Annotated in this window: 58 protein-coding genes (2 of these 58 only partly in view); 18 read left to right on the top strand and 40 right to left on the bottom strand. The window is 70.0% G+C overall.

Annotated features, from left to right (window positions below; translation table 11 throughout):
- On the top strand, positions 1-243 hold the 3' portion of the coding sequence (locus EV186_RS00230) for a DUF6461 domain-containing protein (RefSeq protein ID WP_133847074.1). The gene continues 333 nt to the left of window position 1, outside the view; 243 of the gene's 576 nt are visible here — the last part of the coding sequence; its start codon lies beyond the left edge, outside the window; the stop codon is at positions 241-243.
- A gap of 160 nt (positions 244-403) precedes the next feature.
- On the opposite strand, the gene EV186_RS00235 is transcribed toward EV186_RS00230, so the two are convergent.
- Positions 404-658: a hypothetical protein gene (locus EV186_RS00235; protein ID WP_133847075.1), complete on the bottom strand. Its 255-nt coding sequence runs from the start codon at positions 656-658 to the stop codon at positions 404-406.
- Positions 659-748: 90 nt separating this feature from the next.
- Between EV186_RS00235 and EV186_RS00240 the strand changes: the two genes are divergently transcribed.
- Genes EV186_RS00240 through EV186_RS00255 form a run of 4 tightly spaced genes read left to right on the top strand, consistent with a single transcriptional unit; the run spans position 749 to position 3,925 of the window.
- On the top strand, positions 749-1,594 hold the full coding sequence (locus EV186_RS00240; protein WP_133847076.1) for a helix-turn-helix domain-containing protein: 846 nt from the start codon (positions 749-751) through the stop codon (positions 1,592-1,594).
- On the top strand, positions 1,591-1,872 hold the full coding sequence (locus EV186_RS00245) for a DUF397 domain-containing protein (RefSeq protein WP_243753741.1): 282 nt from the start codon (positions 1,591-1,593) through the stop codon (positions 1,870-1,872). Before EV186_RS00240 ends, EV186_RS00245 begins: the two co-directional genes overlap by 4 nt.
- 20 nt (positions 1,873-1,892) lie before the next feature.
- Positions 1,893-2,819, top strand: a complete 927-nt coding sequence (locus EV186_RS00250) for a DUF4352 domain-containing protein (RefSeq protein WP_133847077.1) — start codon at positions 1,893-1,895, stop codon at positions 2,817-2,819.
- Entirely contained in the window at positions 2,804-3,925 is a 1,122-nt protein-coding gene (locus tag EV186_RS00255) for a pentapeptide repeat-containing protein (protein WP_133847078.1), read from the top strand. Before EV186_RS00250 ends, EV186_RS00255 begins: the two co-directional genes overlap by 16 nt.
- Here EV186_RS00255 and EV186_RS00260 read toward each other — a convergent pair.
- A complete protein-coding gene (locus EV186_RS00260) occupies positions 3,922-4,635 on the bottom strand; it encodes a phosphodiesterase (RefSeq protein WP_133847079.1) in 714 nt (237 codons plus the stop codon). The two genes, EV186_RS00255 and EV186_RS00260, sit on opposite strands and share 4 nt — an antisense overlap.
- 83 nt (positions 4,636-4,718) lie before the next feature.
- Here EV186_RS00260 and EV186_RS00265 point away from each other — a divergent pair, with 83 nt between their 5' ends.
- Positions 4,719-6,071, top strand: a complete 1,353-nt coding sequence (locus EV186_RS00265) for a M14 family zinc carboxypeptidase (RefSeq protein WP_133847080.1) — start codon at positions 4,719-4,721, stop codon at positions 6,069-6,071.
- A gap of 16 nt (positions 6,072-6,087) precedes the next feature.
- Here EV186_RS00265 and EV186_RS00270 read toward each other — a convergent pair whose 3' ends face one another.
- Positions 6,088-7,017 (bottom strand): zinc-binding dehydrogenase, encoded by a 930-nt coding sequence (locus tag EV186_RS00270; RefSeq protein ID WP_133847081.1) that lies wholly within the window; start codon positions 7,015-7,017, stop codon positions 6,088-6,090.
- Between the two features lie 27 nt (positions 7,018-7,044).
- A complete protein-coding gene (locus EV186_RS00275) occupies positions 7,045-7,926 on the bottom strand; it encodes a LysR family transcriptional regulator (protein ID WP_133847082.1) in 882 nt (293 codons plus the stop codon).
- A gap of 73 nt (positions 7,927-7,999) precedes the next feature.
- Here EV186_RS00275 and dapA point away from each other — a divergent pair, with 73 nt between their 5' ends.
- Entirely contained in the window at positions 8,000-8,857 is an 858-nt protein-coding gene (gene dapA / locus EV186_RS00280) for a 4-hydroxy-tetrahydrodipicolinate synthase (protein ID WP_133847083.1), read from the top strand.
- 1,037 nt (positions 8,858-9,894) lie between these two features.
- On the opposite strand, the gene EV186_RS00285 is transcribed toward dapA, so the two are convergent.
- Both EV186_RS00285 and EV186_RS00290 read right to left on the bottom strand, forming a co-directional pair.
- Positions 9,895-11,016 (bottom strand): HNH endonuclease signature motif containing protein, encoded by a 1,122-nt coding sequence (locus EV186_RS00285; protein WP_166658967.1) that lies wholly within the window; start codon positions 11,014-11,016, stop codon positions 9,895-9,897.
- 281 nt (positions 11,017-11,297) lie between these two features.
- Positions 11,298-11,753 (bottom strand): MarR family winged helix-turn-helix transcriptional regulator, encoded by a 456-nt coding sequence (locus EV186_RS00290; RefSeq protein ID WP_166658968.1) that lies wholly within the window; start codon positions 11,751-11,753, stop codon positions 11,298-11,300.
- Positions 11,754-11,813: 60 nt separating this feature from the next.
- On the opposite strand from EV186_RS00290, the gene EV186_RS00295 reads away from it, so the two are divergent.
- The 3 genes from EV186_RS00295 to EV186_RS00305 all read left to right on the top strand — a co-directional run bounded on the left by EV186_RS00295 (position 11,814) and on the right by EV186_RS00305 (position 14,131).
- Positions 11,814-12,668 carry an NmrA/HSCARG family protein gene (locus EV186_RS00295; RefSeq protein WP_133847086.1) on the top strand — a complete coding sequence of 285 codons (855 nt, stop codon included), beginning with the start codon at positions 11,814-11,816 and terminating at the stop codon, positions 12,666-12,668.
- Between the two features lie 40 nt (positions 12,669-12,708).
- Positions 12,709-13,182, top strand: coding sequence for a gluconokinase (locus EV186_RS00300; RefSeq protein WP_133848640.1), 474 nt, complete (start codon positions 12,709-12,711; stop codon positions 13,180-13,182).
- A 64-nt stretch (positions 13,183-13,246) separates the two neighbouring features.
- Entirely contained in the window at positions 13,247-14,131 is an 885-nt protein-coding gene (locus EV186_RS00305; protein ID WP_133847087.1) for an NAD-dependent epimerase/dehydratase family protein, read from the top strand.
- Here EV186_RS00305 and EV186_RS00310 read toward each other — a convergent pair.
- Positions 14,124-14,687 (bottom strand): TetR/AcrR family transcriptional regulator, encoded by a 564-nt coding sequence (locus EV186_RS00310; RefSeq protein WP_133847088.1) that lies wholly within the window; start codon positions 14,685-14,687, stop codon positions 14,124-14,126. The genes EV186_RS00305 and EV186_RS00310 overlap by 8 nt on opposite strands.
- 76 nt (positions 14,688-14,763) lie before the next feature.
- Here EV186_RS00310 and EV186_RS00315 point away from each other — a divergent pair, with 76 nt between their 5' ends.
- A complete protein-coding gene (locus EV186_RS00315) occupies positions 14,764-15,417 on the top strand; it encodes an NAD(P)-dependent oxidoreductase (RefSeq protein WP_133847089.1) in 654 nt (217 codons plus the stop codon).
- A 30-nt stretch (positions 15,418-15,447) separates the two neighbouring features.
- Here EV186_RS00315 and EV186_RS00320 read toward each other — a convergent pair whose 3' ends face one another.
- The 12 genes from EV186_RS00320 to dapE form a co-directional block, all read right to left on the bottom strand.
- A complete protein-coding gene (locus EV186_RS00320) occupies positions 15,448-16,269 on the bottom strand; it encodes an SWIM zinc finger family protein (RefSeq protein ID WP_133847090.1) in 822 nt (273 codons plus the stop codon).
- Complete coding sequence (locus EV186_RS00325; RefSeq protein ID WP_133847091.1) at positions 16,262-19,231, bottom strand: DEAD/DEAH box helicase; 2,970 nt, start codon at positions 19,229-19,231, stop codon at positions 16,262-16,264. The genes EV186_RS00320 and EV186_RS00325 overlap by 8 nt, the downstream gene beginning before the upstream one ends.
- 144 nt (positions 19,232-19,375) lie before the next feature.
- Positions 19,376-20,368 (bottom strand): NAD(+) diphosphatase, encoded by a 993-nt coding sequence (gene nudC / locus EV186_RS00330; protein ID WP_243753742.1) that lies wholly within the window; start codon positions 20,366-20,368, stop codon positions 19,376-19,378.
- A complete protein-coding gene (locus EV186_RS00335) occupies positions 20,365-21,729 on the bottom strand; it encodes a M16 family metallopeptidase (protein WP_133847092.1) in 1,365 nt (454 codons plus the stop codon). The genes nudC and EV186_RS00335 overlap by 4 nt, the downstream gene beginning before the upstream one ends.
- A gap of 74 nt (positions 21,730-21,803) precedes the next feature.
- Positions 21,804-23,084 (bottom strand): M16 family metallopeptidase, encoded by a 1,281-nt coding sequence (locus EV186_RS00340; protein ID WP_133847093.1) that lies wholly within the window; start codon positions 23,082-23,084, stop codon positions 21,804-21,806.
- Positions 23,085-23,131: 47 nt separating this feature from the next.
- Positions 23,132-24,808, bottom strand: coding sequence for a DUF2207 family protein (locus EV186_RS00345; RefSeq protein WP_133847094.1), 1,677 nt, complete (start codon positions 24,806-24,808; stop codon positions 23,132-23,134).
- 23 nt (positions 24,809-24,831) lie between these two features.
- Positions 24,832-25,323: a hypothetical protein gene (locus tag EV186_RS00350; RefSeq protein WP_133847095.1), complete on the bottom strand. Its 492-nt coding sequence runs from the start codon at positions 25,321-25,323 to the stop codon at positions 24,832-24,834.
- Positions 25,324-26,096: 773 nt separating this feature from the next.
- Positions 26,097-27,164 carry a potassium channel family protein gene (locus EV186_RS00355; RefSeq protein WP_243753743.1) on the bottom strand — a complete coding sequence of 356 codons (1,068 nt, stop codon included), beginning with the start codon at positions 27,162-27,164 and terminating at the stop codon, positions 26,097-26,099.
- Between the two features lie 89 nt (positions 27,165-27,253).
- Positions 27,254-27,721 (bottom strand): hypothetical protein, encoded by a 468-nt coding sequence (locus EV186_RS00360; protein ID WP_133847096.1) that lies wholly within the window; start codon positions 27,719-27,721, stop codon positions 27,254-27,256.
- A gap of 114 nt (positions 27,722-27,835) precedes the next feature.
- On the bottom strand, positions 27,836-28,372 hold the full coding sequence (locus EV186_RS00365; protein WP_133848643.1) for a TIGR00730 family Rossman fold protein: 537 nt from the start codon (positions 28,370-28,372) through the stop codon (positions 27,836-27,838).
- Positions 28,369-29,118 carry an LOG family protein gene (locus EV186_RS00370; RefSeq protein ID WP_133848644.1) on the bottom strand — a complete coding sequence of 250 codons (750 nt, stop codon included), beginning with the start codon at positions 29,116-29,118 and terminating at the stop codon, positions 28,369-28,371. The genes EV186_RS00365 and EV186_RS00370 overlap by 4 nt, the downstream gene beginning before the upstream one ends.
- Before the next feature lie 25 nt (positions 29,119-29,143).
- The gene (gene dapE, locus EV186_RS00375; RefSeq protein WP_133847097.1) at positions 29,144-30,214 is read right to left on the bottom strand and encodes a succinyl-diaminopimelate desuccinylase; all 1,071 of its coding nucleotides are present in this window, start codon (positions 30,212-30,214) and stop codon (positions 29,144-29,146) included.
- Positions 30,215-30,249: 35 nt separating this feature from the next.
- On the opposite strand from dapE, the gene dapD reads away from it, so the two are divergent.
- On the top strand, positions 30,250-31,230 hold the full coding sequence (dapD, locus tag EV186_RS00380) for a 2,3,4,5-tetrahydropyridine-2,6-dicarboxylate N-succinyltransferase (RefSeq protein WP_133847098.1): 981 nt from the start codon (positions 30,250-30,252) through the stop codon (positions 31,228-31,230).
- 54 nt (positions 31,231-31,284) lie between these two features.
- Here dapD and EV186_RS00385 read toward each other — a convergent pair whose 3' ends face one another.
- From EV186_RS00385 to EV186_RS00395, 3 genes are read right to left on the bottom strand one after another with little or no spacing between them, the layout of a single operon-like run.
- The gene (locus EV186_RS00385) at positions 31,285-31,914 is read right to left on the bottom strand and encodes a glycoside hydrolase family 19 protein (protein ID WP_133847099.1); all 630 of its coding nucleotides are present in this window, start codon (positions 31,912-31,914) and stop codon (positions 31,285-31,287) included.
- Positions 31,915-31,937: 23 nt separating this feature from the next.
- Positions 31,938-32,381, bottom strand: a complete 444-nt coding sequence (locus EV186_RS00390; RefSeq protein WP_133847100.1) for a protein-tyrosine phosphatase family protein — start codon at positions 32,379-32,381, stop codon at positions 31,938-31,940.
- Positions 32,374-32,814: a nucleoside deaminase gene (locus EV186_RS00395; protein WP_243753745.1), complete on the bottom strand. Its 441-nt coding sequence runs from the start codon at positions 32,812-32,814 to the stop codon at positions 32,374-32,376. Before EV186_RS00395 ends, EV186_RS00390 begins: the two co-directional genes overlap by 8 nt.
- Before the next feature lie 22 nt (positions 32,815-32,836).
- Between EV186_RS00395 and EV186_RS00400 the strand changes: the two genes are divergently transcribed.
- A complete protein-coding gene (locus tag EV186_RS00400) occupies positions 32,837-33,628 on the top strand; it encodes a CHAD domain-containing protein (RefSeq protein WP_166658969.1) in 792 nt (263 codons plus the stop codon).
- A gap of 7 nt (positions 33,629-33,635) precedes the next feature.
- Here EV186_RS00400 and dapC read toward each other — a convergent pair whose 3' ends face one another.
- The 12 genes from dapC to typA form a co-directional block, all read right to left on the bottom strand.
- Entirely contained in the window at positions 33,636-34,724 is a 1,089-nt protein-coding gene (gene dapC, locus EV186_RS00405) for a succinyldiaminopimelate transaminase (protein ID WP_133847103.1), read from the bottom strand.
- Positions 34,721-35,041 (bottom strand): ferredoxin, encoded by a 321-nt coding sequence (gene fdxA, locus EV186_RS39765; protein ID WP_133847104.1) that lies wholly within the window; start codon positions 35,039-35,041, stop codon positions 34,721-34,723. The genes dapC and fdxA overlap by 4 nt, the downstream gene beginning before the upstream one ends.
- Before the next feature lie 82 nt (positions 35,042-35,123).
- Positions 35,124-35,897, bottom strand: coding sequence for a hypothetical protein (locus tag EV186_RS00415; protein WP_133847105.1), 774 nt, complete (start codon positions 35,895-35,897; stop codon positions 35,124-35,126).
- Between the two features lie 198 nt (positions 35,898-36,095).
- Positions 36,096-36,488 (bottom strand): hypothetical protein, encoded by a 393-nt coding sequence (locus EV186_RS00420; RefSeq protein WP_133847106.1) that lies wholly within the window; start codon positions 36,486-36,488, stop codon positions 36,096-36,098.
- Positions 36,485-37,351 carry an N-acetyl-1-D-myo-inositol-2-amino-2-deoxy-alpha-D-glucopyranoside deacetylase gene (gene mshB, locus EV186_RS00425; protein WP_133847107.1) on the bottom strand — a complete coding sequence of 289 codons (867 nt, stop codon included), beginning with the start codon at positions 37,349-37,351 and terminating at the stop codon, positions 36,485-36,487. Before mshB ends, EV186_RS00420 begins: the two co-directional genes overlap by 4 nt.
- Before the next feature lie 213 nt (positions 37,352-37,564).
- Entirely contained in the window at positions 37,565-38,623 is a 1,059-nt protein-coding gene (locus tag EV186_RS00430) for an ABC transporter ATP-binding protein (protein ID WP_133847108.1), read from the bottom strand.
- Positions 38,620-39,783 (bottom strand): ABC transporter ATP-binding protein, encoded by a 1,164-nt coding sequence (locus tag EV186_RS00435; RefSeq protein ID WP_133847109.1) that lies wholly within the window; start codon positions 39,781-39,783, stop codon positions 38,620-38,622. The genes EV186_RS00430 and EV186_RS00435 overlap by 4 nt, the downstream gene beginning before the upstream one ends.
- On the bottom strand, positions 39,783-40,655 hold the full coding sequence (locus EV186_RS00440) for an ABC transporter permease (protein WP_243753896.1): 873 nt from the start codon (positions 40,653-40,655) through the stop codon (positions 39,783-39,785). Before EV186_RS00440 ends, EV186_RS00435 begins: the two co-directional genes overlap by 1 nt.
- A 73-nt stretch (positions 40,656-40,728) precedes the next feature.
- Entirely contained in the window at positions 40,729-41,727 is a 999-nt protein-coding gene (locus EV186_RS00445; protein ID WP_133847110.1) for an ABC transporter permease, read from the bottom strand.
- A 177-nt stretch (positions 41,728-41,904) separates the two neighbouring features.
- Positions 41,905-43,704: an ABC transporter family substrate-binding protein gene (locus EV186_RS00450; RefSeq protein ID WP_424982344.1), complete on the bottom strand. Its 1,800-nt coding sequence runs from the start codon at positions 43,702-43,704 to the stop codon at positions 41,905-41,907.
- 242 nt (positions 43,705-43,946) lie between these two features.
- Positions 43,947-45,668 (bottom strand): ABC transporter family substrate-binding protein, encoded by a 1,722-nt coding sequence (locus EV186_RS00455; RefSeq protein ID WP_243753746.1) that lies wholly within the window; start codon positions 45,666-45,668, stop codon positions 43,947-43,949.
- Between the two features lie 121 nt (positions 45,669-45,789).
- On the bottom strand, positions 45,790-47,703 hold the full coding sequence (gene typA, locus EV186_RS00460) for a translational GTPase TypA (protein WP_133847113.1): 1,914 nt from the start codon (positions 47,701-47,703) through the stop codon (positions 45,790-45,792).
- Between the two features lie 154 nt (positions 47,704-47,857).
- Between typA and EV186_RS00465 the strand changes: the two genes are divergently transcribed.
- Together EV186_RS00465 and trpS are read left to right on the top strand one after the other, a co-directional pair.
- Positions 47,858-48,037 carry a hypothetical protein gene (locus tag EV186_RS00465; RefSeq protein ID WP_133847114.1) on the top strand — a complete coding sequence of 60 codons (180 nt, stop codon included), beginning with the start codon at positions 47,858-47,860 and terminating at the stop codon, positions 48,035-48,037.
- 168 nt (positions 48,038-48,205) lie between these two features.
- Complete coding sequence (gene trpS, locus EV186_RS00470) at positions 48,206-49,144, top strand: tryptophan--tRNA ligase (protein WP_133847115.1); 939 nt, start codon at positions 48,206-48,208, stop codon at positions 49,142-49,144.
- Positions 49,145-49,191: 47 nt separating this feature from the next.
- On the opposite strand, the gene EV186_RS40415 is transcribed toward trpS, so the two are convergent.
- From EV186_RS40415 to EV186_RS00495, 5 genes are all read right to left on the bottom strand, one after another.
- Positions 49,192-49,899 (bottom strand): (deoxy)nucleoside triphosphate pyrophosphohydrolase, encoded by a 708-nt coding sequence (locus tag EV186_RS40415; RefSeq protein WP_279538264.1) that lies wholly within the window; start codon positions 49,897-49,899, stop codon positions 49,192-49,194.
- Positions 49,900-49,909: 10 nt separating this feature from the next.
- Positions 49,910-51,229 carry a sensor histidine kinase gene (locus tag EV186_RS00480; protein WP_133847116.1) on the bottom strand — a complete coding sequence of 440 codons (1,320 nt, stop codon included), beginning with the start codon at positions 51,227-51,229 and terminating at the stop codon, positions 49,910-49,912.
- A 12-nt stretch (positions 51,230-51,241) separates the two neighbouring features.
- Positions 51,242-51,961, bottom strand: coding sequence for a response regulator transcription factor (locus EV186_RS00485; protein WP_133847117.1), 720 nt, complete (start codon positions 51,959-51,961; stop codon positions 51,242-51,244).
- A gap of 92 nt (positions 51,962-52,053) precedes the next feature.
- A complete protein-coding gene (locus EV186_RS00490; protein WP_133847118.1) occupies positions 52,054-52,698 on the bottom strand; it encodes a hypothetical protein in 645 nt (214 codons plus the stop codon).
- A gap of 62 nt (positions 52,699-52,760) precedes the next feature.
- Complete coding sequence (locus EV186_RS00495; protein ID WP_341814110.1) at positions 52,761-53,975, bottom strand: helix-turn-helix domain-containing protein; 1,215 nt, start codon at positions 53,973-53,975, stop codon at positions 52,761-52,763.
- Between the two features lie 180 nt (positions 53,976-54,155).
- Between EV186_RS00495 and EV186_RS00500 the strand changes: the two genes are divergently transcribed.
- The 3 genes from EV186_RS00500 to EV186_RS00510 are packed head-to-tail and all read left to right on the top strand — an operon-like array spanning position 54,156 to position 57,102.
- Complete coding sequence (locus tag EV186_RS00500) at positions 54,156-55,226, top strand: LolA family protein (protein ID WP_133847119.1); 1,071 nt, start codon at positions 54,156-54,158, stop codon at positions 55,224-55,226.
- Entirely contained in the window at positions 55,223-56,230 is a 1,008-nt protein-coding gene (locus EV186_RS00505) for an ABC transporter ATP-binding protein (RefSeq protein ID WP_133847120.1), read from the top strand. The genes EV186_RS00500 and EV186_RS00505 overlap by 4 nt, the downstream gene beginning before the upstream one ends.
- A gap of 17 nt (positions 56,231-56,247) precedes the next feature.
- Complete coding sequence (locus tag EV186_RS00510) at positions 56,248-57,102, top strand: ABC transporter permease subunit (protein ID WP_133848648.1); 855 nt, start codon at positions 56,248-56,250, stop codon at positions 57,100-57,102.
- Here the strand turns inward: EV186_RS00510 and EV186_RS00515 are convergent.
- On the bottom strand, positions 57,060-57,268 hold the 3' portion of the coding sequence (locus tag EV186_RS00515; protein WP_133847121.1) for a DUF2306 domain-containing protein. Its footprint extends 517 nt past the window's final position; the window shows 209 of its 726 coding nt (coding positions 518-726); the start codon falls outside the window, past its right edge — the gene reads right to left on this strand; the stop codon is at positions 57,060-57,062. The two genes, EV186_RS00510 and EV186_RS00515, sit on opposite strands and share 43 nt — an antisense overlap.

Below are 57,268 nucleotides of genomic sequence, written 5' to 3' on the forward strand. Positions count from 1 at the left end.
GTCGAGGCCCGCGACGGTCGGCTGACCGGCCGGTTCGATCCGACCTTCATCGGGTCGGCGGCGGGAGCCAACGACCTGCTGCCCGGCTGGGTGGAACCCGAGGATTTTCCTTTGGCGCACGTCGAGGCGTCTTCGCTGGCAGCACTTGAACGACGAACGGGCGTTGCCGTCGACCGGTCGTGGATCGACAAACCTTTGACCACCTACCGGCTCCCGCCGGCTGGTGGTCGTTCGGCCGAATGAGACCCCTTACCCACAAGGCGCGTCCCACACTCACGCCGGGTGTGTCCCCCGTTCCGGCAGGGCGTGTCCCCCGCTCCCGCCGGGTGTGTCCCCTCGTCCGGCCGGGTGTGTCCCCCGCTCCCGCAGGGTGTCCCCTGTTCCGGCAGGGTGTGTCCCACGCTCAGGCGGGTTGGTGGTTGTTGGGTTGCAGGTAGTCGATCACGGTGCGCAGGGACTCGACCATCGTGTCGAGTTGGTCGATGGCCGCGACTGCCTGCTCGGCGGCCTTGCGCAAGCGCGGGTCGTTCCCGGCCTCGGCGAGGGTTTTCAGCGGCGGGATGACCCGGCGCGTGACGTGCCAGCGGTTGGCGGTGGCGTCGATGCGGGTGGCCCACAGGATGCGCAGCATCTCGGGCAGGTTGGCTTGCTCGCTCATGCCTACCACTATCGGGTCGGAATCAGTCGGACCGGAATTTCCGGGTGCGATCATGTGAACACGCACGGTCAGCACCCGGGGGAGAATCTCGTGACGCAGAAAAAGCCGCCACTTCGTCGGCGCCGCCTGGGACGGCGGCTGCGTGCCCTGCGGGAATCCGCCGGGCTGACGTTGGACGAGGCCGCGCGCTCCTTGGACATGAGCCGAACCTCGCTGTTCCGGATCGAGAGCGCCGAGACCAAGGCCAACGTGCACGTCGTCCGCTCGATGATGGACCTCTACGACCACTACGAGGAAGGCCTGCTCCAAGCAGTCCGCGACGCCGCCGAACCCAGCTGGTTCATCACCTACGGCGTACAAGACATGGGCTACACCGACGCCGAGACCGAAGCCAGCCGAGTCTGGATCTATCCAGGCATGCAACTACCCGGTCTCTTGCATGTCGAGAACTACATTCGTGCGCAGCTCGCTCACGCCAGCCGCCGCCGAAGCGCAAAGCAGGTGGAGAACCAGGTTGCGGTGCGGCACATCCGTCAGCGGCGGCTCACCAGCCTCGACAACCCGCTCGACCTGGTCGCAGTCATCGACGAAGCCGCACTTACCAGAGAGATCGGTGGGCCACTCGTGCTCCGCGAGCAGCTCGATCACCTGGTGATGATGGCCGAACTGCCATCAGTAACTCTTCATGTGCTGCCCCAGCGAACATGTCCTGTCAACGCACTGGATGGCAGCTTTGCCCTGCTGGGCTTTCCCAATCCAGACGAACCAGATCTGCTGTACCACGAGTACGTGACTGGAGCACTGCATATTGAGGACGAGGAAGAGGTCCGGGCAGCTAGACTGAGGTTCGACTCGCTCCGAGGCGAGGCATTGAACCAGGCGGACTCGGTGGCCCTCATCGAGCAACACGCCATCGAACTGCCCGCATCATCTTGAAAGAGGCGAACACCTTGTCCACAGTGGACTTCTCGGGGCTGGCGTGGCGCAAGAGCAGCCGCAGCACGGCCAACGGCGACAACGGCGAGTGCGTGGAGATCGCCTTCACTCACGACTGGCGCAAGAGCAGCCGCAGCACGGCCAACGGCGACAACGGCAACTGCGTGGAGATCGCCTTCACCGGTCCCGTGGTCGCTGTGCGTGACTCGAAGAACCCCGAGGCCACCCCACTGGCCATCCCGGCCACCGCTTTCACCAACTTCCTGCGCTCGGTGTAGCCGAGGTGTAAGACGGCCCCATGAAGATCGGGGCCATGCGCATCACCACGTGCCTGCTCGCCGTCACGGTGCTCGCGGGTTGCACCACGTCCGTCCCCGGCACGCCCGAGTCGCGCCCGGTGGTCGGCACGATGACCTCCGGCGGCGGCCTCGACGTCACCCTCGTGTCCTTTGTGGACCCCGCGCCGCTGTACCAGGCCGACGAGTACGACTCGAAACCCCAGGACGGCGACCACCTGGTGGCCGCCCAGCTGCGCATCCACAACACCGGTGACCGCGACTACCTGGTCGACCCGATCACCGAGGCCTCGGTCCTCGCGGCGGGCCAGGAGTTCGACACGTCGCTCGCGGCCACGTCGGCGGGCGTCATGCTCGACCAGGTGTCCCTGTCGCCGGGCCAGACGGTGCTCGGTTACGTCACGTTCGACGTGCCGGAGCAGGTGCGCACCACCCAGGTCCGCTTCGAGCCGAACCACGGCGCCGCGATGCTGTGGCAGGTCGGTCCGAACGGCAAGCCGCACCCGCCCGTCCCGTGGCCCGACGCCCGCAAGAGCGTGCACCGCATGGGTGAGCAGGCGACCATCACCTCCGAGGGCCGGCAGCTCATCGTGGCGCCCACCAAGCTCACCGACCCGGCACCCGCGCAGGCCCAGGTCGACGCCGGCATGGGCCAGCACGTCGTCCAGGTCGACTTCACCGTCTTCGCCAACACCGGCCCCACCACCGACGACCCGTCGCTGCGGATAATGACGATCTACGACAACGCCGACCAGCCGGTCAACGCCCACATCTACAGCATGGAGGCCTCGGTGGAACGTCCGCTGACCGTCGGCGAGCAGACCACGTGGCCGGTCCAGTTCGTGGTCCCGGACGGTTTCGTGCCCGACCACATCTCCTTCCGCCCCGAGTTCGGCCGCACCACCACGACGTCGTGGGCGCTGTCGTGACCCAGGTCCGAGTCCTGTCGACCAAGGCCGTCGTGCTCACCGGCGTGGCCCTCCTGGTGATCGGCGTGGGCCTGGCGATCTGGTTCGTCCTGGCCTACGGCGGCCACGACAACCAGTTGGAAGCGATCAAAACCGCGGGCACCTTCGTGGTCGGCGGCGGCGGAGCGGCGGCGTTGTACCTGACCGCCCGGCGCCAGCGCAGCAACGAAATGGCGTTGCAACAGAAGGAACTCGACCAACAACAAGCCGACCGCACCTACACCCTGCAGGAACGAGTCGCCGCCGCCACCGAAGCCGAATCGCAGCAACGCCGAATCACCGAGTCCTACGGCGCGGCTTTGGAACAGCTGGGCAGCGACAAACCGGCCGTCCGCCTGGGCAGCCTTTACGCCCTGGAACGCCTGGCCCAGGACAACCCCGCCCAACGCCAGATGATCGTCAACGTCATCTGCGCCTACCTGCGCATGGCCCCAGAAACGCCTTCACCGCAAGAGAACGAGGTCCGGCGCACCGCCCAGCGCTTCCTGGGCGCGCACCTGCGCCCAGCCGAGCCGGGCCAGTTCTGGGCGGGCATCGAACTGGATCTGTCCGAAGCCGTGCTGGACAGCTTCGATCTCCGGGCCTGCGAGGTCGGCACGGCCACCTTCCACGGCACCGAATTCCTCGGCAGCACTTCGTTCGAGTACTGCCGGTTCACCGGGACCGCCCATTTCGACAACGCGTCGTTCCAGGGGGTGGCGGACTTCCACGCCGCCGGATTCGCCGGCGAGGCGTCGTTCATCGACACGGAGTTCGGCTACACGACGTTCAGGCAGGCCCGCTTCGCCGTGGTCCGGTTCACCCGCGCGACGTTCCGCGCGGATGTCCGGTTCAGCAACGCGGAGTTCACGGTCAGCGCCGCCTTCAACCGGGCGGTGTTCCACCAGGGCGCGTCGCTCGTGTCAGCTGTGTTCGCCGACCCACCCGATCTGACGCGCGCGCTGGCCCGCGGCACCGTCGACGGCGAGTGGCCGCGGGGCTGGCGCACCGCACCGCTCGACGAGACCGACAAGGTGCCGGAGGGCGGCGACCCCAGCCAGTGGCGCAGGCTGGTCCGCCAGGACTAAACGACCGTGCGATAGAAGGTCGTCAACCTTCGTTCGTCATCCAGCACGTGCAACGCCAGCCCCGGCGCGTGCTCCCGCTTGTCCTCCACCGGCAAGACCAAAGTGGACACAACCCCGGGACACACCACCAACGGCCGCCCCGCAAATGTGGTAGCCCCCGCCGTGTGCGCATGCCCGCACAACACCGCCACCACTCCCGGGTGCCGCGCGATCACCGCTTCCAACCGCTCCGCCCCGAACTGCCGGATCCCGTCCACCCACGAGTGCAACAACACCGGCGGGTGGTGGAAACACACGAACGACGGCCCGTCCCCGAGCACGGAATCCAGCCACGCCAACGTTTCGTCCGCCAGCCACCCGTCGTCGCGGCCCGGGATCGACGAATCGCACAGGGCGAACCGCACTCCACCGATGTCGTGCACCGAATTGATCGGCTCCTGCGACGCCGCCTGGCCGAGCAGCACCTGGCGGTAGACGGCGCGGTCGTCGTGGTTGCCAGGCGTCATCAGGACCGGGCACGGCAGGTCCAGCAGGTCCGCGAGTTCCTTGTACTCCTCGGCCAGGCCGTGGTCGGCGAGATCGCCGGTGACGAGCACGGCGTCGAGCTCGCCGGCGAGCGGGCGCAAGTAGTCCACGACCTGCCGCGCCCGGGCCGTGGCGCGCGGGCCGTTGTCCAAGTGCAGGTCGCTGAGCTGGGCGAAGGTGAGCACAACCGGACCCTACGTACGGAGGGTCACAACCCGATCACGGCGTCGATAGGCTTCCCCGAGGCCCACGTCGGGGAGGAGCCACCGTGAAATTCAAGAAAGGTGCGGCTGTGTTGGCCGCACTGACCGCCGGGGCGGCGTTCGTGCTCGCCCAGCCGGGCGCGACGGCCGCGCCCACGGCGGAGGAACACATCGTCTACCGCGTCGCGGGCGGCGCGCAGCACGCCGACGCGTTGCTCGGCAACGGTCTCGACGTGCTCGAGGAGCGTTCCGGCAACGACCTGTTCGTGCTCGGCGACTCGAGCACGCCGGTCACCCTCAACTCGCTCGGCCTGACCGCGACCGTCGACCGGACGATCACCGCACCCACCTGGCAAGCACCCGCCAAGGGCTACCGCTCGGGCCTCGCAGACGACACCTACTACGGCGGCTACCACACGGTGAACGCCCAGTACGCGCACCTGGACTCGGTCGCGTCCGCGCACTCGGACCTCGCCACCGAGGTCACCTACGGCCAGTCGTGGCTCAAGCAGCAGGGCCGCGGCGGCTTCGACCTCAAGGCCATCTGCCTGACGCACAAGGCCGCGGGCGACTGCGACCTGTCGACGTCCGCGCCCAAGCCACGCTTCTTCCTGCACGCGCAGATTCACGCGCGCGAGATCACCACCGGCGACGTGGCCTACCGCTGGATCGACTACCTCGTCGACAACTACGGATCCGACCCGGCGGTGACCGCGCTGATGGACTCCACCGAGATGTGGGTCGTGCCGATCGCGAACCCCGACGGTGTGGACATCGTGCAGCAGGGCGGCGACAACCCGATCCTGCAACGCAAGAACGCCGACGACGCGTTCCAGAAGTGCGGCACCGGCGACACGGGCGTCGACCTGAACCGCAACGCCGGCTCGCACTTCGGCTACAGCGGTTCGTCCGAGGACCCGTGCGACGAGACGTTCATGGGGCCCAGCGCCGACTCCGAACCGGAGAACAGCGCGCTGGAGACATTGCTGACCAAGCTGTACCCGGACACCCGCGCCGACGGCGACGACGCGGCCGCTTCCGCTGACACCAAGGGCATGTTCATCACCCTGCACAGCGACGCGTCGCAGGTGATCTTCCCGTGGGGCCACGACGCGAAGGTGCACACCGGCAACGACGCGGCGCTGCGTGCGTTCGGCGGTCAGCTCGGTGACCTGCTCGGCTACCAGTCGGGTCAGGCGGGCGAGATCCTGTACGACTCGTCCGGCGGCACCGACGACTGGACCTACGACAAGCTCGGCGTCCCGGCGTACACCATCGAGGTCGGCGACAACGACAGCGGCCAGTGCGGCGGCTTCCTGCCCGCGTACTCGTGCCAGGACAGCTACTTCTGGCCCAAGATGCGGCCGGGGCTGATGCTGGCCGCGCAGAAGGCGACCAACCCCTACGACGTTGGTTGACTGAGTTAACAAGCGTCTACATCGTCAGCAGGACCTTGCCGACGTTGCGGCGCAGTTCGATGTCGCGGTGCGCACTGGCGGCCTCGGCCAGCGGGTACGTCGTCCCGATGACGGGACGGAGGGTGCCCGCGGCCGCGGCCGCCAATGCCGAGTTCAGGTTCTTGGTCAGGTCCGGCCAGAACGTCGACAACTGCTCCATGCCGACGCCGTTCGGTGTCGTCGTGGGTGCGCCGCCGGCCATGCCGTAGCTGGAGAACCGGCCTCCATCGGCCACCAGCCTCGCGGCCTGCGCTCCGAGCTCGCCGCCGACCCCGTCGAAGACCACGTCGACACCGCCGGTCAGCTCGCGCACGCGGTCGGTCCACTGTGGATCGCCGTAGTCCACGGCTTCCGCCGCGCCGAGTTCCTTGGCCGCGGCCAGCTTGTGCTCGCCCCGGGCCGCAGCGATCACGCGCGCGCCCTTGGCCGTGGCGAGCTGGACGAGCAGGCTGCCGAGCCCGCCCAGCGCCGGCTGCACCAGCACCCACTCCCCCGGGCGCACGGGGGTGCGGTCCAGCAACGCGACCGCCGTCGTGCCGTCGTCGATCAGCGCGGTGGCCGGCCGCAGGTCGAGCTCGTCCGGCACCGCGACGGCCTCGGTCACCACGGCCCGCTCGGCGTACCCACCGGCGGCGGGCCGCCCGAGAACCCGTTCGCCGATCCGGCTGGAGTCGACGCCGTCGCCGACCGCGCTGATCACCCCGGCCACCGCGCCGCCCGGCACGTACGGCGGCTTGGCGTCGACGAACTCGGGCCCGTTGCCCTGCCGCACCTGCACGTCCAGCCAGAGCACGCCGGCGGCCGCGACCTCGATCAGCAGTTCGCCGGGTCCGGGTTCCGGGTCGGGCAGTTCGGTCAGTTCCAGGACGTCGGCGCCGCCGAACCGGGTCGCCACAATCGCTCGCATGACCGCGAGTCTTCAACCTCCAGTGGACTAGAGGTCAAGCCCGGCGATGACGGCCTGGATCGCGGGGCTCGCATCGGCGCTGCGCCGCCAGGCCGCGTGCACCTCACGTTTCGGCGGTCGGCGCAGTGGCCGGTCGACGACGCCCGCGGGGATGCGCGGGCGGGCCAGGCGCGGGATCAACGCGATGACCTCGCCCGTGGCGACCAGCGACATCTGGGTGGCGAAGTCGTCGGCGAGGTGCCGCACGTCGGGCTGGTCCGCGACCAGCCGCTGGAACCATTGGTGGCACACGGTTCCGGGTGGGCTCGTCACCCAAGCCTGGCCCTTGAGGTCGGCGCTGGTCAGCGGTCGCTTGAGCTTGGCCAACGGGTGGTCGCGCGTCATGACGACGTCGCCGAGGTCGGTGTGCAGGTGGTGCTGGGTCAGCGACGGCGGCAACGGCGCGGGGAGCCCGTCGGCGTCGTGCACGATGGCCAGGTCGGCGGTGCCGGCGTCGACGCTGCGCAGGGCTTCGTCCGGGTCCTGCTCGGCAATGCGCAAGCGTAGGTCGGGACACCGTTCGGCGATCTTGCCGAGCTTGGGCGCGAGCAAGCCTCGGATGCCGGTCGAGAAGGCGACCACCCGAAGCGTTCCGCGCGGCGAACCGTCCGCAATGGACTTCGCCGCCTCAGCGCAGCGCTCGAGTGCTTGGAACACCTCGGGTGCCGAGTCCACAATGGCCTGTCCGGCCGGGGTGAGTACCACGCCGCGTCCCGCTTGGGCGAGTACCGGCACGCCGACCTGGCGTTCCAACCGTTTGATCTGCTGGGACACGGCCGAGGCGGTGAACCCGAGTTCGTCGGCGGCCCGGGCGAGCGTTCCCAGCGCCGCCACCGACTGCAGCGCCCGCAGTGCACCCACTTCAATCATGAAGCCAGGCTACGCAATACCCGACAAAAACCATCGCTGGACCAGAGCAATCGCAGCGGCGACGATCGAAGACATGACCTTCGGCAGCAACCTGGTCGCGATGGTGACCCCCATGAATCCCGACGGCTCGATCAGCGAGCCCGCGGTCGCCGGGCTGGTCGAGCACCTGCTGGCCACCGCGTGTGACGGCATCGTCGTGAACGGCACCACCGGCGAATCGCCCACCGTGACCGATGCCGAAGCAGCGCACCTGGTCGGCCTGGTCGCCGCCCGCGCGCCGGTCATCGCCGGCGTAGGCACGTACGACACGGCGAGCAGCATCCGCCGAGCCCGCGACGCCGAGGCGGCGGGCGCGTCCGGGTTGCTGGTCGTCTGCCCGTACTACTCGAAGCCGTCCCAAGCCGGCGTCATCGCCCACTGTCGTGCCGTAGCCGACGCGACCGCGCTGCCGGTGATGCTCTACGACGTCCCAGCCCGCACCGGCATGTCCATGACGGCGGCCACGTTGACCGAACTGGCGGGCCACCCCCGAATCCGCGCCGTCAAGGACGCAAAGGGTGACCTCTTCGAGGCGATGACGGTCATGGCGACCACGACCCTCGACTACTACTGCGGCATCGACGAGCTCAACCTGCCGTACCTGGCGAGCGGCGCCGCGGGCATCGTCAGCGTCACCGGGAACATCGTCGCCGACCGCAATGCCGAACTGATCCGAGCAGTCCGCGACAACGACCTGGCCACGGCCCGCAAGATCAACGCGTCCTTGCTCCCACTGACGGCGGCCCTGATGCACGGTGAAGGCGGAGCGGCGATGGCGAAGGCAGCGCTGGCCGAGCTCGGCATCATCCCGCACCCGACGGTGCGGCTCCCGCTGACCGAGCCGTCCACGCTCGACCAGCTACGCGCGGCCCTCGCCACGGTCTCTGCCTGACCGCGGCTGGGTGAGTCTTCGTAGGTGGTTGCTCTCGCGGCAGAGTTGCTGGCCGTCGTGGGGGCGGCGAACACGCTCGCCAACGGTTTACCGGTGGTTGCGCTGCTTTGGGTGGCCAGGTTGCGTTGCGAGAGCGGGCTGGCGGTTTGGCGAGTGGTCGGAGGTGGTTGCGTGATTGCCTCGGAGGGCGCGTGCCGCGGCCTGCGAGCGGGCCGGGCGGTTGCCGGGGTGAGTGATCGTTGCCGGTTGCTCTCAAGCGGGTGTTCACCGCCGGTGGCAGGGTTGGCCTCTGGGCCGGGAGCACACTTGCCAGGGTTTGCACTGCTTCGGTGGCCGGGTTGCGTTGCAAGAGCGGCCTGCGGTTTCCCGGATGGTCCCGGGATGGCTGCGCGATTGCGTGGGAGGGCGTGCCGCGCTCTGTGAGCGGGTCCGGGGTGGTTGCCGGCGTAGCGGGTGACTGAGGGGAGTCGGGTGATCGTTCCCGGTTGCTCTCGAGTGGGTGTTGCTGCCGCGGGTGTTCGCCGCCGGTGGCTGGTTTGGTCTCGGGGCCGGTGGCGGCGAACACCCTTGCCAACGGTTCCCGCTGGTTGCGTGCCGTGGGTGGCCCAGTTGAGGGGTTGCGGTGCGACGGCGGCCTGCGGTTTGCCGGGTGGTCCCGGCGGTGGCTGAGTTGCGGGCATGCGTTCGTTGGGGGCTGCGTTCGATGCTGGGCGGCTGCTGCGGGGTGGTGGCCGAGTCTCTTCGTGGTGGTTGCTCTCGCAGTGGAGTTGCTTGCCAGGGGTGGCGGCTAGGACCGGGTGACTGACATTGGTTGAGTGGTCGTTCCCGGTTGCTCTCGTGTGGGTGGGGCTGCCGCGGGTGTTCGCCGCCGGTGGCTGGATTGGCCTCGGGGCGGGGAGCGGCGAACACCCTTGCCAACGGCGCCGGTGGTTGCGTGGCGTGGGTGGCCCGGTTGAGGGGTTACGTTGCGAGGGCGCCCTGCGGTTCGCCGGGTGGTCCCGGCGGTGGCTGAGTTACAGGAACTTACGCGGCGTCTTTTAGCCGGCGCGTTGCAGCCACGGCGGTGGCGTGAATACCGGCAGCCCGTTATCCATATGCACCGTCCATTCGGTGTGATGGATCAACCGATGATGATAAGGGCACACCAATACCAGATTATCCAATGTCGTTGGCCCGCCGTCGGCCCAATGTTGAATGTGGTGGGCGTGACATTGGTGTGGTGTTCGTGAGCAGCCCGGGGCGGCGCATCCTTGGTCGCGGATGGCGAGGGCTCTGCGCAATCGTTTGTCGGCCAGGCGGCGGGTTTCCCCGATATCCAGTGGCTGGGATTTGCTGTCGAGGACGATGGGGATGATTTTCGCCTCGCAGGCCACGCGGCGGGCCTGCTCCGGAGCCAGCGTGCGGCCATCATCGAGCATCGCGCGGCCGATCCGAGTCTGCAGAGTCTCCAGAGAGACCGTCACCGCGATGTGCGGACGCTCGCCACCCTCAGCCGGAGCCCGGCCGGAGTCGGCGGCGAAGCCGATGATCTCGGCCAGCGCGTCACCCTGACGCTCGCTCAGGATCCGGTCATCCTGAGGCTGCGGCTTGGCCAACGGGGACAGCAGCGCGCGCAGCACACTCGCATCCTCCCCGCCGAGCCGGAACTGGCCCGACAGCGACCCGTCGCGGTGTTCGTACAGGTCCAGCGTGTTCTGCGCATCCACCACCGTTCGTTCGATGGGTTTGCGACCGTCCGGGTTCAGGGCGTCGACGATGCGCTCGCCCAGGTGGATGAGCTGGGTCGGGTTGAACTTCCGCGCCAACCCCGTCATGTCTACTTCGACCTGTTCGGCGTGCTCGACCGGGACGACTTCCACCGCGGTGGCGATCTTGTCGACATGTGCACCGGAGATCTCTCCAGCGGCCATCGCCGCCCGCGCGGCAGGCAGCCGCGGCGGGATCGGCTGGCCGGTGATCCCGACCTTCGGACACAGCAACTCGACGTGGTGTTCGAGACGTTTGGCCTCTTGGGCGGTCACATGCAGAACGTCCTGCAGGAACCGCCACAACTGGGGATACCCGGACTCTTTCCACTCGAGGTGGGAAATGTCGTCGAGCAGCTTCAACTCCAGACGCCGCAACTGCGCGACAGTCGAGTTAAGCTCCCCCAGCTCCATACCCCCGATCATACCACAACAATCGGCCAAACGGCCTAACCGGGAATGGTGGAATATTCCGGTTCTTCACGCAACCCAGCCACCAACGGGGCCACCCAACAAACGGCAGGTAACAGCGCAACGCAACCATTCAACCCAGCCACCCACGCAGCGCAAACCGCCGGCACCGTTGGCAAGGGTGTTCGCCGCCCTGCCCCGAGACCAACCCAACGACCCAGCGGCGAACACCCGCGGCAGCCGCTCCTAATAGACCCCCGAGACCAACGGGCAGCGGTCCATCGTCACGTGGCGAAGCGCTTCGCATCCCAGCGATCATGGCCGGCCAGCAGTTTGTGGCCGATCCTGCGCAGGTCAGCCAGGTCGCGTTCGGTCAGCAAACCGGAGAACGACTCCTCCACCGCCCGGTGATACGCCGGTCGCGTCCGGGTGTTCAGGGCCGCCAACCCCTCCGGCGTCAGCCGGGCGAGGACCTCGCGGCGGCTGGCCTCGGGCTGCACGCGGGTCACCCAGCCGCGGCGCGCCAGCCGGTCGATCAGGCGGGTCACGCCGCTCGGGCTGATCGCCAGCAACTCCGCCAGCTCACCCATCCGCAGGTCACCGAACTGCTTCAGCCGGTACAGCGCCGAATGCTCGATCAGCGTGCACCCCGCCTCCGCCTCGATCATCGCGTTCATCGCATCCTGCACGGCGACCACGCCCTGCTGGATGTGCAGCCACGGGTACAGCGAGTCCGACATCCTCCCAGCGTAGTCGCAATTCATTTGACTCGTCGACATTTTCATAGTCAACTGTTGCGCATGACTACCAGACAGATCCTCGTCACCGGCGCGACCGGCGCCCAGGGTGGCGCCGTCGCCGACGCGCTGCTTCGCGACGGGCACCGCGTTCGCGCCCTCACCCGCCGCCCCGAAACCCTCGAAGGCAGCGGCATGGATGTCCGGCGCGGCGACTTCGACGACCCCGCCTCCCTGCGCGCGGCCGCCGACGGCGCCGACGCAGTCTTCGTGGTGACGACCCCGTTCGGCACCGACCTCGATACCGAGGTCCGCCACGCCAAAGCCATGATCGACGCGGCCATCGACGCCGGCGTCGACCACATCGTCTACACCTCCGCCGCCAACGCCGACCACCGCACCGGCATCCCGCACTTCGACAGCAAGCTCGAAGTCGAGCACTACCTCATCGACCGCAAGCCGCGGCACACGATCCTCGCGCCCGCCGCCTTCGTCGACGACAAGCTCGGCGACTGGGCCCTGGAATCCTTGCGGCACGGGCGTTATCCGGTTCCGATGACCGGCGACCGCCCGCTCGCGTTGATCAGCGCCGCCGACATCGGCGCCGTCGCCGCGCAGGTCTTCGCCGACCCGGACACCTTCGACGGCCACCGCATCGACCTCGCCGCCGAAGAACTCACGCCGAACCAGATGGCGGCCGCGCTGAGCGAGGCGATCGGCAAACCCATCGAGCACCAGCGGGTGCCGATCGAGCAGGCACGCCGGTTCAGCGACGACCTCGCCACGATGTTCGACTACTTCGACCGGGTCGGGCTGTTCGTCGACGTCGCCGGGCTGCGCGAACGGTTCCCGTCCGTGCGCTGGCACACCTTCAGCGCGTGGGTCCACGCTCAGGATTGGCCTGCACTGCTCGGCTGAGCGTGCTGTACTGACCAGCGTGGCACGCGTCGTGGTGGTGATGGGCGTTGCGGGTTCGGGCAAGACGACCGTGGCCGAACTGCTCGCCGCCCGGTTGAAGGTCCCCTATGCCGAGGCCGACGAATTCCACCCGCCCGCCAACATCGCGAAGATGTCGGCCGGGCACCCGCTGACCGACGAGGACCGCTGGCCCTGGCTGCGGGCGATCGCGCAGTGGATCAAGGAGCAGGCCGCGGCGGGCGGCGGCGTGGTCACCTGTTCCGCGCTCAAGCGCAGCTACCGGGACCTGCTGCGCGAGGGGACCACCGAAGTGTGGTTCGTCCACCTCGCCGGCACCCACGAACTGCTGGCCGACCGGATCGGCCACCGCAAGGGCCACTTCATGCCCGCCGCGCTGCTGGATTCGCAGTTCGCCGACCTCCAGCCGCTGGCCCCCGACGAGCCCGGCGTGACGCTCGACGTGGCCCTGTCCCCCGAGGAACTGGTCGAAGCGGCCGTCGCCTCCCTTACTTGAGCCGGATCGGATGTCACCAACTCTGGTGACGACAGCCCGCCCCGCCCGCTGCGAGGCTGAACCCATGATCCTCGTCACCGGCGGACTGGGCATGATCGGCGCCCACACCGCACGCGCACTCGTCGACCTCGGGCACGAGGTCATCGTCACCACCCGCCGCCCGGCCGAGCCGCCGTCGTTCCTGACGGGCAAGGTCACGGTGGAGACGCTCGACGTCACCGACCGGGCGGCGTTCCTCGCGCTCGGCCAGCGGCACGACATCACCGACATCGTCCACCTGGCGGGCTCGATCCCGGGTGAGAACCCGGTCGACTTCTTCCGCCACGACCTCACCGGCCTGCTCAACGCACTGGACGCCGCCCGTGCCTGGGGAGTGCGCCGCTTCGCCGTGGCCAGCAGCCTCGGTGTCTACATCGGACGCAGCGAAATCCCGTGGCACGAGGAGCTCGCACTGCCCACCGTCGACCTGCCGCACTTGATCGTCGCGTTCAAGAAGGCGGTCGAGCCGCTGACGACGCACAGCTTGCAGGGCAGCGGCGTCGAGCCGGTCCTGCTGCGGATCGGCACGATCTGGGGGCCGCTCTACGACCCGGAGTCGCCGTTCTTTCCCATCCCGTCGGTGGTCAGCGCGGTGCGGCGGGGTGAGCGGCCGACGCTGGACGAAGGTGCGTTCGACTGCTGCTACGCACCCGATGCGGGGCGGGCGATCGCGTTGCTGATGGCGGCGAAGACGTTGCGGCACAACGTTTACAACGTGTCCAGCGGCAAGCCGGCCGACAACCGCGAGTTCGCCGAGGCCCTCGGGCTCGATCTGCCGGCCGCCTCGTCCGGCGAAGTGCCGCACCTCGACATCACGCGGCTCACCGAGGAAACCGGCTTCACGCCGGAGTTCGACGTGGCCAAGGCGGTCGCCCACTACCTCGACTGGCGCGCGGCCAACGCTAGGTGAGGGCGGCCGTGGTCGTGCGGGCGTAGGCGGCGGCCCAGGCATCCAGCTGGCCGGGCGTCGGCGGGGTCTCGTCGAACTGGACGAAGAAGACGCGCTGGAAGCAGGCGCCCAGCAGCAGGGCGGCGGCCGCCTCGATGTCGGCGTCCGGGCGGATGTCGGCTTGGCGCGTCTTGAGGTACTCCGTGACCCCGTTCAGGATGTGGTTCGGGCCGGAGTTGACGGCACGCAGGGCTTCGATGTGTGCGGCGAGAAAGGCCCTCGACGAGAAGACCGAGACGGAGATGGGGAAGCTCCGCAGGTAGAAGTCGAGGGCCGCGCGCGTGAGGCGGGTCAGGTTCTCTTCGAGGGTGCCGTCGCCGGTCACGTTGGCCGGGGACGGCAGCCGCTCCCTGAGGACCGCGATGAAGATCGCCGTCTTGTCCGCGAAGTTCTTGTAGAGCGTTGCCTCGGAGTAGCCGGCCTCGCGAGCGATCTCCTTGGTGGTGGCGTGCGCGTAGCCGGCGGTGCGCAGCACCTTCTCGGCCGCGTCGAGGATGCGGTCGCGGGTCGTCGGCATGGCGCCTCTCCTTGACAGGTGAGTGAGTACTCACCCACCATAGTGGTGAGTGTTCACTCACCGGAAGGACGACACCATGAAACTGGCGGTTTTCGGCGCGACCGGCGGCATCGGCACCCAGGTGGTGAGCCAAGCGCTGGCCGCTGGTCACCAGGTCAGCGCCGTCGTGCGCGACCGCGCGCGGCTGGCGGTGCCCGACCAGGACGGCCTGGCCGTGGTGACCGCGGGCTTCGGCGACGCCGATGCACTGGCCAGCGCGGTCAGCGGCGCGGATGCGGTGGTGTCGGCGCTCGGCGCGTACGGGCGCGGCGTGCTTACGGTCTGCCAGGACGGGGTGCGGGCGGAGACCGCGGCGATGCGAGCGGCCGGCGTCCGGCGGCTGCTGGTGATCAGCGCGAGCGCCCTGCGCACGGTGCCGAACGACACCCTGCTGATGAAGGCGGTGCTGAAACCGCTGGTGAGCTTCGCATTCCGGCGACACTACGCGGACCTGCGCGTGATGGAGGACGAGGTGATGTCGTCGGGTCTGGAGTGGACGATCGTCTGCCCGCCGCGGTTGACCGACGGGCCGCGGACCGGCCAGGTGTGGCACCGCGTCGGCGACGCGGAGCGGCACGGGCAGGCGCTCGCGCGAGCGGATGTCGCCGGGTACCTGCTTGAGGCGGCCGGGGATCGGGAGTTGATCGGGAAGACCGTGTACATCGGGCAGGAGCGAGCAGCACGCGATTGATCGGTGCGTGACGGCCGGGGAACCGCAGGATCAGCGGTTGGGGTCCACGCCGCGGTACCACGGCTTCAGCAGTTCCGTGATCGAGACGTCGCCGACCATGAGCTTCGAGACCTGGTTCAGGACCGCCCCCGGTTCGTCCACCGTGGTCCCCAGAGGAGCCGCCACCACCTGCTCGGGTGGCCGGCCCGACCAGAACGAGGCCACCTCGTCGTCGCGGGGTTCGGGGGCTTCTCGCTCGGCCACCGGGCGACGGGAGCGGAGTTCGCGCAGGCGGTCCAGGAGCTCGTCGCGGTTGCGGCCGCGCCAGGCGAGGATCTTGAACGGGTCGGCATCGAAGGACTCCGCCAGCAGGTAGCAGACGGCCGCCAAGTGCTTGCACGGCACTTCCCAGTCAGGGCAGGAGCAGTCCATGGTCAGTTCGCGCGGATCCGTGGGGAACAGGCGCAGGTCCAGCTCGGCGAAGACCTCTTCGATCTCCAGCGGCATCTCGCCGGCCAGCAGCTTGGCTGCATAGATCGCCTTGCCCGCCAACAGCTTCTCGATGCGAGCCCACTGGGCGCCGTCGAACGCCTTGATGGCTATCCGCGCCCGGTATGGCTGGTCGCGGGAGCCTTGGATCGTCGCCGTCACCAGGCTGGTCTGCAGGGTCAGGCTCAGCACCTGACCGGCGCGGGCGTAGCGCTTGCCGCTGTTGAGGCGGCCGCCCAGGCCCAGCGACTCCAGGACTTCCACGAAGCGGCGCGACCACCACGTCCGGCCGATGTCGCCGCGGTTGCTCTTCGCCTTGATGCCGCCGGTCACCTTGATCGGGCCGGTGGTCTTGGCGTCCTTCCACCAGGAGCGGTCAGGCATCGATGGCCTCCGACGACAGGGTGAGCAGCTCCCGCAACGAACTGGTCGACAGCTCCGTCAGCCAGCCTTCGCCGGAGCCGACCACCAACTGGGCCAGCGCCTTCTTCTCCTCGATCATCGCGTCGATGCGTTCCTCGAGCGTGCCCAGGCAGACCAGCTTGCGGACCTGGACGTCGCGGCGCTGGCCGATCCGGTACGCGCGGTCGCTCGCCTGGTCCTCCACCGCCGGGTTCCACCAGCGGTCCAGGTGGATCACCTGGTTGGCCGCCGTCAACGTCAGGCCGGTGCCGCCGGCCTTGAGGGACAACAAGAAGATCCGCGGGCCGTCGTCGGACTGGAAGCGTTCGACCATCGCGTCGCGCGACTTCTTCGGGGTGCCGCCGTGCAGGAAGGCGACCTCGGTGTCGAAGCGGGCGGACAAGTGCGGCACCAGCATCGAGCCGTATTCGGCGAACTGCGTGAAGCACAGGACGCGATCACCCTCGGCGAGGGCTTCTTCGATCAGTTCCTCGGCACGCGCCAGTTTGCCGGAACGCCCGGCGATGCGAGACCCGTCGCGCAGGAACTGGGCCGGGTGGTTGCACACCTGCTTGAGCTTCATGATCGTCGACAGCACCAGGCCCTTGCGCTCGATGCCCTCGCTGCCGTCGATCTTGCCGAGCATGTCGTCAACCACCGCACGGTAGAGCGACGCCTGCTCCGCGGTCAGCGGGCACAGCTGCCGGATCTCGATCTTCTCGGGCAGGTCGCCGATCACGTCGGGATCGGTCTTCAAGCGTCGCAATACGAACGGCGCCGTCACCTTGCGCAGCCGGGCCGCCGCGTCCTGGTCGCCGTAACGCTCGACCGGCACCGCGAAACGGGCGCGGAACGACGACAACGAGCCCAGCGATCCCGGGTTCGCGAAGTCCAAAATGGACCAGAGCTCGGCCAGCCGGTTCTCCACCGGCGTGCCGGTGAGCGCGATCCGCTGCCGGGCCGGGATCCCCCGCACCGAATGCGACTGGCGGGACGCGCTGTTCTTGATGTTCTGCGCCTCGTCGGCCACCACGCGGTCCCACCGCAGCGCGGACAGCTCCTCCACGTCCCGGGTGAGCACGTGGTAGGTCGTGATCACCAGGTCGGCGGCCGCCACGGCGTCGGCCAGCCGCGAGCCGCCGAGCCGGCTGCCGCCGTGGTGCACGTGCACGCGCAGGTGCGGGGTGAACCGCTGGGCCTCGCGCTGCCACGTGCCGACCAGCGACATCGGGCACACGATCAACGTCGGATCGCGGTCGTCGTGCTTGCGCCGCAACGCTTCCAGCGCCAGCAACTGCACCGTCTTGCCCAACCCCATGTCATCGGCGAGGCAGCCGCCGAGGCCGAGGTTGTCGAGGAACGCGAGCCACGCGAGCCCGCGCTTCTGGTAGGGCCGAAGCTCCGCCTCGAACTCGACCGGCGGATCGACCGGCGTCAGGTACTGCTCGGGCTGACCGGAGAGCAGGTCGCCGACCCAGCCGTCGCCGGTCACCGCCGACACCGGCAACGGCGGCGCGCCCGCGCCGTCGAACGACTCCAGCCCGGCCTGCAGCAACGCCTGCCCGATCGGCATCTGGCCGCTGCCGTAGTGACGCAGGAACGCCAGCCCCGCAGCCAGTTGCTTCGCGTCGACCTGCACCCACTGGCCACGCATCCGCACCATCGGCACCTTGGCCGCGGCCAGTTCGGCCAGCTCGCCCTCGGTCAGCTCGTCGTCGCCGAGCGCCAGCCGCCAGTCGTAGGAGACGAGGCTCGCCCGGTTCAACGCGCCTTCGGCCTTGGCCACCACACCCGACGCGGGTGCGCCCTTGGTGCTGAGCTTCAACGACAGCTCGCCGGGCCGCCGCCAGCTCGACGGCAGCAGCACGCCGAACCCGGCCTGGTCCAGCGCCGCCGCCTTGCCGAGGAACTCGTAGGCGCCGTCGAGGTCGAAGTGCAGCCGGGACGGGTGCGCCTCGCGCAACGCGGCATCGAGCAGCGGCACGATCCGGCTGGCCCGGCCTAGGTCGGCCAGCAGTTGTTCCTGCGGGTCGTCGAGCCACCGGTGCAGCACCCCGCCGTCGCGCCAGACCTGCGCGGCGGGCACCAGCAGGCTCGGCTCGGCCGAGGGCTGCATCAGCAGTTCGAGCCGCCAGCTTTCCTCGGCGGGCTCGTTCTGATCCGGTGCGCGCAGCCGGAAACACGTGCGCACCGGGCTGTCGGACACCGCACTCGCCCGCCACTGGTCGAGCCGCCCGCCCAGGCGGCGCAGCGCCTCGGGGTCGGCGTCCACCACCGGCTCACCGGTCAACGCTCGCAGCCACGCGCCGATCGGTCCGTCGATGCCGAAGTCCTTGTCCGGCAACGCCAAGCGCACCGCACTGTCCACAAGGGAATCAAGCAGGCCGAGCACGCCGTCGTTGCCGGCGGCGGTGAGCGACGGTGGCTGCACGGCCAGCAGCGCGCTGTACCGGGCGGCGTCCACGCCGGAGAGCACCGGCCGCCAGCGAGCCTTACCGTCGACGAGGCCGGGCAGGAACCGCCCGCGACGCACCAGGTCGTCGGCCAGTTCGGCCAGCTCGCCGAGGAACCGGCACGACGGACCCAGTCGCACCTCATCGGGCGGCTCGGCGAGCAGACCCGGCGCGGACGCCGGATCGATGCGCAGCGCGGGCACCAGCCATTGCCGCAGCTCGACAGTGCCGCGCGGGGCCTGGCCTTCGGCCAGCGGATCCCGCACCAGCTCGGGCGACGGGACCGGGGCCGACGGGTGCGCGGGCAGCCGAAGAGTCAGCGTGTCGGGCTCACCGAGGGCCAGTGTCCCCAAGGTGTCACTGGAAACGGCGAACGGGTGCGGTCGCGCGGCCTTGGTCGCGCGACCCGATGCCCGCGACGGCAAGGCGGAGTCCTCCGCCCAGAACGCCAGCGCGCCCTCGGCGTCGGTGACCGCGTGCAACACCAACACGACTCAATCCACCCCCTCGCCGCCGTCCGACCTGCACTTCCACTACAACAACTCTATCGACGTGCCACGCTGCGAAACGGCGAGCGGCGAGATCTGTGGACAACCAGGTGCCTGTGGATAACTCGCCCGCCGCGAGCGGGTATCTCAAGCCTGGGCCCAGCCCGAAAGCATCTGACGAGCGATCGACGTCTCGCCCGGCAGCTTGAGCCCCTCGATCGCACCGCCGGCGGCGATGGCGGCCCGCACCGTCTCCTTCGAAACCCACTTGGCCTGCTCGATCTCACCTTCGGCCGGGCGCACCGGGACCGACGGATCGGCGACCGCGGCGAAGCCGATCATCAGCGACCGCGGGAACGGCCACGGCTGGCTGCCCAGGTAACGGATGTCGCGGACCGGAACCCCGACCTCCTCCATGATCTCCCGCGCGACGCAGGCCTCCATGGACTCGCCCGCCTCGACGAACCCGGCCAGCACCGAGTACCGGTCGGGCGGCCAGACCGGTTGGCGCGCAAGGAGAACCTGCTCGCCGTTGCCGCCGGCGCCGTCGTGCACGAGGCAGATGATGGCCGGGTCGGTACGGGGGTACTCCTCGTGCCCGTTCTGCTCGCACTTGGTCGCCCACCCGCACTGGGACATGTGCACCGGCGACCCGTCGCGAGCGCAGAAACCCGCCCGGTGGTGCCAGTTCAGCAACGCGGTCGCCGTTGTGAGCAGGCCTGCTTCGGTGTCGTCGAGCAGCGAGCCGACGCCGCGCAGGTCGTGCCACTCGCGCCCCTCGGCGTCGCGGGCGCCGGTCGCGAAACCCCACGAGTCGGCGGGCGGGAACACCTCGCCGGACAGCTCCGCGTCGTGCGGCAACGCCCAGAACGACTGCTCGTTCTCGTCGAGCAGCATGCCGAGCAGCACCGCCCCGTCGACCGGTTCCTCGCCGAAGTCCGTGCACGGCCGGTAAACCAGGCGCAGCGGGTCCTGGTCGACCGGCGTGCGCAGCCGCTCGTCGAGCAGGATGACCCGGCCGCTCTTCCACAGCCGGGCCGCGTGCTCGGGATCGGCACGCACCTGCTCGTCGCGGGCCACGCCGGAGCGGGACAGCGGCGGGATCTCGCCCAGACCGAACGGGACGATCGGCTCGATCACCGCCGGACGCCACCCAGCACGTCGAGGCCCGCGAGCGTGTCCGGATCGCCGACGATGACGCCGGTGAACCGGCCGGGCGCGAAGAATTCCCTTGCCGCGTCGGCGATCTGCTCGTGCGTGACCGCCTGCAGCCGTGCCGGGTGAGCGGTCAGCCAGTCGATGCCCAGGCCCAGCTCCGCGATCGAGGCCAGCTGCGAGGCCATGCCCGGCTGCGACGACGTGGAGATCAGCAGCGAGCCGACCGCGTACTGACGCACGGTCTCGAGCTCTTCCTCGGTGGGCGGCAACACGGCGAACTTGCCCAGCTCGTAACGGATCTCCAGCAGGGCGGGCGCGGTCACCTCGCTCGCGGTGTCGGCGTCGACCTGCAGGGTCGCACCGCTCGACGTGAACTCCGGGCCGGAGCGGGCGTGGTAGGTGTACCCCTTGTCCTCACGGATGTTCTCGACCAGCCGCGACGAGAAGAACCCGCCGAACGCCAGGTTCGCCAGCTGCAACGCCGGATAACGCTCGTCGGTGCGGCCGATCGACTGCGCGGAGAGCCGGAACTGCGACTGCACGGCGCCGGCCCGCGGCACCAGCAGCAGGTCACCGCCCGGGAGATCGGGCAGCGGGGCGAGCTTGCGCGCGGTGGCGTCCCCGGTCCAGCCGCTGAGCGCCTTGTCCACGGCCGCAACGGCTTGCTGCGGCTCGACGTCGCCGACCACGACCAGCACGGCACCGCGGGGCAGCACCCCCGCGGCGTGCATGGCGCGCACCTCGTCGGCGGTGACCTCGGCGACGTCGTCGGCCTCGGGCATCTCGTAGACGTACGGGTGGTTGCCGTAACGGTGGCGCTGCAACGCCTTGCGGGCGATCGTGCGCGGCTGGCTGCCGGCCAGCGCGATCCGCTCGACGAGCCGGTCACGTTCGCGGGCCACCTCGCCGTCGGCGTAGGTGGCGCCGGTCAGCGCGTCGGCCAGGACGTCGAGCAGCGTGTCGAACCCGGTGGCCAGCGCGCTGCCCGCCATCGACAGACGCATCGGGTCGACGCTCGCGCCCAGCTCGCCGCCGACCAGGGCCAGCTCGGTGTCGATGGCCACGCGGTCGCGGCGGGCGGTGCCGGTCAGCACGGTCTCGGCCAGCAGCTCACCGACGGCTGCGTGCTTGGCCGCGGTGGCCGCATCGGCCGCGGCGAACGGGATGCGCAGCCGCAGCTCGACCATCGGGACGGTCGGCTTGTGCACCGCGAGCACCCGCAACCCGTTGGCCAGCACGGTGTCCACACTGGACAGATCGCCGGTCGCGCGCTGCTCACCGAGCGGCGGCAACGGCCTCGGGCCGCGCTCGGTGCGACCGATCTCCTCCGCTGTACGGCTCATGCCAGTCCCTCGCTGGAGCTCGGGCCGGGCCTGAGCCCCGGGCGCAGTGTTCAACGGTTCGCTCGCAAGCTCGCTCACTGTTCTCCTCCTGCGGGCTTCACGACCAGCACGGCACGCGACTCGGCGCGCAGCTTCTTGGCGGCGGCGGACACGTCCTGCGCGGTCACGGCGGCGAGCCGCTCGGGCAACGCGAACACCAGGCTCGGGTCGCCGTAGAGCAGCTCGAACGCGCCGAACGCGAGCGTCCGGTTGATCAACTGGTCGTGCTCGCCGTGCAGGTTGGCCACCCAGCGGGCCGTCACCCGCATCAGCTCCTGGTCCTCCGGCGGGGTCGCGGCGAGCTTCTCCAGCTCGTCGTCCAGCGCCTCGAGCACCTGCTCCGGGCTCACCGTGTCCGGGTGCATGGCCGTGACGGTGAACGTGTCGGGATCGCGCGCCTCGAACGGCCCGAACGTGCCCGCGCCCGCGTTGATGTCGGTGACCAGCGCGTCGCGGTGCACCAGCCGCTGCTGCAGCCGGGACCCGTCGCCCTCGGCCAGCACACCCGCGAGCACCAGGTAGCCCAGGTAGCTGTCCAGCTCGTTGATCGGGTCGGGCATCCGGTAGCCGACCGCGAGCGCGGGCATCGGCGCCAGCTTGTCGAGCTGCTCACCGCGCTTCTCGGTGTCCGGCGGCGGCTCGGCGAACGACGGCCGCTCCGGCTTCGGGCGGGCCGGCACATCGCCGAAGTGCTTCTCCACCAAAGCTTTCGTGGCCTCGACGTCGAGGTCGCCGGCCACGGTGAGCACCGCGTTGGCGGGCGCGTAGTAGGTGTCGAAGAAGTCCGCGCAGTCCTGCACCGTGGCCTGCTCGAGGTCGACGAAGTCGCCGTATCCGTTGTGCGCGTTGGGGAACGTCTGGTAGAGCACCGGCGGCAGGGTGATCCACGGGAACCCGCCGTAGGGCCGGTTCAGCACGTTGAGCCGGATCTCCTCCTTGACCACGTCGATCTGGTTGCGGAGGTTCTCCTCGGTGATCTTGGGCGCCCGCATCCGGTCGGCTTCCAGGTGCAGCGCGCGCTCCAGCGCGGCGGAGGGCAGCACCTCGAAGTAGTCGGTGTAGTCCGGGTGGGTCGAGCCGTTGAACGTCCCGCCGGAGGACTGCACGTACCGAAAGTGCGCCAGCTTCTCCAGGCTCTCGCTGCCCTGGAACATCAGGTGCTCGAAGAGGTGGGCGAACCCGGTACGGCCCTCGGGCTCGGAACGGAAGCCCACGTCGTAGTGCACGCTCACGCCGACAACCGGTGCCGTCGGGTCCGGAGCGAGCACCACGCGCAGGCCGTTGTCGAGGGTGAAGCGGTGCAGCGCGGGGGTCATGAGCGCAGCCTACGGGAGCGCACCGACAACGGACCGCGAAGTACCTTTCACCCTGAGCGCAACCGGCCTGAGCCCGCGAGCGCCGCGTCGAGGGCAGAGTTGAAGTCCTGGAAGTCCACAGCGAACGGACGCGGCTGCTCACCGGCGACGTACCAGTAGCGGCCCTCTTCGGACTCCGGGTAGACCTGCAACCAGCGCTCGCTCTGCCGCAGCACCAGCGCATACGGCAGCGACCGGGCGAACACGGGTTCCCGGTCCGCGGCGGGCAGTTGCTCGGGCACGGTCGTGCTCAGATGGGCGGTCAGGTCGTCCGCCGCGCCGAGCAAGGCACTGCCCTGGCCCGTGCGCGCGGGCATCCAGCGGGCGCCGACGAGCACGACCAGCCCGGCGAGGACCACGGCCAGCCCGATCAGCGCGCTGCCGACCGTGAACGCCAGCACCAGCGTGACCAGCACCCCGAGCACCGCGACCGTGGCCCCGGCCAGGGAGTAGCGGCTGCGGCGGTCGTCGGGGCGGGTGCCGAAGAAACCGCGTGCGACCACGTCGTTGTAGAGCGCGTCGCGCACGGGCGTGAGGTCGACCGGGTTGGCCCGCAGGTCGGCCAGGCTCGCCGACTCGATCCCCTGCGGCAGCAGGGTGTCCAGCAGCACGCGCTCGTAGCCGGCGAGGTCGGCGTCGGCCGGGCGGTGGCGCACCAGCTGCCAGTCGGGGCTGCCGTCGGCCGCGACGCCGTGCACGACCAGCAGGTACCCGCGCACAGCGAGGTCGACGACGGTCGCTGAGACGTCCTTGACGTCGACGTACTCGTCGAGCACGGTGCCCAGGCGGCCCGGCAGGATCTCCTCCGGCGGCACGAACACCACGTGCTCGCCCTCGTGGCGCAGCACCGGAACCGGCTCGCGCGCCTGGGGTTTGGCGTCCCGGCCACGCAACACCCAGAGCAGGGCGAACCCGGCCAGCAGCAACGCGAGCAACGTGACCAGGCCGGTCCCGCTGAACCAGGTCAGCGCGAACGGGCCGGTCCCGTCGTCGTCGGTCGTCGCGGCGGCCGTGTCGACCGTGTCGACCTTCACCGAGCCGGGGTCGAGCACGGCGGTGAGGTCGATCCGGTCGCCCGCGCGCAGCTGCAGCTGGGTGGTCCTGGTCACCGCCTTGGCATCGGTGTGCACCGACTTGCACGGTGTCGTCGACCCTTCCGGACCACTCAGGCAGGCCACGGAGAGCGGCGGTCGGGGCGTGGTGAGCGAGACGCGGGCCAGGATCAGGTCGGTGTCCCAGCCGCCGACCGGCCGCCAGCGCAGCTCGGGTTTGCCGCGGGCGTCGGTGACCGCGCCGGTGACCGTGTACTGGACCGTCGCCTTGCCGCCGTCGAGCTTGATCGTCATCGCGTCGGCCGTGACGTGGACCGTGCCCGCGCCGTCCACAGTGGCGTCGCGCACGGCTTGGTCGTGGAGTGCGACCGTGCGGGTCATCGTCGCGTTCTTCGGTACGGCCACGATCTCGGTGACCGCCAGGGTGCCGTCGGCGCCGAGCTTCATGGTCACGACATCGCTGCGCGGGATCACCGGCATCGACGGCGACGACGGCGCCGGACCGCCGGTCGGCGGCGGGACGGTGAACGTCGGCTGGCCGGAACCCGGTGTCGGGAAACCGGGGATGCTGGGGAAGGTCGGCTGCGCCGCCGCCGCGAGGAAGGCCAGGATGAGCGCGCCACGTCCCCACATGGCGGCCGAGCGTAGCTGGCCGTTCAGGAACCGGTGACCCAGGGGAGCTTGGGCAGCTTCGCGCCCGGTTCACGCAGGTAGAGCAGCGCGTAGCCACCGCCCGCGAGCCCGGCGAGGAAGAGCAGGCCGAGACCGATCGGCCGCCACGCGTCGTCCACGCCCATGTCGGCTTGCGCACTGTGGACCAGCAGGTCACCGCTCGCGTCGTTGGCGCGGTTGCTGGGGACCGTGACGGTCAGCGGGTCGCCCTGGGCGTGGCCGCAGGCGTCGAGCTTGGCCTGGCGCTGCTTGCCGTCGACCGTGAGATTGACGACCTCCTTGGCGTTGGGATCGCTGCAGGAAGCGCCGGTGACCACCGTGGCCTGCGCCTGGTCGCCGCCCGACGCCTCGACGGAGGCGAAGCCGAAGACGCCGGCGATGCCCACGACGAGCGTGATGAGCAACGACAGGACCGCGAGCGCGGCAAGGGTCAACACCCACCGCTGCACGGTCGCCGTCAACCCTGGCACGGTCACCCCTGGATCGTCGCAGACGACGCAAGGCCGGGCCTGTGTGGCCTTGGCGGCTTGATCGGGTCGGCTCGACCGCGGGTGACGTCCACCGACCAGGCTCGGGCCGAGGTCGCCGGACCGTCGTGACCTTGGGTTTTGGTCGCCCTCGCGTAAGCCAAACCCCACCCGACCCGGCAGGGCTCCGTCAAAGTCGCATTCTCCCTGGTCAAGCCTGCCATCAGACCACCGGGCACAGGCGCGCCAACTGTCCATTCTGGATGGTTTGAGCCTTGGCCTTGCCAGAATCTGGTGGTCACCGACCAGCGGGTTGGGCGGCCTTGATGAGCGGGAGGCTAGTCAGGCCACCAAACCCGCCCTGAACTGCGGAAACGACTTTGACGACGCCCTGCCCGACCCGGGGGCCGGCCCCGCTCCCAGTCTATCGGGTTTGACCTGCGTAAACGGGCTTCAGCTCGATCTGTGGACAACTACCCGTCTGTGGAAAAGTGGTCGCGCGGGAGGGCCGGATTCCGCGGGAACGTGGCACACACCGCGCCCGAATGTGGGACACACCCCGCCGGAACGAGGGACACACCTAGCGCGAGCGGGGGACACACCCGGTCGGAACAGGGGACACACCCAGCGCGAGTGTGGGACACACCCAGCCGGAACGGGGGACACACCCCGCCGGAACGTAGGACACACCTAGCGCGAGCGGGGGACACACCCGGTCAGAACGGGGGACACACCCGGCGTGGGTGTGGGACACGCCCAGTGGGTGGGGCGCGCGGGTGGGGTTAGTCGTCGGCGGGGGTTACTTTGCGGACGTAGAGGAGGCGGTCGCCCGGTTCGATGGCGTCGGCGTCCGGGTGGTCGACGCGGTAGAGCCGCCCGTCGCGCACCACGCCCAGCACGATGTCCGGCAGGTGCCGCGGTGAGCCGCCGACCTCGGCCTGCTCGACCTCGCGCTCGGCGATCGCCAGGCCCTCGTCGGGGGTGATCAGGTCCTCGACCATGTCCACCACGGTCGGCGTCGACGTCGCCATGCCCAGCAGCCGCCCGGCCGTCTCCGACGACACCACGACCTGGTTCGCGCCCGACTGGCGCAGCAGGTGCACGTTCTCGGCCTCCCGCACCGCCGCCACGATCTGGGCCTTCGGTGCCAGTTCGCGGGCGGTCAGCGTGATCAGCACCGCCGAGTCGTCCCGGCTGGTCGCCACCACCACCGACCGCGCCCGATCCACACCGGCGACCCGCAGGACGTCCGAGCGCGTGCCCGAGCCGTGCACCGTGACCAGGCCCTGCGCGGACGCGGCGTCCAGCATCGCCTGGTCGGTGTCGACGATGACGACCTTCGCCGCGGGCACCCCGTCGGAGAGCACGGCGCTCACCGCCGACCTGCCCTTGGTGCCGAACCCGACGACGACCACGTGGTCGCGCACCTTGGACCTCCACCGTTGGATCTTCAACGCCTGCCGGGACCGCTCGGTCAGCACCGCGAGCGTGGTGCCGACCAGGATGATGAGGAACAGCACCCGCAGCGGGGTGATGACCAGGATGTTCACCAGTCGCGCCGAGTCGCTGACCGGGGTGATGTCGCCGTACCCGGTCGTCGAGAGCGACACGGTGGCGTAGTAAACCGAGTCGAGGAACGAGACCCCGTCACCGTTGGTGTTGTCGCGGTAGCCGCCTCGGTCCAGGTAGATCAGCAGGACGGCGGCGAACAGGGCCAGCAGCGCCCAGATGACCCGGCGCACGATCGAGGTGACCGGGCTGACCGAGCTCTGCGGCATGGTGATCACGCCGACCAGCGAGTGGTCGGGCCGGTCGGTGAGCCGGTCGGTCGCCTCCCGCCTGCCGATCACCGGGCGCCTGCCCGGCGCATGAGCTTGAGCACGGCGGCAGGGTAACGCCCCGGGGGTCGCGGCCGGCGCCGCGACCCCATCCGGACAACTCAGTAATAGGTGATGTCCCAGTGCGAGCCCTCGTCGCAGTAGACGTTGCCCGAGCTCGACCGCCACTGCGGGTAGCCGTCGCCACGCAGGCCGATGTAGTGGAACGACTTCTTGATGTAGTGGTCGACGCAGCTGTTGTGCGCGATGTCGACCTTGTAGCCGTGGCCGTGGCTGTAGGTGCCCGGCGCGTGCCCGACCTCGGTGCCGCCGGTGATGTTCACCGTGCACCCGCTGGCTTTCTTGAACGTGATCAGCCCGCTCACGGTGTCCGCGCGGATGCCCGAGAACGACGTGCAGTGCGGGTTGCCCTTGCTGGTGCAGTGCCCGCTGGAACTCCACGTGATGTGCGCGTGGCGGAACTTCTTGGCGGCGCTCGACTGGCTCATGGCGTCGGCCGTGGCGAACGTCGTGACGAGCCCCAGCGCCGTGAGGCCCGTGACCACGCCCGCGGCGATGCGCTTGCGCATCCTTTGCCCTCCTTCGGTCGGGAACTTGGCGTTCCGACCGTCGCAGCGCGGGCAGGCGCGTGGCGCGCGTTGTGCACGCCGGGCAGCCACGGTGTGCACAAACACGCAAACCAATCAGGCTGCGAACCCGTCCAGCAGGACCGCCGGGTCCGCGTGCACGGCGAGCAGGTCGCGGTAGCCGGGCTTGGTGAAGCCCTGCTCCACCATGTGGTCGACCATGCGCAGCAGCGGCTGGTAGAAGCCGTCGACGTCGACCAGGCCGATGGGCTTCTCGTGCAGGCCGATCTGCGCCCACGTCCAGATCTCGAACAGCTCGTCGAGCGTGCCCGCCCCGCCCGGCAGGGCCAGGAACGCGTCGGCGAGGTCGGCCATCAACGCCTTGCGCTCGTGCATGCTGGCGACGATGCGCAGTTCGGTGATCTCGTGGTGGGCCAGCTCCTGCTCCTGCATGTGGCCGGGCAGCACCCCGATCACCTCACCGCCCGCGGCCATGGTCGCGTCGGCGATCGCCCCCATCGTGCCGACGTGCGCGCCGCCGTAGACCAGGCCGATGCCCCGCGACGCGAGCAGTTTGCCCAGCTCGATCGCGGCGTCCAGGTAGCGGGAGCCGGCCCCGGTGGACGAGCCGCAGAACACCGCGACCCTGGTCAGTGCGTTTTCCCCCATGCCTCGTAAGCCTCCTCGACCATGTGCACCGCGTCGTCGACGTCGTCGGTCAGGTGCAGCAACGCCATGTCCTTGTCGCCGATCTTGCCCTCGGCGTGCACCGTGTTCTTCACCCACTCGTACAGACCGCCCCAATAGGACCGTCCGAAGAGGACGACCGGGAACTTGGTGACCTTCTTGGTCTGCACCAGGGTCAGCGCCTCGAACAGCTCGTCGAGCGTGCCGAAGCCGCCGGGCAGGCAGATGAACGCCTGCGCGTACTTGATGAACATCGTCTTGCGGGCGAAGAAGTAGCGGAAGTTCACGCCGAGGTCGACCCACGGGTTCAGGCCCTGCTCGAACGGCAGCTCGATGCCCAGGCCGATCGACTGGCCGCCGGCCTCCGAGCAGCCCCGGTTGACCGCCTCCATTGTGCCAGGACCGCCGCCGGTGATCGCCGCGAACCCGGCCTCCGCCAGGGCCGCGCCGAGCTTGCGGCCCAGTTCGTACTCGGGGTGGTCGCGCTTGGTGCGGGCCGATCCGAAGACCGTCACCGCGCGCGGAACCTCGGCCAGCGCACCGAAACCCTCCACGAACTCGGCCTGGATGCGCAGCACCCGCCACGGGTCGGTGTGCACCCAGTCGCTGGGTCCGCGCGAGTCCAGCAGCCGCTGGTCGGTGGTGGTCGGCTCGACCCGGTTCCCGCGGCGCAGCACCACCGGCCCACGCTGCTTCTCCGCCGGGTGTTCCATCTCTTCGCTTGTCACCTTGGCGAGTCTAGGAAAGGAACCTTCTCAGCACCTCGGCGCACTGGTGCACCTGGTGGGCCGGCAGGTTCTCCTGCTGGGTGTGGGCGAGGGTCGGGTCGCCGGGACCGAAGTTGACCGCGGCCATGCCGAGCGCGGCGAAGCGGGCGACGTCGGTCCAGCCGAGCTTGGCCACCGGCTCGCCGCCCGCGGCCCGCACGAACTCGGCGGCCACGGGTGCCTGGAGCCCCGGTAGGGCACCCTCGGCGAAGTCGGTGACCACGATGTCGTAGCCGTCGAACACCTCGCGCAGGTGGGCCTCAGCCGCGGCGCTGTCCCGGTCCGGTGCGAACCGGTGGTTCACGGTCAGCACGGCGTCGTCGGGCACGACGTTGCCGGACACGCCGCCCTTGATCCCGACCGCCTGCAGGCCCTCGCGGTAGTGGCAGCCGTCGATCTCGACGTGGCGCGGTTCGTACTCCGCGAGCCGGCGCAGGGGTTCGGCGAGCGCGTGGATCGCGTTCTCCCCCATCCACGCGCGTGCCGTGTGCGCCCGCACGCCCTTGGTCCGGACCTCGATGCGCATGGTGCCCTGGCAACCGGCCTCGACCACGGCGTTGGACGGCTCGCCGACGATCGCGAGGTCGCCGCGCAGCCAGTCCGGCAGGTCGCGCTGGATGCGTCCCAGCCCGTTGCGGTCGGCCTCGATCTCCTCGCAGTCGTAGAAGACGAACGTCAGGTCGTGGCGCGGTTCGCGGACCGTGGCGGCCAGGTGCAGCAGGACCGCGTCGCCGCCCTTCATGTCGACCGAGCCGAGACCGTGCAGCACGAGGTCGTCGCCCGTGCCGGTGCGGCGCAACGGCAGGTTGTCGTTGATCGGCACCGTGTCCAGGTGTCCGGCGAGCACCACGCGGGAGGGCAGACCGAGGTCGGTGCGGGCGAGGACCGTGTTGCCCGAGCGGACCACTTCGAGGTGGCCGAGGTCGCGCAGCGCGGTCTCGACCATGTCGGCGAGGGTGTCCTCGGTACCGGAGACGCTGGGCACGTCGACGAGGGCGGCGGTCAGCTCGACCGGGTCGGCGCTGAGTTCGAGGGCGGTCACCGCGCCAACCTATCGCGCGGCTACCGTGGAGACCCGTGAGCAGCGTGAACAGCGACGACGTGCAAGGCGCCCACGCGGTCGGCCTGGCGACGGTGACGGACACGGGTGCGGTGCTGGACACCTGGTTCCCGGCGCCCAAACTGGGGCTCGGTGACGTGCCCGGCACCCGGCGGCTGTCCGAGCACGAGGCGACCGCGGAGCTGGGCGACGGTGTGTCCGCACTGCTCGGCCCCGACCTCGACCGCGGCGTCGAGGTGGTCGCCGTGCGGACGGTGGTGGACTCCCTGGCCGAGCCGCCCGCCGACGCGCACGACGTGTACCTGCGGCTGCACCTGCTCTCGCACCGGCTGATCCCGCCGCACGGCGCCAACCTGGACGGCGTGTTCGGACTGCTCGCCAACGTGGTCTGGACCAGTCAGGGGCCGTGCCCGGTGGAGGGCTTCGAACAGGCCCGGCTGCGGCTGCGGGCGCGCGGCCAGGTGACCGTGCACGGCGTGGACAAGTTCCCGCGGATGGTCGACTACGTGCTGCCGTCCGGTGTGCGCATCGCCGACGCGGACCGGGTGCGGCTCGGCGCGCACCTGGCGATCGGGACGACGGTCATGCACGAGGGGTTCGTGAACTACAACGCCGGCACGCTCGGCGCCTCGATGGTCGAGGGGCGGATTTCCGCAGGCGTGGTAGTCGGCGACGGCTCCGATGTGGGCGGCGGGGCGTCGATCATGGGAACGCTGTCGGGTGGCGGCAAGGAGGTCATCACGATCGGCGAGCGGTGCCTGATCGGGGCGAACGCCGGGATCGGGATCTCCCTGGGCGATGACTGCGTGGTGGAGGCGGGCCTGTACGTGACGGCCGGGACGAAGATCACCCTGCCGGAGGGACGGCTGGTCAAGGCTCGGGAGCTGTCGGGGACCAACGGGTTGCTCTTCCGGCGCAACTCGACCACCGGCGCGGTCGAGGTCGTGGCCCGGACCGGTGGCGGGATCGAGCTGAACGCCGCCCTGCACGCCAACTGACCGCCGGGTTGTCCACAGGCAGGTAGTTGTGCCCGGCCGGGGGAATGCGGACCGTTAGCCGCCAAGGACCTTCAGCGCTCTGTTGTAGGCGGCGCGGCGGATCTCGATGCCGTTGGTGCCGCCGTTGACCTTCTTTGTCACGGTGGTGAAGTCGCCGGCGTCGGCCGCCGCGTTCGGGTGTTTGTCGTTCCAGAACCACGCGGCGGTGCGGAAGCCGATCGCGGGGTCGGTCTGCACCAGTTCCGGGTGGTTGACCAGATCCACGCCGAGGGCGCGGCCCGCGCGCGTGTAGTTGTCCCGGCCGGTGAGCTGGATCGGTCCGCGACCCTTGAAGCGCGGACCGTCGCCAGGCTGGGTGTTGCCGAGGTTCCTGTTGCCCTCGTAAGCCCGGCCGCTCGCGTTCTCCTCGAAGTCGGTGAGGTCCGCGCTCTCCTCCGCGAGCTGGGACAGGAACGTGGCCTTGCGCTTCGGGTTGTTGACCTGCGCGTCCGCCATCGCCTGGTTAAGCAACGGCAGGTAAGCGTCGGCCTGCGCCCGGCTGAGCTTGGGCATGATCGCCATCAGCTGCTCGACGGTCACGCTCGTGGCCGGCCCGGGCACCGCGGCCGGGACGGCGGTCAGGCCCGCGTACGTCTTGTCGACGATGCCCATGTAGCCGTTGACGATCTCCGCGGGAGTAGCCATGGGCCAAGCCTACGAGTGCGGGCTCAGGACGACGGCCAGTCTGGCAGGCAGATGCCACCGCTGGGAAACCGCCTGACCCATCGTTTCTGCCACGGCGTTTCCACGGCCCTCGGGTGGTAGTGCGCCCGCGTCCACGCCACCGCCTCCTCCGCCGGCACACCCGACAGCACCGCCAAGCACGAGATCACGGTCCCGGTCCGCCCGATTCCCCCACCGCACGCCACTTCGACGCGTTCCGTCGCCGCCCGCGCGTGCAGGGCCTTGATCAGCGAAACCGCCAACGCCGAGTCACGCGGCAGCCGGAAGTCCGGCCAGTCGAGGTTGTCGTGCGGCCACGCGACCTCCGGCTGGTGGCCGAGGTAGAGCCCGTAGTCGGGGTCCGGGCCGTCGAACGGCAGTCGCAGGCCCCGGCCGCGCACCTTGCGCCCGTCCGGCAGCTCCACATAGGTCTTCCGACGGTCACTCACCGATGTCCTCGTTCCACAACGCGGGCCGGGCGGCGATGAACTCGCGCATCATCGTCACGCACTCCTGGTCGTCCAGCACGGTGATCGCCACGCCGTGCTCCGCCAGCCAGTCGTGTCCACCGTGGAACGTGGTGGCCTCGCCGATCACCACCCGGCCGATGCCGAACTGGCGGACCAGACCACTGCAGTACCAGCACGGCGAAAGCGTCGTCACCATGACGGTGTCGCGGTAACCGGACCTGCGGCCCGCGTCGCGGAACGCCGCCGTTTCCGCGTGCATCGACGGGTCGTCGTCCTGCACCCGGCGGTTGTGCCCCTTGCCCAGCAACGCACCCGAGGTGTCGAACAACGCGGCACCGATCGGGATGCCGCCTTCGGCGAGCCCGGCACGGGCCTGCGCGATGGCGACCGACAACATTTCCACATCGCTCATGGACCCATCTAACATCCACCAGATGACGGTCACCGCCGCCGACCAGTTGCGATCTCTGCTCAAACTCGTGCGCGCGCACGAACTGGGCGCGCGCGAGGATCGCGACCCCGAAGACGTGCACCAGCTCCGGGTGTCGGTGCGGCGGATGCGGGCGATCGTGCGGTCGGACAAGGGACTCGACCGCGAGCTGCGCTGGTTCGGCCGGTCGCTGGGCGCGGTGCGCGACCTCGACGTGTTGCTCGCCCGGCTGGGCACCCAACTGGCGACGTTCCCACCGGAGGAAGCCGCCGGTGGCGAGCCGTTGCTGGATGCGTTGCGGTCCGAGCGCACCGAGGCACGCGACCGCATGCTCGTGGTGTTCGACAGCACGCGCTACCAGGACCTGCTCGGCGCGCTCAAGGCGGCCACGCCACAGTCCGTTGTGGACACTTCGGCCGCGAAGGCGTTCCGTTCGGTGGACAAGGCCATCGCCGAGCTCACCACCGACCCGCCGGACGACGACCTGCACGAGCTGCGGGTGAAGGTGAAGCGGTTGCGCTACGCCGCCGAACTGACCAACGGCCTGGGCCCGGTGGCCCAGGCCGCGAAGGAACTGCAGACGCTGCTCGGTGAACACCAGGACGCGACGGTCGCCGCGTCGACCGTGCGGCGCCTGCTGAAGGCGACGGCCGATCCCGGGGCGGCGTTCGTGGCGGGCCGGCTGGTGCAGGCCGAACACGAGTGCAAGCTCTGGTGCCGCTCACGGCTCGCACAGAAGCTCGCGGCGCTGCGGGCGGCCGCCGCGGACCACCCAGAGCTGACCACCCAGGGCTGACCGCGCGTTAGGCGAGGCGTTCGGCGGCCGCGGCCATCCGCTCGTCGGTCGCGGTCAGCGCGAGCCGGACGTGGCGGGCGCCCTTGGGTCCGTAGAACGTGCCCGGTGCGACCAGGATCCCGCGCTCGGCGAACCACGCCGTGGTCTGCCAGGCGTCCTCGTCGCGGGTGATCCAGAGGTACATGCCGCCCTCGGAGTGGTCCACCCGGAAACCCGCGCGCCGCACGGCGGCCAGCAGCACCGATCGTCGCGCGCGGAAGCGGGAGCGCTGTGCGTCGACGTGCTCGTCGTCGGTCAGGGCGGCGGTCATCGCGGCCTGCACCGGTCGCGGGACGATCATGCCCGCGTGCTTGCGCACCGCCAGCAACTGCTTGACCAGCGCGGGATCGCCCGTGACGAACCCTGCGCGGTAGCCCGCCATGCTGGAGCACTTCGACAGCGAGTGCACCGCGAGCACGCCGTCGAGGCGCCCGCCGGTGACGTCCGGGTGCAGCACGGACACCGGCTCGGCGTCCCAGCCGAGGGTCAGGTAGCACTCGTCGGACAGCACGATGCTGCCGCGCTCGCGAGCCCAGTCGACGACCTTGCGCAGGTGCTCGGCGGGCAACACCTTGCCGGTCGGGTTGCCCGGCGAGTTCACCCACACCAGCGCGGGACGCGCGGGACCGAGCGCGGTCAGGCCGTCGGCCCGCACCAGCTCGGCCCCGGCCAGCCGCACACCGACCTCGTAGGTCGGGTACGCGAGCTCCGGCACCACGACCGTCGAGCCCGCGCCGACCCCCAGCAGCGACGGCAGCAGCGCCACCGCCTCCTTGGACCCGATGGTCGGCAACACCGCCGCCGGGTCGAGCCCGGTCACGCCGTGCCGGCGCGCCAGCGCCGCGACCGCCGCCTCGCGCAGCTCCGGCGTGCCGTGGGTGGCCGGGTAGCCGGGCACGTGCGCCGCCGAGGCCAGCCCGTCGGCGATCACCTGCGGCACCGGGTCGACCGGCGTGCCGATCGACAGGTCGATCACCCCGCCGGGGTGGCGGCCCGCCACCGCCTTGGGCTCGGCCAGCGTGTCCCAGGGGAAATCCGGGAGGTTCGCGGCGATCACTCGGCCTGCGGCGGCAGGTTCTTGATCAGTTCGGGGTCGGCGCTGACCTTGCCGACCTTGGACGCGCCACCAGGCGAGCCGAGCTCGTCGAAGAAGTCGACGTTGGCCTTGGTGTAGGCCGACCACTGGTCGGGCACGTCGTCCTCGTAGTAGATGGCCTCGACGGGGCAGACCGGTTCGCAGGCACCGCAGTCGACGCACTCGTCGGGGTGGATGTAGAGCATCCGGTCGCCCTCGTAGATGCAGTCGACTGGGCATTCCTCGATGCATGCCTTGTCAAGCACGTCGACGCAGGGCTCGGCGATCACGTAGGTCACTGCGGTCTCCTGCTCCTTCACTCGCTGAGGACGCCTAGTATCCCTCCCCGCGGTAGCGGACAGGGAGGCGGTGCCAGGCAGATCACACGGGCTGGTTCTCGGCGATCCACCGGTTGGCCGCCTTGGCGGCACGCTTGAGACCCGAACGCTCGCCGAGGTAGTCCCCCGCCATCCCGACGACCGGCACCATGCCCAGCGCCCGGTGGTAGAAGCGGCTGTGCGGGCGTTTGTCCAGCTCGTCGGTGACGGCCCACAGCGCACGGCCGAAACGCCAGAGGGTCCGGGCGGCCGCCTTCACGGTCAGCTTGCTCTTGCCTTCGAGCTCCTCGGTCAGCTCGGCGGTCTTGGCGTCCTCGCCTTCGTGGCTTTTTTCGGCCAGCTCCCGATCGATCTGGCGGTCGAACAACACGGCCGCGAGCAGCCGGACCTGCTCGGCCCGGTCGGTCACGCCGTGCTCGATCGCGATGGCGCACAGCAGCAGGCCCTGCCCGGCCGCGCCGAGGGCGTCCTGCACGGGCAACCGGTCGGCGAGCGCGCCGCCGATGCCGGGCACGGCGGCGAGCAGCGCGGTGAACCGGCCGAGCCGGCCGACCCACCAGTCGGTGCGCTCGTCGACGGTCATGTCGGCCCAGCGCTTGGTTCCCGGCAGCTTGACCGTTTCCAGGCGCTCGGCGAGCTTGCGCAGGAAGCCGCGGTCGAGGTCGCCGTCCTCGTCGTCGGCGGGCGCGTCCGGCAGGAGTTTGCGCGCGAGGCCAAGGGGGTCGGACGCACGCAACGCGGTCAGCATGGGCGCGCTGGCCCGCACGAACGGCCGCAGCGTCGCGACGACCACCTTGTCGGAAATGGGTTCGGCCACGGTGTCCAGTTTGCGGGCAAACCGGGCACCCGGCCGGATGACGATCGAGGTTTTCCCCAGGCGCCCGGTTGTCCACAGATTCGACTCACGAGCTGTTTACGCAGGTCAGAGCCGATAGACTGGTTTCAGGGGTGCCCCCGGGAGGGTGGGGCTTGTCTTCGCGCGCGCGTGAAGGAAGAGCCCTTGTCGGGGCGGGGGTCAGCGGTGGTCGTCGGTGGGCAGGCCGACGCGCGAGCCCAGCACGACCGCGGCCGGGAAAGCGCCGCACGCCAACAAGAGCAACGTCCGCCAGTCCGGGATCAGCACGATGTCGCCACCCGGGCCGGCGAGCCCGAACACGCCGATCACCAGCAGCCACACCAGCAGCGGCGACGCCGACACCAGCCCGCGCGGCGACAGGTCCGACGCGGCCCGCGAAAGCCACGGCATGGTCACCAGGGCGAGCAGCGCGCTGGCTGGGACCGGCAGGTTGGCCAGCCGGGGCAGGATCGCGCCGTCCATCCGCAGCGGCAGGAACATCAGCTCGGTGAAGCCCAGCACCGCGGCCACCACGAGCAGCAACGCGAGCAAGAGCTTGTCGGCGGTACTCATTCGCCGCCGCCGGGTCCGGGCAGGCCGCCGAACAGGTCGTGCTCGGCCCCCTCGGCGGGACCGCTGGCCAGCGTGTAGCACTCCTCGTCGAGCAGGGGCTGGGCGATGCCGTTGGACAACGCGTACGCCCGCTCCCCCGCCTCGCCGCGCCACACGGAGACCTGGGTGGCGTGGGCCAGCAGGGCACGCACCTTGGCGGGCTCCTGGTCGGCGACACGCACCCGGGTGGTGATCACGTCGTCCTCGACGCCCGGCAGCTCACCGGGCGACGGCAGCCGGAACGGCAGGCCGGACATGGCTCGCAGGCCCTCGACGCCGCCGTCGACCGCCGTGCGCGACGGGACGGTGTAGAACACCCGGTCCACGTCGGGATCGGCCGCGCACGCGGCCACGGTGATCTCGTGGGCCCGGATGTGGTCGGGGTGGCCGTAGCCGCCGTCGGGCCCGTAGGTGACCACGACTTGCGGCTGCAGTTCGGTCAGCAGCTCGGCCAGCTCGGCCGCCTGCTCCTCGACCGACCCGGCGACGAACGCCCGCGGGTGCTCGTTCGCGGGCGTGCCCGCCATGCCGGAGTCACGCCAGCGCCCGATCCCGCCGAGGTAGCGGTGTTCGTTCACACCGAGCGCGGCGCACGCGGCCCGCAGCTCGCCGACCCGGTAGCCGCCGAGCTGGTCGGCCTGGTCGGCGGCGAGCCCGGCGAGCCCACCCGGGATGATCTCGCCCTCCTCGCCGAGGGTGCAGGTGACCAACGAGACGTGCACCCCGGCGGCCGCGTAACGGGCGATCGTGCCGCCCGTGCACAGGCTCTCGTCGTCGGGGTGGGCGTGCACCAGCAGCAGGTGCGGTGGAGCGGTCAGCATCACGGCCTCAGCCTAGGAGACGACGTGCGACGGCCCGCGCCCGGATGTTGATCTTGACCCGGGTGCGGGCCGAGAAGGACAACCACAACGACGACGGCCACCCGGAAGGAGCCGGAGACCCGGTGACGGCCGCGGCTTGCTCGTTCCGGTCCGGTCACGGGCCGGAACGAGCAAGCCGGTCAAGAGGCCGTCACCCGTGCGCGCCAGCGCACCGTGTCACAGCACCTGGCGTTCTTCGGCGAAGTGGCAGGCCGACATGGTCTTGCCGCCGCCGTTGAACTGCAATGGCGGTTCCTGCTCGGCGCAGATGTCCTGCGCCTTCCAGCACCGCGTGCGGAACCGGCAACCCGAGGGCGGGTTCACCGGGCTCGGCACGTCGCCGGTCAGCACGATGCGCTGGCGCTGGCGTTCCAGCTTCGGGTCCGGCACCGGCACCGCGGACAGCAACGCCTGCGTGTACGGGTGCATCGGGCGGGCGTAGATGTCCTCGCGCGAGCCGATCTCGACGATCTTGCCCAGGTACATCACGGCCACGCGGTGCGAGATGTGCCGCACCACCGACAGGTCGTGCGCGACGAACACGTACGCGAGGTGCAGGCGCTCCTGCAGTTCCTCGAGCAGGTTCACCACACCGGCCTGCACGGACACGTCCAGCGCCGACACCGGTTCGTCCAGCACGACGAGCTTCGGGTTCAGCGCGAGCGCGCGGGCGATGCCGATGCGCTGGCGCTGACCGCCGGAGAACTCGTGCGGGTAGCGGTTGCGGTGCTCGGGGTTGAGCCCGACCAGCTCCAGCAGTTCGTTGACCCGGTGCTGGATGCCCCGCTCGCCCTTGACGCCGTGGATCTTGAGCGGCTCGGCGACGATGTCGTTGACCTGCCAGCGCGGGTCGAGCGACGCGTACGGGTCCTGGAACACGATCTGCGCCTCGCGGCGCAACGCACGCAGCCGCTTCCCGCTCATCGTGGTGAGTTCCTTGCCCTCGAACTTCACCGAGCCCGACGTGGGCTTGTGCAGCTGGAGGATGGCCCGCCCGGTGGTGGACTTGCCACAGCCGGACTCGCCGACCAGGCCGAGGGTTTCCCCGGCGTTCAGGTCGAACGAGATGTCCGAGACGGCGTGCACCGTGCCGACCGCGCGCGGGATGATGCCGTGGCCGCGCACCGGGAACGTCTTGACCAGGTTGCGCACCTGCAGCAACGCGCCCGAGTTCGGCTCGCCGGCCGACGCGGGACCGGCGGTCGACGCCGTCAAGGTGTCAGTGGAGTCGCTCATGAGCTCGTGCTCTCCTCTTGGCTGCCGTCGACTTCGTGCACGTCGGCGACGAGTGCGGCCTCCGGGTCGAACTCGATCATCGACGCCGGGTTCTCGATCACGCCGATCTCCTCGGTCGCGAAGAGCTTCGACGGCGTGTCGATGGTGGCCAGGTGCCGCCAGCGGATGCACCGCGCGGTGTGCGCGGGGTTCTCCGTGGCCTCGAGCGGCGGCTCGGCGGTCCGGCAGTCGTCGATGGCCAGCGGGCAGCGCGGCGAGAACGAGCAGCCATGCGGCAGGTTCACCAGCGAAGGCGGGGCGCCCTTGATCGGGGTGAGCCGCTTGCCCAGCATCGCCGGGTTCGGGATCGACCCGAGCAGCCCGACCGCGTAGGGCATCCGCGGGGTCTCGAAGACCTCCTCGACCGTGCCGGACTCGACCACCGTGCCCGCGTACATCACCTGCACGCGGTCCACCATGCCGGCCACGACGCCCAGGTCGTGGGTGATCAGCATGATCGCGGCGTTGGTCTCGTCCTTGATCCGCATCAGCGTGTCGAGGATCTGGGCCTGCACCGTCACGTCCAGCGCCGTGGTCGGCTCGTCCGCGATGATCACGTCCGGGTCGTTGATGATCGCCATGGCGATGATCACGCGCTGGCGCATGCCGCCGGAGAACTCGTGCGGGTACTGCGACGCACGCTTGTCCGGCTGCGGGATGCCGACCAGCTCCAGCGCCTCGACGGCCTTGGCCCAGGCGACCTTCTTGGGCACCTCGTGGTGCGCCCGGTACGCCTCGGCCAGCTGCCACCCGACCGTGAAGACGGGGTTCAGCGAGGTCATCGGGTCCTGGAAGATCATGGCGATGCCGTTGTTGCGCAACGGCTGGAGCTGCTTGTAGTTCAGCCCGACGAGCTCGCGGCCGCGGTAGCGGATCGAGCCCTCGATCTTCGCGGTGTTGGGCAGCAGCCCCATGATCGCCGTGGACGACACCGACTTGCCGGAGCCGGACTCGCCGACGATGCCGAGCACCTCACCCGGCCTGAGCGCGAACGAGATGTCGCGCACCGCGTGCACGTCGCCGTCGTCGGTGGGGAAGGTGACGGAGAGGTGGTCGACCTCGAGCACCTTCTCGTTGGCCGCGACGGGTGTCTCGTCGACCAGCAGTGGGGATTCGCTCATCAGGCACGCACCTTCGTCTGCCTCGGGTCGAACGCGTCACGCAGGCCGTCGCCGATGAAGTTCACCGCGAGCGACAGCAGCACGATGATCACGAACGGGCCCCAGAACAGCCACGGCCGTTCCTCGACCTGCGAGTAGTTCTCACTGACGATCAAACCGAGGGACGTGTCCGGCGGTTGCACGCCGAGACCGATGAACGACAGCGCCGCCTCCGCGAGCACCGCGGTGGCCACGGCCAGCGTGGCGTTCACGGTGATGCTGCCGATCATGTTGGGGATCAGGTGCCGGAAGACGATCCACGGGGTGCCGGCGCCTGAGGCCCGCGACGCCTCGATGAACTCGCGGGCCGAGAGCGACAGCGTCTCACCGCGGCTGATGCGGGCGACCTGCATCCAGCCGAACGCGGCGAGGATCAAAGCCACCGTGTACCAGCTGCCCTGGAACGCGCGGATCAGGATCGCGGCGACGGCGATCTGCGGGATGACCAGCAGCAGGTCGACCAGGCGCATCAACGCCGAGTCGATGAAGCCGCGCAGGTAGCCCGCGACCGCGCCGACGACCACGCCGACGAACGTCGAGCCGAGCGCGACCACGATCGCGATCTGCACGGACAGCCGGGTGCCGCGGATCAGCTGCGCCAGCATGTCCTTGCCGATCTGGGTGGTCCCGAGCGGGTGCGCGCCGCTGGGCGTCTCGTAGCGCCCGCCGGTCGCGTCGTCGACCGAGACGCTCCAGAAGAACGGGCCGAGGAACCCGAAGATCACGATGAGCAGGAACACGATGAGGCTGGCCACGGCCAGCTTGTGCCGGAAGAACCGGCGCAGGATCAGGGTGCTCTGCTTGCGCGCCTTGGTGGCGTCGAACTCGCTGATCCGCTCGCCCGCCTCGGGGTCGAGCGCGACCCCGGGCGAGCTGGACGGCTGGAGCGGGTTGCCGGAAATCGGATTAGCCAAGGCGGATCCTCGGGTCAAGGATGCCGTACATGATGTCGGCGACCAGGTTGAAGAGGATGACAAGGGATGCGGTGACCATCAGCCACCCCATCAGCATGTAGGGGTCGCGCCCGCGCACCGAGGCGACCAGCAGCTGACCCATGCCGTGCCAGCCGAACACGTTCTCGGTGATGATCGCGCCGGCGAACAGTGCGGCGGCGTTCAGCGAGAACAGCGTGGTCACCGGGATCATCGCGTTGCGGAACGCGTGCCGGAAGACCACCCGGCGCTGCGAGAGCCCCTTGGCGCGCGCCGTGCGCACGTAGTCGGAGTTCAGCGTCTCCAGCATCGAAGCGCGCTGGAACCGGCTGTACGCGGCGAAGCTGATCAGCATCAGCGTGATCGTCGGCAGGATGTACGTACCGGTGTACTTGAAGATGACCTCACCGAACGAGCCCTGGAAGCCGCCCGAGGCCGGGCTGACGGTGGAGATCCACCGGTCCATGCCCATGCTGGTGAGGACGTTGTTGAACCTGATGCCGTAGGTCTTGAGGACCACCGCGACGCAGAAGACGGGCATCGAGAACATCAGGAAGGCCGCGGACGTCGCGAGGTAGTCGAAGATCGAGTACTGCTTGACGGCGGCGAGCACGCCCACCGCGACACCGATGATGATGGCCAGGATCTCGGCGCCGACCACCAGCCGGGCCGTGATCCACAGCGCCTGCATCACCGAGGTGTACACATCGGCGCCGGCCTGGCCGAGCGCGATGCTGTTGCCCCAGTCGCCCTTGAAGAAATTGCCGAGCCAGTCGAAGTAGCGGGCGATCAGCGGCTTGTCCAAGCCCATGCTGACCGCGATGTCGTGCACCTTCTCCGGCGTCATACCGGGCTTGGCCTTGAGGTCGGCGAGGGGGTCGCCGATCGAGCCAACTATCAGGAAGGACAGGAAGCTGGCGACCAGCAACAGGGGGATGGAGATCAGCAATCTGCGAATTATGTAGCGAATCATGTCCTTTTCGCTCCTCGGTGGGGCCGGGGGCGGCCTCGTGAGCCGACGTCGGCGGACCCGCTGGACGGCGTTAGTAAGTGTGCCTCTCGCTGGACCCGTACCCAAGAGGAGGGGCCGGACTTCTGGTCCGACCCCTCCCTCTTGTTCGACTCGGATCAGCCGCGCGAGCGGCTCATCTCAGCCTTGCTTGACCCACTCGTTGGCGTTCCACAGCGCACCGTTGTAGCTCTGGAAGTACACGCTGTCGATGCCCTTGTAGGACCACATGTTCGGCGGGTTGAACAGCGGCAGGGAGTAGTTGTCCTCCGCGAGCTGCTTGTCCGCCTGCGCGTAGAGCTGGTTCGCCGCGGCCGGGTCGGTCGACTTCACCGCGTCCTTGAAGAACTGGTCGACCTTGGGGTCGCTGTACGCGGACCAGTTCTGGCCGGCACCGGTGGAGTAGATCGCCTGGGTACCCGACTTGAACGGAGCCGCGGACCACGCGAAGAGCGCCACGTCGTAGTCACCGGCGCTGACCCGGGTGTCGAGGAAGTTCGGGTCGGTGTCGTCCTTGACGTCGATGCCGGCAGCCTTGCAGTTGGACTGGATGAGCTCCACGGTCTGCTTGCGGCGCGGGATGTCCGTGTGGCTGATCTTGAAGCTCAGCTTCTGGCCACCCTTGGTCATGATGCCGTCGCCACCCGGGGCCCAGCCGGCACCGGTCAGCGTCGCCTTGGCCTCGTCGGCCTTGCCCGTGTACTGGGCGTAGTTGTCGACGTAGCCGTTCTCGCCCTGGAAGAACAGGAGGCTGCCGAGCGGCTTGGCGTCCGGCTGGATCGGCCGGATCAGCTTCTCGACCAGTGCCTCGCGGTTGACGCACTGCATGAACGCCTTGCGCACCGCCGGGTCCTGGAACAGCTTGTTCTTGTAGTTCAGGTCGAGGTGCTCGAAGGACAGACCCGCCTTGGCACCGAAGACCACACCCTGCGAGGACAGGTTGCGCAGCCGGTCGGCGGCGTTGGCGTCGGGCTGGGCCGACGAGGTGACGTCGAGCTCACCGTTCTCCAGCGCCTGGGCCTGGGCGACCTGGTCGGAGACGCCACGCAGGACGATCTTCGCCGGGCCGGCCTTGTTGCCGACGAACGCGTCGTTGCGCTCCAGGGTCACCGAGTTGTTCTGCTCGAAGCCGGTGATCTTGAACGGACCCGACGCGGGCATGAGCTTGGCGTCGAAGCCGTTCCACTTCGTGTTCCAGAAGTCGGCGACCTTCTTGATGTCGGCCGAGTCGGTCGGCTTCACCTTGGTGATGTCGGCGACGCCGGTCTGCTGCTCGACGATGTGCGCCGGCAGGACGTCACTGGAGACACCGAACAGACCCTTGTAGTCCGGGTACGGGTCGGTGAAGGTCGTGACGACGGTGTTCGGGTCGGTGCACTCGACCTTGTTGATCAGCTCGTAGCCGGTGGTCGACGCGGCCGAGAAGGCCGGCTTGCCGCCGTTCTTGGCCAGACCAGCCTGCGACAGCCAGTCCAGGTAGAAGTCGTGGCAGCCCCATGCGGCGCCGTCCGACCACTTCACGTTCGGCTTGATCTTCCAGGTCACCGTGAACGGCGCCTTGTTGGTCACCTCGACGGAGTCCATGACGTCCTTGTTCAGCAGGACGTTGTTGTTGCCGTCGAGCAGGTACGCACCCGCGAGGACCTGGGTCAGCGCGAAGGTGTTGTACGAGTTGTTGCCGTCCGCGGTCTGGTTGTTGTACGTCGTGAACGGGTTGTCCGTGGCGACCGTGAAGGTGTCGTTCGACAACGGCACCTTGGGCGCCGTGTACTCCGACTTGTTGACCTCGCCCTTGGCTTCGCCGGCCGCGACGCCGCCGGGACCGTTGGTCGGAGTGCCTGCGTCGCCACCGCCATTGTCGCTGGACCCGCCACAGGCCTGCAGCACAAGGGCCGCTCCGACGAACAGCACTGCCAACGGCGTTGCTGTGGATCTCTTAATTGACACGTGCCCTCCTAGCACTGGGCGTGCCGGTCGATCCGACCACGCCACGCCCGCTAACCAACACGCACCCAACGAGCCGTTGGGCGGCGCACTGCTGGAGCACGCTAGGAACCCCCAAGGCTCAGGTCACCCGAACACGGCCGATCGTGACCAAAGGGTGACTCGGTAGCGGTCAGTAGCAACACGACTGTTACCACTGAGTACGCACCGAATCTACCCGGGCACGCGCGGTAGGAGTTTCACCCCCGGGTCCGCTGCCATCCGGCGACCCCGGAAAAGGGTCCCGCGAGGGGTGCACCAACGCCGACACCGGACATTTCCGGCCGGACCGCGAGCGAGTCGCTTTCCTGGTAAAGGGGAATGACAATGGCATCGCGCCACAGCTGTGGTTCCAATTGGCTCAGCGTGTCCGGCAGCAGCGTCGCGCCCGTCAAAGCGGCGTCGATGGCGGCCTGCTGGCCGGTGTCGCAGTAGCCGGCCAGGTTCGCGGGCGTGTACTGAGCGGATTCACCGGAGCGCATGCAGCCGAAGTCGTCGGCGAGCACGGCGGCCGGGTCGCCGCCGGCCGGGCGGGGCAGCAACGCGATGTCGATGGCGCCCTCGGTGTTGGTCACCTGGCCCTGCGGCACGGGCGCGGCGAGCAGCGTGACCAACTGCGCCGCGGTCGGGCTGACCAGGCGCACCTGCACTCCGGCCGCGCTCAGTTCGCGCTGCAGTTCCTGCGCCATCTTCTGGTACGGCTCGTTGTCGGCGGGCGCGGCCACGGTCACGTCCAGTGGTCGCCCGTCCTTGAGCCACACGCCGCTCGTCTTCTTGTACCCGGCCTCGGTCAGCAGCCCTTCGGCCCCGGAGACGTCCTTCTTGGCCGGCCACTTGTCCGCCGGGATGGTTGCCTTGTAGCCGCTGCGCGAGGGCGCCAGCACCAGGGCGTCGGCCCGCAGCCGGGCCGAGGGCCCACCGCCGGTGCCCGCGGCGATCAACTGGTCGCGGTCCAGGAAGGCCGCGATGGCCGAGCGCACGTGCCCGTCGGAGAGCTCCGGCCCTTCTGGGCGCAACAACACCGAGGCCACCGTCGGTCTCGGCACCGTGTAGATCTTGATCGCGCTGCCCAGCGCCTTGAGCTGCTCGACGCCGACCGAGTCCGTCGAGGCCAGCACCACGTGGTCGTGCTTGGTGCGCAGGGCGTCGACGAGGTCGGTCTGATCACCCCGGCGCAGCACCAGCCGCTCGGGCAGCGCGGGTGTCTCCCAGTAGCGGTCGTTGCGCTGCAGGATGATCTCGCCGCGGCCCACGTCCATGGTCTTGACCGAGAACTGGCCGGCCGTGGCCGGGAAGCTGTCCTGCAGGGCGCTGGCCCAGCCGCCGGGCGCGTCCTTGAGCAGGTGCGCGGGCAGCAGGGCCGCGAAGAGCGTGCGCCAGCCCGGGTAGGGCTGGGCGAAGGTCACCTCGACGACCTTGCCGGCCTCGCGTGCGGAGATGTTGGAGATCAGCCGGTAGCCGGCGCCGTCCACGACGCCCTGCGCGCCTCTGAGCTGCTCCCACAGGTAGACGAAGTCCTCGGCGGCCACCGGGGCCCCGTCCGACCACGAAGCGTCGCCACGCAGCTGGTAGGTGACCGTGTAGGGCTTGGAGTTGGTGACGTCCGCGGACACCATCAACGTCTTGTCGAGCTGCTCGGTGCCGTCGGCCGCCGGCCGGAACACCGAGGGCAGCATCAGGTTCGCCATCGCCGAGGTGATCGCCGACTGGTCGGCCACCTTGTGCGGGTTGTAGCCGCCCGCGACGCTGTCCATCCCGACCACGATCTCACCGAGATCGGTGGACAGACCAGGCGAAACGGGCGGGACCGACGTGGTCACCACCGGGACCGGCGGTGTTCCCGTACACGCCGTCGCGAAGAGGCTGACCAGCACGAGCACAGCGACAAGCGCACCGAGCAAGCTCCCCGCCCTGCTGCGCACGTGCCCTCCCCTCGACCGGTGGGCCATGGTGCCACCACCAGGCATGCCGCCGCAGGCAGATTGCCAGACCCGGCCAGCGACAGGCCTCCCGCCTGTATACCGCCAACCGGATGAGCGCGTGTTACCCCTTGGTCTTGGCCCGCGACCGCTGACGCGCGCGCTGGGTGCTGTCCAGCACCAGCTTGCGCACCCGGACGACCTCCGGCGCGACCTCGACGCACTCGTCGTTGGCGCAGAACTCCAGCGCCTCCTCCAGCGTCAGCTTGCGCGGGCGGGCGAGGGTCTCCATCACGTCGGCGGACGACTGCCGCATGTTGGTGAGCTTCTTCTCCCGCGTCACGTTGACGTCGAGGTCCTCGGCGCGCGGGTTCTCCCCGACGACCATGCCCTCGTAGGCGTCGGCGCCGGGCTCGACGAAGAACGTGCCGCGGTCGGCGAGCTGCAGCATCGCGTACGTGGTGACCGAACCGGACCGGTCGCACACCAGCGAGCCGCTGTGCCGGGCCCGGATCTCCCCCGCCCACGGGTGGTAGCCCTCGAAGATCGCGTTGGCGATGCCGGTGCCGCGCGTGTCGGTGAGCAGGTCCGTGCGGAACCCGATCAGCCCGCGCGAGGGCACGACGAACTCCATCTTGACCCGGCCCGAGCCCTGGCCGTGCATGTGCTCCATGCGGCCCTTGCGGGCGGCGAGCAGCTGGGTGATCGCGCCGAGGTACTCCTCGGGCACGTCCACCGACAGGCGCTCGAACGGCTCGCACAGCTTGCCGTCGATCGTCCGCGTGACCACCTGCGGGCGGCCGACGGTCAGCTCGAAGCCCTCCCGGCGCATGGTCTCCACGAGGATCGCCAGCGCGAGCTCGCCGCGGCCCTGCACCTCCCAGGTGTCGGGGCGCTCGGTGGGCAGCACCTTGACGCTGACGTTGCCGACCAGCTCGGCGTCCAGCCGCGCCTTGAGCATCCGCGCGGTGAGCTTGGTGCCGCCGTTGCGCCCGGCCAGCGGCGAGGTGTTCACGCCGACGGTCATGGAGATGGCGGGCTCGTCGACGGTGATCCGGGGCAGCGGGTGCGGGTCGTCGGGGTCGGCCAGCGTGTCACCGATGGTGATGTCCGGGATGCCCGCGATGGCCACCAGGTCACCGGCGCTCGCCTGCTCGGCGGGTACCCGCTCCAGGGCCTCGGTGATCAGCAGTTCGGTGATCTTGACCCGGGCCACCCGGCCGTCCTCGCGGCACCAGCCGACCTGCTGGCCCTTGCGCAGCGTCCCGGCCTGGATGCGGCAGAGCGCGATGCGGCCGAGGAAGCTGGACGCGTCGAGGTTGGTGACCAGCGCCTGCAGCGGCGCGTCGGGGTCGCCCACCGGCGCCGGGATGTGCTCGAGCAGCACGGTGAAGAGCGGGTCGAGGTTGTCGCTGTCGGGCATGCCGCCGTCGTCGGGCCGGTTCAGCGACGCCCGCCCGGCCCGCGCGGAGGCGTAGACCACCGGCAGGTCGAGCACGTCGGGGTCGACGTCCTCGAGCTCGGCGGCGAGCTCCAGCAGCAGGTCGTGGGCCTCGTCGACCACCTCGGCGATGCGGGCGTCCGGGCGGTCCACCTTGTTCACCACGAGCACGACGGGCAGGTTCGCGGCCAGCGCCTTGCGCAGCACGAACCTGGTCTGCGGCAAGGGACCCTCGCTCGCGTCGACGAGCAGCACCACACCGTCCACCATGGACAGACCGCGCTCCACCTCGCCGCCGAAGTCGGCGTGGCCCGGGGTGTCGACCACGTTGATGGTCACCGGGCCGTGCGGGGTCTGGCGGTGCACGGCGGTGTTCTTCGCGAGGATCGTGATGCCCTTCTCGCGCTCCAGCTCGCCGGAGTCCATCACCCGGTCGACCAGCTCGGCGCGTGCGGCGAAGGCACCCGACTGCCGCAGCATCGCGTCGACGAGCGTGGTCTTGCCGTGGTCGACGTGCGCGACGATCGCGACGTTGCGCAGGTCGGTGCGGCGCACGCCGGCGTGGAAGCGCTCGACGACGGAAGTGGGAGTGGGCACGCGCGTGCTCCTGGGTCTCGAGAGTGGTGGATTGCGCGCGGAGTTCACGCGACTCTTACAGGGTACCCGTGCAGGTGGTGTGACCGGCGTCCTATCGCCCCTCAAGGAGGTTAACCTAACCTAACTTGGACCGGATGCGCTGGACGGAGGCCCCGTGGGGAAGAAGAAGAAAAAGGCGAAGAAGGGTCCGCCGCGCAGCCCCGCCGACACCGTCAAGAAGCTGATGAAGGCCGGCAAGGTCAAGAAGAAGTGCTGCCGGTCCACCTCGCGGTGCAAGAAGTGCCCCGTGCTGGCCCTGCGCAAGGCAAAAGCCCAGTTCGCGAAGGCCGCATGACACGCTATTCTTTCAATATGGGCGCACGTACGACCATGTGGTGGCCGCCGACCGGCGGCTGACCCGACGTGCCCTGACAGCACTCCACGGCCGCCCGGGTGGGCGGCCTTCGTCATTTTTGCGAGGGGCACTCGCGGCGGGCGGTCCCCGAAAGAAGGGACGCCCGCAGTGACCAGGATCTCCGGCATCACCCCGTCCGGCCACGCCCAGCTCGGCAACTACCTCGGCGCCATTCGCCGCTGGGCCGCCGACGGCGCCGACGGCGACCTCTACTTCGTCTCCGACCTGCACGCCATGACCACGGCCTACCACCCGCAGCGACTGCGTTCGCTGGCCCGGGAGACCCTGGCGATCCTGGTGGCGGCCGGGATCCCGCAGGACCGCGTGTTCGTGCAGTCCGACCTGATCCGCGAGATCGGCGCGCTGACCTGGGTGCTGGAGTGCACGTGCACCTACGGCGAGGCCTCGCGGATGACCCAGTTCAAGGAGAAGAGCCGGAGCAAGGGCGTGCAGGGCGTGCGGGTCGGGCTCTTCACCTACCCCGTCCTGATGGCGGCGGACATCCTCCTGCAGGGCGCGACCGAGGTTCCGGTGGGCGCCGACCAGGCGCAGCACGTGGAGCTGGCGCGCGCACTGGCCCGGCGGTTCAACACGACCTACGGCGACGTGTTCGCGGTCCCGGAAGCGGTGACCCCGCCGGCCGCGGCACGCGTGCGTGACCTCGCCAAACCCACCCGCAAGATGTCGAAGTCCACTCGCGACAGCGCGGGCGTCGTGGCGCTGCTGGACGACCCGGACGTGGTCCGGCGCAAGATCCGGCGCGCGGTCACCGACGAGGACGGCGTGGCCAACCTGCTGGAGATCCTCGCCGCCTGCACCGGCAAGTCCACCGACGAGCTGGCCAGCGCGTACGCGGGCAACGAGGCGTTGAAGGAGGCCGTCACCGAGGCCGTGGTCGAGCAGCTGCGGCCGATGCGCGAGGGTGCGCTCGCCCTGCTCGCGGACCCGGCTTCGCTGGACCAGGTGCAGGCCGCGGGGGCCGACATGGCCCGGCGCCGCGGCGAGCACCGGCTGGCGGCCGCGCTGCGGATGGCGGGGGCGAGTTGAAGACGCCGGCTTGACGACGCGGGCCTGACGACGCGGGCTTGGGGACGTCAGCGGCGCAGCAGCGCACGCAGTTCCGGCAGCAGGACCCGATCGGCGGGGAGCCAGTCCACGGCACCGAGCGTGCCGTCCGTGAGCCAGCGGACGGCCTGGTGCTCGCGGGGTTTCGGTTCCCCGTCGACCAGTCCGGCCCGGTAGGAACGCAACAGGTACTTCCCGCCGGCCAGCACGACGTCCGGCCCGAAGGCCCCGCCCGGTTCGACGTCGACGCCCAGTTCCTCCCGGCATTCCCGGCGCACGGCGTCCACTTCGGACTCACCCGGCTCCACGCGGCCGCCCGGCAACTCCCAGCGCCCGGCCGTCTCGGGCGGGAAAGCCCGTTGCTGGGCAAGGACTTCCTCATCCTGGATGATCGCGGTCGCCACCACGACGGGGACCTGCGCGAGCTCCCGAGCGCGGCGAGCGGCCCGCTCGGCGAGCCCCTCGACCAACGCCAGCGCCCGCCGCCGGCCGATCCGTCCGTCCACTGTGGCCGTGAGCAACGTGCCCGCCGGGGTCACCGCCAGATCCGCCGCGAGTTGCCGCGGCGGCCCGGACAACGCCACCGCGCTCACCCGCCGCGCGGACGCCTCGACCAGCCGCGCCCGCACCCGTCCGACCGTCAGCGGATCCCCCGGCGCCACCGAACCCGCCAGTTCGAGCAAGGCGGCGGCCACGACACTGGCGGGCGCGTCGATCAACGCGGTGGTGCGATACACGAACCCAGTCTCAGCCACACCGCCAGCGTGCCTGGAAGCGGGCACCGCCGGCGGGTGACTCCGACACCCGCACCTGGCCGCCGCGCCGGTGCACCACTTCGGCCACCAGGGCCAGCCCGAGGCCGGACCCGCCGGTGCTGCGGGCGCGGTCGTCCTGCACCCGGTAGAACCGGTCGAACACCCGCTTGCGGTGCTCACGGGCGATGCCGTGGCCGTCGTCGTCGACGGTGAGCACGACCCAGCCGACACCACGAAGGACGGACACCCGCACCTCGGCACGCGCGTAACGCAGGGCGTTGCGCAGGTAGTTGTCCAGCACCATGTCGACCTCGACCGGCGCGGCCTGCACCCAGCACGACCCGCTCGGCGCGTGCAGGCTCACCCGCAGGTCCTGCTCGCCGAGGCGGGCGATGGCGGCGCGGGCGAACGCCGTCACGTCGATCGGTTGCGCGGCCGGGATCTCCCCCGCGTCGGAGCGGGCGAGGGTGAGCAGGCCATCGACCAGGGTGGACAGGCGCTCGGCCTCCAGCATCACGTCGGAGAGCACTTCGTGGGAGAACTCGGGATCCGGGTTGGCCACGGCGACTTCGGCCTGCACGCGGATCGACGCGACGGGGTTGCGCAGCTCGTGCGCGGCGTCGCCGGTGAAGCGGCGCAGGCGGTCGGCGGCCTCGTCGCGTCGGGCGAGCAGCCCGTTCAACGCCCCGGCCAGCTCACGCAGCTCGTCCTGCGCCTCGGGCAACGCCAAACGCTCACCGGAGGGCAACCGCGACGCGTCCTGGCGCAGCCGCTGCACCGGGCGCATCGACAGGCGCACCACCACCCAGGTGGCCACCGACGCGGCCGCCGCGCCGAGCAGGGCGGCGAGCAGCAGCCAGCGCAGCGCACCCTCTTGGATGGGCACGTAGCCGATCAGGCCCGCGCCCGCGACGACGAGGCGTTGCGAGCCGTCGGGAGCCGTCGCCACCGTGCCGAGCCAGCGGTGCACGGGCGAGTCCTGGTCGCGCAGCAAGGTTTCGCCGGACTTGAGCACCCGCACGTCCCGGGCGTCGAGCAGGGGCGCCGGGGCGCCGTCCACCGGGGCACCGGCGGTGTCCAGCACCCGCACCTGCACGTCCGGCGGCCCCGCGGTGACCGGCTTGCCCGCCTGGACGTCGGCGACCGCGACACTCAGCCGGGCACCGAGATCGCGGTCCACCGCGTGCAACAGCAGGTCGCTGGTCATCCGCCCGCTGAGGAAGGCCAGGCCCGCCAGCACGAGCAGGGTGATCAGGCCGGACGTGGCCGTGATCCGGAACCGCACGGTGCGGCGCAACCAGAACGAGCGCAAGGGTCGCGGACCTCAGCGTCGGGGCGCGGCGGCGCTGATCGCGGCTTCGAGCTGTTCGGTGGCGGCGAGGTAGCCGTGGCCGCGCACGGTGCGCACGATCCCGCCCGCGCCCGCCGCGTCGAGCTTGCGTCGCAGGTAGCCGACGTAGACCTCGACGGCGTTGCGGGTGGCGGCCTGCTCGTCGCCCCAGACCGCGCGCAGCAGTTCGTCCTTGGTGACCACCGAGCCGGCCCGGCACGCCAGCGCCTCCAGCACGGCGAACTCGCGCGGGCTCAACGCGATCGGCTGCCCGGCGAAGCGCACCTGCCTGCTCCCCCGGTCCACCGCGAGGTCGCCGACGCTGAGCTTCTGCCCCGCCCCGGTCGCCTCCGCGCGCCGCAACATCGCCTTGACCTGCGCGACCAGCACGACGAAGGAGAACGGCTTGACCAGGTAGCCGTCCGCGCCGAGGTCGAGCCCGTCAGCCTGGTCGATCTCGCCGTCCTTGGCCGACACCAACAGCACGGGCGTGCGCACGTGCCGCTCACGCAGCCGTTGCAACACCCGGTAGCCGGACAGGCCCGGCAGCATGATGTCCAGCAGGATCACGTCGAACGCCCCGGTCAGCGCGATGTCCAGGGCGCTGACCCCGTCCCCCGCGACGACCACGTCCATCCCCTCGGCGGCCAGCCCGCGCTGCAAGGCCCGCCGCACACCCGGCTCGTCGTCGACCACAAGCACCCGTGGTTTCACCTGCTCAGCATGCCCTGCCGGGCAAGCACACCGCGCCAGGCTCTCAGCCCGTTCTCAGCTGCGCCGGCGATCTCAGCGCACCTTCATCATCACTACGCGCGTACGTCATCCACTTCGATCACCGTGCAGTCCTGCAGCGTACGAGCGAGGTTCACCGCCTTCACCCAGCGGATTCTGGGGTCGTCCAGGAAAACGGTCGCGTCTTCGACGGCCCTCGGGCGCTGACCGCCGGTGTACCGGGCACCTCGGACGGCCGTGATCGGGTACCGCCTGGCGCGAACCGCGACCGCGCCACGGCGCAAGGCCGGACACAGCCGAACCGAGAGGTGCACGCAAGGCCGGCAGACCGGCGGTTCGACGGCAGCCATGCGGGCCGGCCAGTCCGGCCAGTCGTCACGGTGATCCGTCAGCAACCACAGGACGCCGTCTTCGTCCCGATCGGCCGGGCCGCCGCAGACACCGCACAGGAGCATGCGCATGGCCCGTCGTTGCCGGAACGGATGCACTCGCGCGAACAGCGGGCGCCCCTCACCGGGACGCTGTGCGGCCCGGGCCCACAGGACGCCATGCCGATCACGGTCGTTCGGCTTCTCGTCGGCATAGCCGATACCCCCGCCGACCTCGATCACGGTGCCCGGTGGATCGACCTCCGAGCTCCATTTCGTGATGTAGGGCGCAATGACGGGCTTTGGTGTGGGCCTGACAACCGCAGCTTTGTTACGACTCGCCGATTTCACGGAGATGACGTTAGGTTCGACCCAAATCGGGTCTTTCACAAGATGTGAACGTCCCGGTGAGATCACCCGTTCGGGGCTACTCCCATGCGCCACGCCAGGCCGCGAAGTTCCCGGCCGCCCGCCTCACGTTGTGCCGCGGACAGCAGATGAGACACCGCTTCCCGCGCGAACACATTGGTCCGCAGCTGATGCGGTGCGAGTTGTTCCGCACGAACCAATGCGGCCAGGCCCTTCTCGCGGGTCTTGCGCTCAGCCAGCAGACCTCGCCCATAGTCGATCCAAAACGACGCTTGCCGACCACGTGAGATGGTGTCGACGTGAACGGTCGACGCGACTTCGGCGACTCGCGGACCCTGACCCAACTCAACGCCTATCGCCACGGAAAAGATACCGACGTTCGTCCGGCCGAATTGCATGATCCCGGACGGCCAAGGACTTACTTCGGCGTCCAGCCGGCCGGCGAACTCGCGGGCAGCGGCAAGGTGGGTCTGGGCGGTATCCGCATCGTTCTGCGCCGCCGCGGCAAGCGCCGCGGTGAGGTGCGCCATGCCACGCGTTTCTGCTCGACCAGCCTGCATCCGATCGGCAACAGCTACCGCCAGCTCGTACTGGCGAGCGCGGTTGGTCGCGGACAGGAAATGCGCACGGCCCCAGTCGGCCACGGCCATCCACACGGGATCGTCGAGTTCGCCTGCGACCTGCCGCATCCGGTCGGCCGCCAGCGAAGGCATACCCGGAATCCGCAGGCGAGCGGCGATGCTGCCCGCGACGTGATACGCGGTGAGCAGCGGCGGCAGGGCTTCCCGGCGTGCATCCGGGTCGACCGCCGCGACGAGCAGATCACGGATCAACGGGGCGAGCGTGTCGATCTGAGCGGTGTAGTCACCAGCCGCGGTGGTACCGGAGTTTCGCGCCGCGTGAAAGGAATTCAGTCGAGCCAGCACTTCCGGCAACGGCCGCCGGGGCGCGTCCGGTACCTCACCGACCCACCACCCGCCGAGCAAGTCGGCCAAGGTGGCCATCGCCGTGTGGGAGTCGGCAGCTCCCGCATCCGACATGCCGTGTGGTTGCCCGGTCAGCTCGACGGGCGAGACGCGCAGAGCACGGGCCAGCGCCTCCAGCACCGAACGCTTGGTCACCGGTCGCTGACCACGTTCGATCATCGACAAGTACGACGGCGACAACCCCGCGAGTCCGGCGGTCGCGGTCAGGTTCATCTGTCGCCAATGCCGCACCTCACGGACTCGGCGTCCGACATGGGCATCATCGATGTCCACGGATCACCTCCCCGTCGGTTCCACGTTACCGGCAGACGAGCCCCGGCAAGCTCTACGTCCAGGTGCCGGGCTCTCAGCGACCTCTCAGCTCCCGAAGCGATCTCAGCGCCATCTCAGGTCGGGGGCGGCAGTGTCTGTGGTGCGGGAAGATTCGCAGTGGATGAAATGGGGAGATGAACGATGAACACGAAACGGATGGCTCTGTCCGCCGCGGCGGCGGGCACCGCCGCCGGGGTGGTCGGTCTGGTGCTGGTGGCGTTGCCCGCCGGGGCCAGCGCGGCGCCGCCGAACCTGCCGGCGATCAGCCCCGAGGCGCTGGTCCAGTCGGTGCTCTCGGCCAAGGTGCCCGCCATGTCGGGCTCGGTGAGCTTCGACGCCGACCTCGGCCTGCCGATCCCCGGCCTGCCCAGCGGTGACAAGCCGATCCGGGTGTTCACCGACGGCACCGGCAAGGCGAAGCTGCTGCTGCCGACCGGCCCGGCGGAGAAGTCGATCGTCGAGGACGGCAAGGACGTCTGGATCTGGAACTCCCAGGACCAGACCGTGACCAAGATCGACGGCGGCGCGGACAAGAAGTTCCACGGCGGGATGTCCGAGGGCATGCTGGCCGACCCGCAGAACGCGGCCGCGACGCTGGTCTCGGAGATGCGCAAGGACAGCAACGTCACCGTGGACGGCACCGGCTGGGTCGCCGACCGCTCGGTGTACGAGCTGGTGCTGACGCCGAAGCCGACCGAGCGCACGCTGCTGCGTGAGGTGCGGGTCGCGGTGGACAGCCAGTTGCGGGTGCCGCTGCAGCTCGAGGTCTTCGCCAACGGCCAGTCCGACCCGGCGGTGAAGGTCGGCTTCACCGAGTTCGCCCCGGGCGCGCAGGACCCGAAGCTGTTCACCTTCACCCCGCCGCCCGGCGCGAAGGTGACCGAGCGCTCCGGCAACGACCTGCCCAAGCCCGAGGAGGCCAAGGGCCTGATCGACCAGCTGCAGCTCAAGGTGGTCGGCCACGGCTGGGACACCGTCCTGGTCGGCAAGGTGCCCGCGGGCGTGCTCGGCGCGACCCCGCAAAACGGCGGGGACAAGCACGGGTTCGACCCGATGCAGCTGATCAAGAGCATGGGCACCAAGGTGCAGGGTCCGTTCGGCAGCGGCGTCGCGATCAAGGCGTCGGTCGGCACGATCCTCATCGCCGCCGACGGCCGCGTGGCCATCGGCGCGGTGCCGCAGCAGGTGCTCGTCGAAGCACTGGGCAAGTGAGCACTGAATTGGCCGCAGGGGCGGGCGTGGCGCAGGCCGCGCCCGCCCCGGTCGCGCTCGCGGCGCGGACCAGGGGGCTGCGCAAGCTGTACCGCGGCACGGTCGCCGTCGACCACGTGGACCTCGACGTCCCGCAGGGCAGCGTGCTCGGCATGCTCGGCCCGAACGGGTCGGGCAAGACCACGACGATCCGGATGCTGCTCGGCCTGACCGTGCCCACCGCGGGCACCGTCGAGCTGCTCGGCGTGCCGATGCCCGAGCAGGCCGAGGTGGCCTTGCCCGAGGTCGGCGCGCTCGTGGAAGGCCCCGGCTTCCACTCGTTCCTGTCCGGCCGGGACAACCTGCTGCGCCTGGCCGCCGCCGAGCCCATGCTGGCCGGCAAGGCGATCCCGGGGGCGGTCGAGGACGCGCTCGCCCGGGTCCGGCTCACCGACGCGGCCGACCGGCGTTTCCGCGGTTACTCGCTCGGCATGAAGCAGCGCCTCGGCCTGGCCGCCGCGCTGCTGGTGCCGCGCCGGCTGGTCGTGCTCGACGAGCCGACCAACGGGCTCGACCCGGCGGGCACCCGCGAGGTGCGCGAGGTGATCGGCCAGCTGCACGCGGCCGGCACCACGGTGCTGGTGTCCTCGCACCTGCTGGCCGAGGTCGAGGCGACGTGCACGCACGTCGCGGTGCTGCACCGCGGCACGGTGGTGGCCCAGGGGGAACTGGCCACCCTGCTGGAGGCCGGCAGCCCGGCCCTGGTCGTGTCCACACCGGACGGTGACAAGGCGGTGGAGGCGTTGCGGGACAAGCGGATCCCGGCGCGTTCCCTGCCCGACGGGTTGCAGGTGGACCTGACGACCACCACCGCACCCGAGGTGGTGGCGATCCTGGTGGGGGCCGGGGTCGCCGTGCACGAAGTGCGCAAGCAGCGCACCGGGCTCGAGGAGCTGTTCGCCCGGCTCACCGAATCCGGTGACGCCCAACCCGATGTCGACGGCCAAGAGGAGGGGTGGCTGTGACCACCGAAGTCGTTGGCATGACGGCACTGCCGGTCGGTGCGAGCCGACCGCGGCGGGCGCCGCTCGGCCGGTTGCTGCGCTCGGAGTTGCGCTGGGTGTTCCGCCGGCCGCGCACGCTGGTCGGCATCGGTCTGCTCGGGCTGGCCCCGATCGTCATCGGGGTCGCGACGCTCTTCGTCACCTCGGGCGTGACCGGCGACCCCGAGCAGGGTCCGCCGATCACCGCGCTCGGCGGCAGCGCGCTGACGCTGCCGGTGATCAGCCTGTCGATGCTTCTGCTGTTCCTGTTGCCGCTCGTGGCGTCCATCGCCGCGGCCGACGCGATCGCGGGGGAATCGGCGTCCGGCACGTTGCGCGGGCTGCTCGTCGCGCCGGTCGGCCGGTTGCGGCTGCTCGCGGTCAAGATGGTCGGGGTCATGGCGGTGATCACCGCGGCGGTCCTGGTGATCACCGTGGTCGCGGTCGTGACCGGGCTGATCCTGCACGGCACCAGCGGCCTGGTCACGTTGTCGGGCACCACGCTGTCGCTGGGTGAGTCGCTCGGCCGGGTCACCGTCACGGTCGGCTGGGTGCTGCTGCAACTCTGGGCGGTGGCCGCGATCGCGCTCGCCGTGTCGGCGTGCACCGAGCACCCGCTGGTGGTGCTGAGCACGGTGATCGGCGGCCTGATCGTGATCGGCATCCTGGGCAGCCTGCCGGTGCTGGACTGGCTGCAACCGTTCCTGCTCAGCGACAACTGGACGGCGGGCGCGGACGTCCTGCGCGATCCGGTCTACACCGGCGACATGGGCACGAGCGCGTTGCGTGCGCTCTGCTACCTGGTGATCGGCTACTCGCTGGCCGTCGCCCGGATGGCCACCAAGGATTCCTGACCCCGGTGGTGGCGCCTGCGGGGCTTGCGCTGCAGGCGCCACTCGGTCAGCACCAGCACGCTGGTGAACGACACCCACGCCGACAACGCCGCGATCGACTGCCGCAACGCGAGTTCGCTGCCGCCGAACGTGGTGTCCAGTTGCGGGGTCAGCACGATCACCCAGA

The organism is Labedaea rhizosphaerae, from assembly GCF_004362825.1.
GTDB classification, from domain to species: Bacteria; Actinomycetota; Actinomycetes; order Mycobacteriales; family Pseudonocardiaceae; genus Labedaea; species Labedaea rhizosphaerae.

Bases quoted from the DNA above. Each gene is read 5' to 3' on its own strand.
- EV186_RS00395 (WP_243753745.1), bottom strand. From the start codon at position 32,814: ATGAGCGATGTGGAAATGTTGTCGGTCGCCATCGCGCAGGCCCGTGCC.
- EV186_RS00510 (WP_133848648.1), top strand. From the start codon at position 56,248: ATGACGGCACTGCCGGTCGGTGCGAGCCGACCGCGGCGGGCGCCGCTC.
- EV186_RS00435 (WP_133847109.1), bottom strand. From the start codon at position 39,783: ATGAGCGAATCCCCACTGCTGGTCGACGAGACACCCGTCGCGGCCAAC.
- EV186_RS00320 (WP_133847090.1), bottom strand. From the start codon at position 16,269: ATGCCTGACCGCTCCTGGTGGAAGGACGCCAAGACCACCGGCCCGATC.
- EV186_RS00275 (WP_133847082.1), bottom strand. From the start codon at position 7,926: ATGATTGAAGTGGGTGCACTGCGGGCGCTGCAGTCGGTGGCGGCGCTG.
- EV186_RS00500 (WP_133847119.1), top strand. From the start codon at position 54,156: ATGAACACGAAACGGATGGCTCTGTCCGCCGCGGCGGCGGGCACCGCC.
- EV186_RS00315 (WP_133847089.1), top strand. From the start codon at position 14,764: ATGAAACTGGCGGTTTTCGGCGCGACCGGCGGCATCGGCACCCAGGTG.
- EV186_RS00445 (WP_133847110.1), bottom strand. From the start codon at position 41,727: ATGATTCGCTACATAATTCGCAGATTGCTGATCTCCATCCCCCTGTTG.
- EV186_RS00370 (WP_133848644.1), bottom strand. From the start codon at position 29,118: ATGGAACACCCGGCGGAGAAGCAGCGTGGGCCGGTGGTGCTGCGCCGC.
- EV186_RS00385 (WP_133847099.1), bottom strand. From the start codon at position 31,914: ATGGCTACTCCCGCGGAGATCGTCAACGGCTACATGGGCATCGTCGAC.
- EV186_RS00285 (WP_166658967.1), bottom strand. From the start codon at position 11,016: ATGGAGCTGGGGGAGCTTAACTCGACTGTCGCGCAGTTGCGGCGTCTG.
- EV186_RS00340 (WP_133847093.1), bottom strand. From the start codon at position 23,084: ATGACCCCCGCGCTGCACCGCTTCACCCTCGACAACGGCCTGCGCGTG.
- EV186_RS00335 (WP_133847092.1), bottom strand. From the start codon at position 21,729: ATGAGCCGTACAGCGGAGGAGATCGGTCGCACCGAGCGCGGCCCGAGG.
- EV186_RS00310 (WP_133847088.1), bottom strand. From the start codon at position 14,687: ATGCCGACGACCCGCGACCGCATCCTCGACGCGGCCGAGAAGGTGCTG.
- EV186_RS00430 (WP_133847108.1), bottom strand. From the start codon at position 38,623: ATGAGCGACTCCACTGACACCTTGACGGCGTCGACCGCCGGTCCCGCG.
- EV186_RS00290 (WP_166658968.1), bottom strand. From the start codon at position 11,753: ATGTCGGACTCGCTGTACCCGTGGCTGCACATCCAGCAGGGCGTGGTC.
- EV186_RS00305 (WP_133847087.1), top strand. From the start codon at position 13,247: ATGATCCTCGTCACCGGCGGACTGGGCATGATCGGCGCCCACACCGCA.
- EV186_RS00300 (WP_133848640.1), top strand. From the start codon at position 12,709: ATGGGCGTTGCGGGTTCGGGCAAGACGACCGTGGCCGAACTGCTCGCC.
- EV186_RS00295 (WP_133847086.1), top strand. From the start codon at position 11,814: ATGACTACCAGACAGATCCTCGTCACCGGCGCGACCGGCGCCCAGGGT.
- EV186_RS00250 (WP_133847077.1), top strand. From the start codon at position 1,893: ATGAAGATCGGGGCCATGCGCATCACCACGTGCCTGCTCGCCGTCACG.
- EV186_RS00345 (WP_133847094.1), bottom strand. From the start codon at position 24,808: ATGTGGGGACGTGGCGCGCTCATCCTGGCCTTCCTCGCGGCGGCGGCG.
- EV186_RS00235 (WP_133847075.1), bottom strand. From the start codon at position 658: ATGAGCGAGCAAGCCAACCTGCCCGAGATGCTGCGCATCCTGTGGGCC.
- dapA (WP_133847083.1), top strand. From the start codon at position 8,000: ATGACCTTCGGCAGCAACCTGGTCGCGATGGTGACCCCCATGAATCCC.
- EV186_RS00420 (WP_133847106.1), bottom strand. From the start codon at position 36,488: ATGAGTACCGCCGACAAGCTCTTGCTCGCGTTGCTGCTCGTGGTGGCC.
- EV186_RS00400 (WP_166658969.1), top strand. From the start codon at position 32,837: ATGACGGTCACCGCCGCCGACCAGTTGCGATCTCTGCTCAAACTCGTG.
- EV186_RS00270 (WP_133847081.1), bottom strand. From the start codon at position 7,017: ATGCGAGCGATTGTGGCGACCCGGTTCGGCGGCGCCGACGTCCTGGAA.
- EV186_RS00360 (WP_133847096.1), bottom strand. From the start codon at position 27,721: ATGCGCAAGCGCATCGCCGCGGGCGTGGTCACGGGCCTCACGGCGCTG.